This is a genomic window from Kitasatospora sp. NPDC093806, assembly GCF_040683335.1.
Classification (GTDB): Bacteria; Actinomycetota; Actinomycetes; order Streptomycetales; family Streptomycetaceae; genus Kitasatospora.
Genome location: NZ_JBFBDO010000060.1, coordinates 1 through 52,075, shown reverse-complemented (window position 1 = coordinate 52,075; position 52,075 = coordinate 1). Strand labels below are relative to the sequence as shown.

Sequence of the window (52,075 nt, the reverse complement as noted above, 5' to 3'; positions counted from 1 at the left end):
AGTGGTTGTGGGCCTGGGGGGGGGGGGGAGGGGAGCGATCCGCCCCCCCCCCCCCCACACCAGACCGGGGGGGGCGGCACCGGGGCCGCCCCTCGCTCGGGGAGCGAGGGCCGCCGGGGGACTCACGGTGTCGGCCACGGGTGGCCGGGGTGGGTCAGTTGTGGGCGTGCAGGTCGGCGTTGAGGCCGCCCCAGGAGCCGGAGCGGGCGATGACCTCGACGGCGCCGGTCTGGGAGTTGCGGCGGAAGAGGAGGTTGTCCTGGCCCGACAGCTCGACGGCCTTGGCGACGGCGCCGTCCGGCGTGGTCACCCGGGTGCCGGCGGTGACGTACAGGCCGGCCTCGACGACGCAGTCGTTGCCGAGCGAGATGCCGATGCCCGCGTTGGCACCCAGCAGGCAGCGCTCGCCGACGGAGACGACCTGCTTGCCGCCGCCCGACAGCGTGCCCATGATCGAGGCGCCGCCGCCGATGTCGCTGTGGTCGCCGACCACGACACCCGCGCTGATCCGGCCCTCGACCATGGAGGTGCCCAGGGTGCCGGCGTTGAAGTTGACGAAGCCCTCGTGCATCACGGTGGTGCCGACGGCCAGGTGCGCGCCGAGGCGGACGCGGTCCGCGTGCGCGATGCGCACGCCGGACGGGGCGACGTAGTCGGTCATCCGCGGGAACTTGTCGATCCCGTACACGGCGAGCTGCCCGCCCTGCGCGCGGACGGCCAGCCGGGCCTGCTCGACCTTGTCCACCGGCACCGGGCCGATGCTGGTCCACGCCACGTTGGCGAGCAGCCCGAAGATGCCGTCCAGGTTCTGGCCGTGCGGCCGGACCAGGCGGTGGCTGAGCAGGTGCAGGCGCAGGTAGGCGTCGTGCGCGTCGATCGGCTTCTCGTCCAGCGAGGCGATGGTGGTACGCACGGCGACCACCTCGACGCCGCGGCGGGCGTCGGCGCGCAGCGCCTCGGCGGCGCCGGCGCCCAGCTCGGCCTCGGCCTGCTCGGCGGTCAGGAGGACGGTCCCGGCCGGGCCGGGCGCGGCGGTCAGCGCGGGGGCCGGGTACCAGGTGTCGAGGATGGTGCCGTCCGCGGCGATGGTGGCCAGACCGGCGGCAACGGCGCCGCTCACGGGGGTGGTGGATTCTGCAGTCACATCGTGCACGTTAACGAATGCGGGCCCCCGGTGCCGAACACGCCCACCGTCCGGACCGGCCGGTGGGGCGCCGCGGCGCGGGCGGAAACCGGCTGTCGGGCGGTCGTCGGCTGGGCGATACTCGGACGGGTGTTCATGTCGATCACCACCACCGCTGTCGCCGGGAGCCCGGCCACCGACCTGGCCCGTCTGCTGCGCCGGCAGCCGGACGCGGCGCACCGGGTCACGACCGCGTTCGGCGAGGCGCACGTCTTCTTCCCGGAGGCGGACGCGGACCGCTGCACGGTCGCGCTGCTGCTGGAGGTCGACCCGGACGCGGTGCTCCGCCGGGGGAGCCGGGAGAAGGGGCGGGACCGGTCGCCCACCACCCTGGACGCCTACGTCGACGACCGCCCCTTCGCGGTGTCCTCGCTGTTCGCGGCGGTGCTGCGGACGGCGCTGCGGGTGGTGCCGGAGGACGCGGCCGACGGCCCCCGTCCGCTGTGGATCGACCTGCCCGCCGTCCGCGCGGACCAGGAGCCGGACCCGGACCCGCACCCGGACCCGGGGCCGGTCGGCGGAGCGGGCGGCGCCGTCGGACTGGTGCGCCGGCTGTTCGAACCGCTCGGCTGGCAGGTGACGGCGGCGGAGGTCCCGCTGGACGCGGCGCGCCCCGACGCGGGCGGTTCGCCGTACGTCCGGCTGGGGCTGGCCGCGACGACGGTCCGGCTCGCGGACGCGCTGCGCCAGCTGGCCGTCCTGCTGCCGGTGCTGGACGGCGCCGCGCACCACTGGTTCGCGCCGGAGCGGGCGGACGTCGACAAGCTGTCCGCGACGCACCCCGAACGGGAACTGATCGCCCGCCGACTGGCCCGGCACGAGCCGGAGTCCGAGCCCGAGGGGCCGACAGCGGAACCCGGGCTCGTCGCGGCGGTGCTCGCCGCGCTGCACGCGGTGGGCGCGGCCCGGGTGGTGGAGCTGGGCTGCGGCCGCGGTGCGCTGCTCGCCGAGCTGTCGGCGGACGACGGGTTCACCGAACTGCTCGGCGTGGACGCCGCGCCGGCCGCGCTCGCCGCGGCCGCCCGCCGCCTCGGGCTGGAACGGACCGCCGAGCAAGTCCCGGAGTGGGCGTCCCGCCGCTTTCCGGCCCGGGTCCGGCTGGTGCAGGGCGCGCCGGTGTACGCGGACGCCCGGCTGAAGGGGTTCGACGCGGTGGTGCTCGCCGATCCGCCCGAGTGGCGGGACGCGGTCCGGCGGCCGGCCCTGGAGTTCGCGGTGTTCGGCGCGGCGCGCCCGGCGGCGGTGGTGGTCACCGCGCCGCCCGGCGGGGACGAGGACTTCCCGGCCTGGGCGGAACGGGTGGCGGCCGGTTACGGCTACACGGTCACCCTCGACCCGGTCGACCGGCCGGAACGACGAGGGCAGCAGGAGCAACGGGAGCAACGAGAGCGACAGGACCACCCGCCCCGGCTGGCCCTGTTCGAACGCGGCACCCCGAAGCCCGGAGGAGGCGGACCCCGATGACCGACGAAGCCGACCCCATCCCCACCCCCATCCCCGTCCCCGAGGGCTCCCTCGTGCTGCTGGTCGGCACCAGCGGCGCGGGCAAGTCCAGCTTCGCCCGCCGCCACTTCCGCCCCACCGAGGTGGTCTCCTCCGACACCTGCCGCGCCCTGGTGGCCGACGACGAGAACGACCAGTCCGCCTCCGCCGACGCCTTCGAGCTGCTGCACTTCCTGGTCGGCAAGCGCCTGGCGGCCGGCCGGCTGACCGTCGTGGACGCGACCAACGTCCAGGCGCACGCCCGCAAGCGACTGCTGGCGATCGCCAAGGAGCACGACGCGCCGACGACGGCGATCGTGCTGGACGTGCCGCCGGGCGTCTGCGCCGAGCGCAACCGCACCCGCCCGGACCGCGAGCTGCCGCCCCAGGTGATCCCGCGCCAGCACCGCGAGCTGCGCGCCGCCCTGGCCGGCCTGCCGAAGGAGGGCTTCCGCCGGGTGCACGTGCTGCGCGGCGTGGACGAGGTGGCGCGCGCCGAGCCGGTGCTGGAGCCGCGCCGGGCCGATCTACGCGCGCTGACCGGCCCGTTCGACCTGGTCGGCGACGTGCACGGCTGCCGGGCCGAACTGGAGGAGCTGCTCGGTCGGCTCGGCTACCGGCTGGTCCGGGACGCGGCCGGCCGCCCGGTGGACGCGGTGCCGCCGGCCGGGCGGACGGCGGTCTTCGTCGGCGACCTGGTCGACCGCGGCCCGGACACCCCGGGCGTGCTGCGTTTGGTGATGGGCATGGTGGCGGCGGGGCACGCGCTGTGCGTGTCGGGCAACCACGAGCAGAAGCTGGCCCGGGCGCTGGACGGCGAGCGGGTCACCCTCTCCTACGGGCTGCGCGAGTCGATGGAGCAGCTGGAGGCCGAGCCGGCGGAGTTCCGGGCCGAGGCGCGGGCGTTCATCGGCGGCCTGGCCGACCACTACCTGCTGGACGGCGGAGCGCTGGTGGTGTGTCACGCGGGTCTGCCGGAGCGCTACCACGGCCGTTCCTCCGGCCGGGTGCGCGCGCACGCGCTGTACGGGGAGTCGACGGGGGAGACGGACGAGTACGGGCTGCCGGTGCGGCACCCGTGGGCGGAGGAGTACCGGGGGCGGGCGCTGGTGGTGTACGGGCACACGCCGCTGCCGGCGGCGAGCTTCCTGCACAACACGGTGTGCCTGGACACCGGCTGCGTGTTCGGCGGCCGGCTGACGGCGCTGCGCTACCCGGAGCGCGAGCTGGTCGAGGTGGCGGCGGAGCGGCAGTGGTACGCGCCGGTGCGGCCGCTGCTGAGCGACGCGCCCGGCGGGCGGGAGGGGCGTCCGCTGGACCTGGCGGACGTGGCGGGACAGCGGGTGGTGGAGACCGCGTGGCAGGGTTCGGTGGCCGTGCGGGCGGAGGGGGCCGCGGCGGCGGTCGAGGCGATGGGCCGGACCGCGGTGGATCTCCGCCTGCTGGTGCACCTGCCGGCGTCGGTGCCGCCGGTCGCGGACGCGCGGCGGCCGGGGTTCCTGGAGCATCCGGACGAGGCGTTCGCCGAGTACCGGGCGGACGGGGTGCGGGAGGTGCTGTGCGCGGAGTGGTTGCCGGGGCCGCGCGCGGTGGTGCTGGTGGCGCGGGACGACGCGGCGTCGGCGCGGCGGTTCGGTCCGGCGGGCCCGGGAGCGGTGTGGTCGCGGTCCGGCCGGGCGCTGTTCGGCGCCGCGGCGGAGGCGTCGCTGCTGGGCCGGGTGCGGGCGGCGGCGGAGCGGTCGGGGCTGTTCGAGGAGCTGGGGACGGACTGGCTGCTGCTGGACGCGGCCCTGACGGGCTGGCCGCCGGGGACCCCTGGCCGGGCCGGCACGGACGCCGGGTCGGCGTGGCGCGGTCGGAACGCGGCGGTCGGCGCGGCGGCGGGTGCGGCGCTGCCGTCGGCGCTGGCCGCGCTGGAGCGGGCGGCGGCCCGGGGGACGGACGTGGCGGGGCTGCTGGACCGGCAGCGGCGGCGGGTGCCGCAGGTGGGGGCGTTCAGCGCGGCGTACGAGCGCACCGCCGGATCGGCGCGCCCCCGGCTGGCGCCGTTCCAGCTGCTGGCGGCGGAAGGGGCGAACCTGGCGACCCGTCCGCAGCGGGAGCAGCTGGCCTGGGTCGACCGCCTGGTGGCCGCCGACCACGCGGCGTCCGACCAGGGGGCGTCCGACCACGGGGCGCCCGACCACGGGGCGTCCGACGGGCTCGGCGGCGACGCCGGAGCCCCGCTGCACGGGATCGCCCGGCGCTGGGTGGACACCGCCGACGAGGCGTCGACGGCGGCCGCCGTCGCCTGGTGGGAGGAGCTGACCGGGGCGGGCGGCGCGGGCGTGCTGGTCCGGCCGCCGGTCTCCCCGCTGCGGGTGGCGGCGGGGAAGGCGGGCCCGGCGGGGGAGGCCCGGCGGGGCGGGCTGGTGCAGCCCGCGCTGAAGGTCCGGGGCCGGGAGTACCTGCGGCTGGTCTACGGCCCGGACTACCCGGATCGGCTGGCGCGGTTGCGCGGCCGGGAGCACGGGCTGAAGCGTTCGCTGGCGCTGCGCGAATACGCGCTGGGTCTGGAGGGACTGGACCGGCTGGCCGGCGGCGAGCCGTTGTGGCGGGTGCACCAGGCGGTGTCCGCGGTGCTGGCGGTGGCGGCCGAGCGGGTGGACCCTCGGCTGTGAGCGCGCGCCGGCTGTGAGCACGCGCCGGCCGTGAGCGTGCGGCACCCGGCTGTGAGCATGCGGCACCCGGCCGGGAGCACCCGCTCCTGACGTGTGCATAGAAATTCCGAGCATCGTATAGACTTGCTGCTTCCCGACGGCCCCAGTCACCCCAATCCAGGAGCCCGGCATGGCGTTCAACCTCCGGAACAGACACTTCCTCAAGGAGCTCGACTTCACGCCCCAGGAGTTCCGCTTCCTGGTGGACCTCGCCGCCCGCCTCAAGGCGGCGAAGTACGCGGGCACCGAGCAGCCGGGCCTGCGCGGGAAGAACATCGCGCTGATCTTCGAGAAGACGTCCACCCGGACCCGCTGCGCCTTCGAGGTCGCCGCCCACGACCAGGGCGCCACCACCACCTACCTGGACCCGGCCGGCTCGCAGCTCGGCCACAAGGAGTCGGTCAAGGACACCGCCCGGGTGCTCGGCCGGATGTTCGACGGCATCGAGTACCGCGGGCACGGCCAGGCCGTGGTCGAGGAACTGGCCGCGTACGCCGGGGTGCCGGTCTGGAACGGCCTCACCGACGAGTGGCACCCGACCCAGATGCTCGCCGACGTGCTCACCATCACCGAGCACACCGCCAAGCCGCTGGCCGAGGTGACGCTCGTCTACCTCGGCGACGCCCGCTCCAACATGGGCAACTCGCTGCTGGTCACCGGCGCGCTGCTGGGCATGGACATCCGGCTGGTCGCGCCGCGCGAGCTCTGGCCCGCCGAGGACGTGCAGAAGGCGGCGCAGGCGCTCGCCGAGGGCACCGGGGCCCGGATCACCCTCACCGAGGACGTCGCCGCGGGGGTGGCCGGCGCCGATTTCCTGTACACCGACGTGTGGGTGTCGATGGGCGAGCCCAAGGAGGTCTGGGCCGAGCGGATCGCGCTGCTCAAGCCGTACCAGGTGTCGATGGACACCGTGCGGGCCACCGGCAACCCGGGGGTGCGGTTCCTGCATTGCCTGCCGGCCTTCCACGACCTCGGCACGGCGCTCGGCCGGCAGCTGTTCGAGGAGACCGGGATGGCCGAGCTGGAGTGCACCGACGAGCTGTTCGAGTCGGCGCACTCCATCGTCTTCGACCAGGCCGAGAACCGGCTGCACTCCATCAAGGCCGTCCTGGTCGCCACCCTCGGCGGCTGACGGCCTCGTCCCCTCGGCAGCCGGCCGAACGTCCGCCCGGGGCTACTCCAGGCCGTCCAGCGTGACGCAGGCGACCCGGTCGGCGCTGCCGTGCCCGCCGGCCGGGCTGCCCGCGTGCAGCACCAGCGAGCGGGCCTCGCCCGCCCGGGGCTGCCAGCCGACCGTCGCGGCGGCGGTGCCCTCGCCCCGCGCGTCGGTGCGCAGCGCGAGCCGCAGCTCGTTGCGGTCGTTGGCGTACCGCGGGTCGGTGGACGGGTGCACCGGGTCCACCGCGTCCTGGTAGTGCGGGCCGGACGCGGCCGGGTCGGCCCCGCACGGGCCGGTGTGCAGGTGGACCGGGAACTCGTGGTCGGCGGCGACCCCGGCCACGCTCAGGGTGAGCACCGTCCGTCCGGGCACCGAGCGGTCGACCACCACCTTGACGTGCGAGCCGTACGGCACCAGGTCGGGCGCGTGGCTGATCGCGGTCGGCGGGACGAAGGCGGTGGCCGGGTCGAAGTCGGCCTCGGTGACCGCGACCGGGGCGGCGGCGGGGACCAGCAGGGCGAGCGGGAGCAGGGCGGCGGCGGCGAACGGGACGGGCATCGGCGGACCTCTTCGACAGGCGGGCGGGCGGAGCGCGCGTCGGCACCGGATCGGACCGGATCGGACCGGATCGGATCCGATCGGACCGGACGCGCGGCGGCGGACGCCGTGCTCAACGGCGCGCGCCGCCCCCCGGACACGCGCCCGCGGGAGGCCGGCCCCTACTCGTCGGAGCGGCCGACCGCCCCGTCCCGCCGGATCCCCCGGATCTCGCAGCGCGGCCCGCTGGCCCGCATCAGCCGCAGGTCGGCCGTGACCAGCGGCGCCCCGAACCGTTCCGCCACCGCCACGTACGCGGCGTCGTCCGGCGTGAGGTTGTCCTTGAGCTCCCAGATCCGGCCGAGCAGCGGTTCGACCGGGACCTTGCGGATCGGGAGGCCGGGCAGTTCGGCGGCGAGTTCGCCGACCCGTTCGGCGGTGAGCTCGCGGGCCAGGTGGAGGCCGCGCAGCGACTGCATCACCTCGATGACGACGTGCTCGGGTGCCACCCATTCGCCGCCGGCGGCGAGTTCGGCGCGGGCGGCGGTCCCGCGTTCGCCCTGGTCGGCCAGTGCGAGCACCAGCGCGGACGCGTCCACCACGATCATCGGTCGGCCCCCGGTCTGCTTCGGCGTGTGGTACGGCGGTCACCGTACCGGCCCGGAGGGTCCGCCCGGATGGACGCCCGAGGTTGGCGGGCGCGTTACGGGGGGTTCGACGGGAAGGTGGGGGACGCCATGCACTATGGTTTATCTCGACATCGAGATAACTGCGCCGTACGATATATCTCGACATCAAGATACTTGCCGAGAGGCGCTCACCGGCGGTGCGGGCAAGGTAAGCCTAAGTAAGGCTGACCTTACCACCGTGGCGGCCGGATACCGCACGAAGCACCTAGAAGGAGTCAGTCGTGTCCGCGAACAGCTTCGACGCCCGCAGCTCGCTGCAGGTGGGCGACGAGTCGTACGAGATCTTCAAGCTCTCCGCCGTCGAGGGTTCCGAGCGGCTGCCCTACAGCCTCAAGGTGCTGCTGGAGAACCTGCTCCGCACGGAGGACGGCGCGAACATCACCGCCGACCACATCCGCGCCCTCGGCGACTGGGACGCCGACGCCCAGCCGAGCCAGGAGATCCAGTTCACGCCGGCCCGCGTGATCATGCAGGACTTCACCGGCGTGCCGTGCGTGGTCGACCTCGCCACCATGCGTGAGGCCGTCAAGGAGCTGGGCGGCGACCCGGCCAAGATCAACCCGCTGGCCCCGGCCGAGCTGGTCATCGACCACTCCGTCATCGCCGACAAGTTCGGCACCCCGGACGCCTTCGTCCAGAACGTCGAGATCGAGTACGGCCGCAACAAGGAGCGCTACCAGTTCCTGCGCTGGGGTCAGACCGCGTTCGACGAGTTCAAGGTCGTCCCGCCGGGCACCGGCATCGTCCACCAGGTGAACATCGAGCACCTGGCCCGCACCGTCATGGTCCGCGGCGGCCAGGCCTACCCGGACACCTGCGTCGGCACCGACTCGCACACCACCATGGTCAACGGCCTGGGCGTGCTGGGCTGGGGCGTCGGCGGCATCGAGGCCGAGGCCGCGATGCTCGGCCAGCCGGTCTCCATGCTGATCCCGCGCGTCGTCGGCTTCAAGCTGACCGGCGAGCTGCCGACCGGCACCACCGCCACCGACCTGGTGCTCACCATCACCGAGATGCTGCGCAAGCACGGTGTGGTCGGCAAGTTCGTCGAGTTCTACGGCGACGGCATCGGCTCGATCCCGCTGGCCAACCGCGCCACCATCGGCAACATGTCGCCGGAGTTCGGCTCGACCTGCGCGATCTTCCCGATCGACGCCGAGACCATCAACTACCTCAAGCTCACCGGCCGCGACGCGCAGCAGCTCGCCCTGGTCGAGGCGTACGCCAAGGAGCAGGGCCTCTGGCACGACCCGTCGGTCGAGCCGGTCTACTCCGAGTACCTCGAGCTGGACGTCTCCACCGTCGTCCCGTCGATCTCCGGCCCGAAGCGCCCGCAGGACCGCGTGATCCTGGCCGAGGCCGCCGAGCGGTTCGCCGAGGCGCTGCCGACCTACTCCGCCGAGGCCTCGAAGCCGACCGCCGTCACCGCCCCCGACGGCTCGACCTACGAGATCGACAACGGCGCGGTCGTGATCGCCTCGATCACCTCCTGCACCAACACCTCCAACCCCTCCGTCATGCTGGGCGCCGCCCTGCTGGCGAAGAAGGCCGTGGAGAAGGGCCTGCACGTCAAGCCCTGGGTCAAGACCACCCTGGCGCCCGGCTCCAAGGTCGTCATGGACTACTACGAGAAGGCCGGCCTGCTCCCGTACATGGAGAAGCTGGGCTTCAACCTGGTCGGCTACGGCTGCGTCACCTGCATCGGCAACTCGGGCCCGCTGCCCGAGGAGGTCTCGGCCGCCGTCAACGAGTCCGACCTCGCGGTCGTCTCGGTGCTCTCCGGCAACCGCAACTTCGAGGGCCGGATCAACCCGGACGTCAAGATGAACTACCTGGCCTCCCCGCCGCTGGTGGTCGCCTACGCCCTCGCCGGCAACATGAACATCGACATCACCCGTGACGCCCTGGGCCAGGACGCCGACGGCAACGACGTCTTCCTCGCCGACATCTGGCCGTCCGAGCAGGAGGTCGCCGACACCGTCGCCGGCTCCATCGACGAGGCCATGTTCGAGAAGGGCTACCAGGACGTCTTCGCCGGCGACCACCGCTGGCAGTCGCTCCCGGTCCCGACCGGCAACACCTTCGAGTGGGACGCCGAGTCCACCTACGTCCGCAAGCCCCCGTACTTCGAGGGCATGGCCAAGACCCCGAGCCCGGTGAACGACATCGCCGGTGCCCGCGTCCTGGCCAAGCTGGGCGACTCGGTCACCACCGACCACATCTCCCCGGCCGGCAACATCAAGCCCGGCACCCCGGCGGCGCAGTACCTGACCGCCAACGGCGTGGAGAAGCGTGACTTCAACTCCTACGGCTCGCGCCGTGGCAACCACGAGGTCATGATCCGCGGCACCTTCGCCAACATCCGCCTGCGCAACCAGATCGCGCCGGGCACCGAGGGCGGCTACACCCGCGACTTCACCCAGGCCGACGCGCCGGTGTCGTTCATCTACGACGCCTCGCAGAACTACCAGGCCGCCGGCACCCCGCTGGTCGTCCTGGCCGGCAAGGAGTACGGCTCCGGCTCGTCCCGCGACTGGGCCGCCAAGGGCACCGCGCTGCTCGGCGTCAAGGCCGTCATCGCCGAGTCCTACGAGCGCATCCACCGCTCGAACCTGATCGGCATGGGCGTCCTGCCGCTGCAGTTCCCGGAGGGCCAGAACGCCGACTCCCTCGGCCTGACCGGCGAGGAGACCTTCTCCTTCACCGGTGTGACCGAGCTCAACGAGGGCCGCACGCCGAAGACCGTCAAGGTCAAGGCCGGCGACGTCGAGTTCGACGCGGTCGTCCGCATCGACACCCCCGGCGAGGCGGACTACTACCGCAACGGCGGCATCCTGCAGTACGTGCTGCGCAGCCTGATCGGCTGATGACCACAGCGCCCTGAAGGGGGCCGGACCGCACCCGCGGTCCGGCCCCCTTTTTGCATGCTGCCTCGTCCGGTGCGGTCCCCTTGTGCGGCACCGCCGCGATGGACTAAACCTCTTAGGCATTCTGGTCCAGACCATTTGACGATGCCTCAGAGGACAGGTCAGGTATGCCCACTCGCGCCTCCGCCATGCTCGCCGCCGCCACCGTCGCCGCCCTGCTGACCACCACCGCCACCGCGACCGCCGCCCAGGCCCAGCACGGCCCGAGGCTCAAGGGCCAGCGGGTCGGCTACTTCACCCAGTGGGGCGCGGACAGCTCCGCCAAGCGCGTCCAGGAGTCCGGCCAGGCCGGGAAGCTCACCGTGATCAACTACGCCTTCGGCAACGTCTCCGCTGACGGCACCTGCTTCGAGAGCAACGACGCCGGCCAGGGCGACGCCCACAACGACTACCAGCGGGCCTTCTCCGCCGCCGACTCGGTGGACGGCGTGGCCGACGCCCCCGGCCAGCCGCTCAAGGGCCACTTCAACCAGCTGCGCAAGCTGAAGGCGAAGAACCCGCAGCTGCGGACCGTGATCTCGCTGGGCGGCTGGAGCTGGTCCAAGTACTTCTCGGACGCCGCCGCCACCGCGCAGTCCCGCGAGCGCTTCGTCTCCTCCTGCATCGACCTCTACCTCAAGGGCGACCTGCCGCGGCTGGCCGGCTCCCCGGAGGGCGGCGCGGGCGTGGCCGCCGGGGTCTTCGACGGCATCGACCTCGACTGGGAGTACCCGGGCGGCGGCGGTGACGCGGGCAACGTGGTGCGCCCTGAGGACGGGCGCAACTTCACCCTGCTGGTCGCCGAGTTCCGCCGGCAGCTGGACGCGCTGAGCGGCCGCAAGGGCAAGCCCTACCTGCTGACCGCCGCGGTCGCCGCCAACGAGACCGTCGCCGACCGGCTGGAGCTGCCCGAGGTCGCCGAGTCGGTCGACTGGCTCAACCTGATGACCTACGACCTGCACGGTCCCTGGGAGGGCAAGGGCCCGGCCAACCACCAGGCCAACCTCTACTCCGACCCGACCGACCCGGAGCCCCGGCAGCGCAGCGCCGACAAGGCCGTGACGCACTACCAGGAGCGCGGCCTGCCCGCCGAGCAGCTCGTCCTCGGCGCCCCGCTCTACGGCCACGGCTGGACCGGCGTACCGGCCGGGCACCGCAACGGCCTCCACCAGAAGGCCGCCGGCACCGCGCCGGACCTCTCCTACCGGGAGATCAACGCGCTGCCCGGCCGGACCTTCACCGACCGCGACCACGGCGCGTCCTGGAAGTACGACGGCTCCACCTTCTACAGCTTCGACACCGCCGCGGTGCTCACCCAGAAGGCGCAGTACGCGCGCTGGAACGACCTGGGCGGGGTGATGGTGTGGTCGCTGGACGGCGACGACGAGCGGGGCAGCGCGATCGCCGCCCTGGACCGCGGCCTGCGCGGCGGCCGGTGATCTGACGGCCAGTGCTGTGACGGCCGATGCTGTGACGGCCCGCCGATGCGACGGCCGGTGATGTGACGGGGCCCCGCCGCGAGACGCTCGCGGCGGGGCCCCCGGGTCGGGCTCGGGTCAGGCCCGGTCGCAGGCCTGCGCCCGCAGCGCGCGGGCCAGGTCGTCCCGGCGCTCCAGCACCAGCCGGCGCAGCGCGGGCGCCGCCTCCGGGTGGCCGCCGAGCCAGGCGTCGGCCTCGGCCAGGGTGGCCTCCTCGACCTGCGCCTGGGGGAAGAAGCCGCCGACGATCCGCATCGCGATCTCGATCGTCCGCTCGGCCCAGACCCGCTCCAGCAGCTTGAAGTAGGGCGCGGCGTAGAGCGCGGTGAGGTCGCGGTGCGCGGGCACCGCGAAGCCCGCGATGTTGGCCTCGACCAGGGCGTTGGGCAGCTCGTCGGAGTCGATCACGGCGGACCAGGCGGCGGCCTTGGCCTCCGGGGTCGGCCGGGCGGCCAGGCAGTGGGTGTGCTGGCGGCGGCCGCTGGCGGTGTTGTCGGCGGCCAGCTCCTCGGCCAGCTCCTCGTCGGTGGCCTGGCCGGCCGCGGCGAGGGCGAGCCAGAGCGCCCAGCGCAGCTCCTGGTCGACCTCCAGGCCGTCGATCCGGGCGGTGCCGGCCAGCAGGCCGCGGACCAGGCCGAGGTGCTCGGAGCCGTTGGCGGTCTGGGCCAGGAAGCGGGCCCAGGCCAGCTGGTGGTCGCTGCCGGGGGCGGCGGCGCGCAGTTCGCGCAGCGCGCCGTCGGCGAGCAGCCGGCCGCCCTCGCCGCGCCAGGCGGGGTCGGCGTAGAGCTCGACGGCGTCCTTGGACTGGGTGTGCAGGGACTGCAGGACGCCGATGTTGGCCTCCGTCCCGGCGAACCGCAGGACCAGCGCGATGTAGTCGCGGGCCGGCATCAGGGCGTCGCGGGTGAGGTTCCAGACGGCGGACCAGGCGAGCGCGCGGGCCAGGTCGTCCTTGATGTCGCCGAGGCCGGTGCGCAGGGTCTCCAGCGACTCCTCGTCGAAGCGGATCTTGCAGTAGGTCAGGTCGTCGTCGTTGACCAGGACCAGCGCGGGCCGGGGGCGGCCGACGGCGCCGGGGACGACGGTGCGGGCGCCGGTGACGTCCAGCTCGAACCGCTCGGTGCGCACCAGCGCGCCGTCGGCGTCGCGGTCGTAGAGGCCGACCGCGATCCGGTGCGGGCGCAGCACGTCGCCGTCCTGGAGGACCGCGAGTTCGGTGATCCGGCCCTCGGCGTCGGCGGTGAGCTGGGGGGTGAGGGTGTTGACGCCGGCGGTCTGCAGCCAGGAGGCGGCCCAGGTCTTGAGGTCGCGGCCGCTGGTCTCCTCCAGGATGTCCAGCAGGTCGGCGAGCTCGGTGTTGCCGAAGGCGTGCCGCTTGAAGTAGCGGCGGGCGCCCTCGAAGAAGGCCTCCGCGCCGGCGTAGGCGACCAGCTGCTTGAGCACCGAGGCGCCCTTGGCGTAGGTGATGCCGTCGAAGTTGAGCTTGGCGTCCTCGAGGTCGCGGATGTCCGCGGTGATCGGGTGGGTGGTGGGGAACTGGTCCTGCCGGTAGGCCCAGGCCTTGCGCTGGTTGGCGAAGGTGACCCAGGCGGCGGAGTAGCGGGTGCCGGCGCCGACCAGGCCGTAGGAGCCCATGAAGTCGGCGAAGGACTCCTTCAGCCACAGGTCGTCCCACCAGCGCATGGTGACCAGGTCGCCGAACCACATGTGGGCCATCTCGTGCAGGATGACGTTGGCGCGGGCCTCGTAGGCGGCGTCGGTGACCTTCGAGCGGAAGACGAACTCCTCGCGGAAGGTGACGCAGCCGGGGTTCTCCATCGCGCCGATGTTGTACTCGGGGACGAACGACTGGTCGTACTTGCCGAAGGGGTACGGGTAGTCGAACTGCTCGTGGAAGAAGTCGAGGCCGAGCTTGGTGACGCCGAGGATCTCGTCGGCGTCGAAGTACGGGGCGAGCGACTTGCGGCACAGCGCGGCGAGCGGGATGTCCAGCACGGTGCCGTCGGCGAGGGTGCGGCTGTAGTGGTCGCGGGCGACGTGGTACGGGCCGGCGACGACGGCGGTGAGGTAGGTGGAGATCGGCTGGGTCGGCGCGAACTCCCAGGTGCGGGCGGCGCCGTCGGCGCTCGCCGAGTCGGTCACCGAGGTGTGGACGGCGTTGGAGCGGACGTCCCAGGCGGCCGGGGCGGTGACGGTGAAGGTGAAGGGGGCCTTCAGGTCGGGCTGCTCGAAGGTGGCGAAGACCCGGCGGGCGTCGGCCGGCTCGTAGTGGGTGTAGAGGTAGGTCTCGCCGTCGACCGGGTCGGTGAAGCGGTGCAGGCCCTCGCCGGTGCGGCTGTAGGCGCAGTCGGCGTCGACGACCAGGACGTTCTCGGCGGCGAGGCCGTCGAGGTGGACGCGGGCGCCGTCGAAGGCGGTGGCCGGGTCGAGGGCGCGGCCGTTGAGGGTGACGGCGCGCACGGCCGGGGCGAGCAGGTCGACGAAGGTCGACCCGCCCGGCTCGGTGGCGCGGAAGGCGATGGTGGTGGTGGAGCGGAAGGTGCTGGCGCTCCGGTCGGCGGCCGAGGTCACGTCCAGCCGGACCCGGTAGTCGTCCACGGCCAGGATGCTGGCCCGCTGCTGGGCTTCGTCGCGGCTCAGGTTCTTGCCCGGCACGGCGGTACTCCTTTGTCCGGCTCGCACGGTGGTGCGGTCTTCGCTGGTGCGGTGGGTGCTGCGCGCTGTGGTGCTGCGGGGGCATCCTTTCACGCCCCCCGCGCCGGTACCATTGCACAACTCGGTCGGGCGGGCCGGAATCACCGGCGCCGGACGGGCGTTGGGGCTGGGAGGGGTGGCCCGTGCGGGCCGGTTGACCCCTGGATCCGCACTTCTTCCGGACGATTCTCGAAGGACGACAGCCGTGACGACTGCCGCTGGCACCGCTGAGCGCAAGACCGCCGACTTCTGGTTCGACCCGGCCTGTCCGTGGGCCTGGATGACGTCCCGCTGGCTGATAGAGGTGCAGCAGCTCCGTCCGGTGGACGTGAACTGGCACGTGATGAGCCTGTCGGTGCTGAACGAGCACCGGGACCTCCCGGAGCAGTACCGGGAGCTGCTGGACAACGCCTGGGGCGCGGTGCGGGTGTGCATCGCGGCCGCGCAGCAGCACGGCGACGAGGTGCTGGGCCGGCTCTACTCCGAGCTGGGTGTGCGCTTCCACAACCAGGGCCTGCCGCAGAACCGGGAGACGATCGAGGCGGCGCTGGCCGCGGCGGGTCTGCCGGTGGAGCTGGCGGACGCGGCCGGCACCGACGCGTACGACGAGGCCCTGCGCGCCTCGCACAAGGAGGGCATCACCCTGGTCGGCGAGGACGTCGGCACCCCGGTGATCGCGGTCGAGGGCCCGGACGGCGAGCGGGTGGCGTTCTTCGGTCCGGTGGTGACCCCGATCCCGCGCGGCGAGGCCGCGGCCCGGCTGTGGGACGGCACCCTGCTGGTCGCCGGCACCCCGGGCTTCTACGAGATCAAGCGGACCCGCACCGCGAGCCCGTCCTTCGAGTAGCCGCCGTACGCCCGGGGGCCCGGTACCGCGTGTGGCGGTACCGGGCCCCTGGGCTGTTCCGGGCGGGTGGGACGGGCGGCCGGGCTGTTCCGGGCGGCTGGGACGGTCAGCCGCGGGCGGCGTCCCGGCGCTGCTTGACCAGGCCGGCCGCGGTGAGCAGGGCGACCAGCACGCCGGCCGCGTACAGCTGCTCGCGGTTGCCCTCGGTGGTGGTCATCAGGGCGAGGATGGCGGCGACGGCGGCCATCGCGACCCAGGTGAGGTAGGGGAAGCCCCACATCTTCACGGTGAGCAGCTCGGGCGACTCGCGCTCCAGGCGCCGGCGCATCTTCAGCTGGACGACGCAGATGAACAGCCAGACCACCAGGATGGCGACGCCGGTGGTGTTCATCAGCCAGGTGAAGACGGTGTCGGGCCAGAACTTGGCGGCCAGGACGGCGCCGAAGCCGAACAGGCAGGAGGCGAGCACGGCCCGCCGGGGGACGCCGCCGCTGACCTTGGCGAGGGCGCGCGGGCCCTGGCCGCGGCCGACCAGCGAGTAGGCCATCCGGGAGGCGCCGTAGATGTTGGCGTTCATCGCGGAGAGCAGCGCGATCAGCACGACCACCTGCATGATCGTCCCGGCGCCGGGCACGCCGAGGTGGCGCAGCACGGTGACGTAGGGGCCGTCGGCGACGACCGCCGGGTCCTTCCAGGAGACCAGGGTGACGACCAGCGCCATCGAGCCGATGTAGAAGACGGCGATCCGCCAGACCGCGGTGCGCACGGCGTTGGCGACGTTCTTCTTGGGGTCGTCGGACTCGGCGGCGGCGATGGTCACGGTCTCCAGGCCGCCGTAGGCGAAGACGGAGGCGAGCAGGCCGACGATCAGTCCGCTGACGCCGGTGGGCAGGAAGCCGCCCTGGCCGGTGAGGTTGGTGGTGCCGGGGGAGCCGGGGCCGAGCACGCCGGCGATGCCGAGTCCGCCGATCACCAGGAAGGCGATGATCGCGGCGACCTTGATGGTGGCGAACCAGAACTCGAACTCGCCGAAGTTCTTCACGGCGGTGAGGTTGCTGGCGCAGAAGAACACCATGAACAGGGCGACCCAGACCCAGGCGGAGACGCCGGGGACCCAGCCGTTGACGATCTTCCCGGCGGCGGTGGCCTCGGCGGCGACGCCGCAGCAGAGCATCACCCAGTACATCCAGCCGGCGGTGATCCCGGCCCAGGGGCCGATCTCCTTCTCCGCGTGCACGGAGAAGGAGCCGGAGGCCGGGCGGGCCGCCGACATCTCGCCGAGCATCCGCATGATCAGCATGACCAGCAGGCCGGAGAGCACGAAGGCGAGGATGATGGCGGGACCGGCCGCCGCGATGCCCGCGCCGGAGCCGACGAACAGGCCGGCCCCGATGACCCCGCCGAGCGCGATCATCGAGAGGTGGCGCTGCTTGAGCCCGTGCGAGAGCTGCTGGCCGCCGGCCGGCGGGGCGGGGGTGGACGTCCCGGGCGCCGGGGGCGCGGAGGTTCGGGCCATGGGGTGGGGATCCAGACTGTTCGACATGCGGGGCGAGCTGCCCAATATCCGGTGACAAGGCTGTTCATGCCAAGGATGCATGAGCCCGGACCAGCATGCGGACCGTATGGTGACATTCCTCCAAGTGGATGATCACGTTCCGTTACGGCGGGTGTGTCAGACCCGACAAGACGGGCCGTTCGGGGTTTGTCCGGTTCCCTGACGGTGTTCGGGGAGATCGACGCGTAGGTTCAGGGGTGTTCACTCACCTGTTCGGACGTACCGGGACGACCGGGACGCACCGGACCCAGCCGCACCGAGGAGAAGCCCGATGGCCACCGCCAGCACCCCCGTACCGAGCCGCGCCGTCCTCGCCGACCTGCTGCCCGCCGCCGGCACCCGGTTCGGCGCCCAGGTCCGCGACCTCGCCCTGGTGGCCGGCGGCGCCGCCGTCACCGGCCTGGCCGCCCAGCTGTCGGTGCACGTCCCCGGCTCCCCGGTGCCGGTGACCGGCCAGACCTTCGCCGCCCTGCTGGTCGGCACCGCGCTCGGCGCCCGCCGCGGCGTCGCCTCGCTCGGCCTCTACCTGCTGGCCGGCATGGCGGGCCTGCCCTGGTTCGCCCAGGGCAGCTCCGGCTGGTCGATGCCCTCGCTCGGCTACGTGCTCGGCTTCGTGCTGGCCGCCGGCCTGGTCGGCGCGCTGGCCCGGCGCGGCGCCGACCGCTCGCCGGCGCGCACCGCCGCCGCGATGGTCCTCGGCAGCCTCGCCATCTACGCGGTCGGCGTGCCCTACCTGGCGTTCGCCCTGGACGTGCCGCTGGCCCGCGCCGCCGAGCTCGGCCTCTACCCGTACCTGGTCGGCGACGCCCTCAAGGCCGTCCTCGCCGCCGGCGCCCTCCCGCTCGCCTGGAAGCTCCTCGGCCGCCGCTGACACGGGGGAGCGGGCTCGCGCGGCCCCCTGCCGAACCCGGGTACGCGCTCGTGCCACACTCATGGGCATGCGCGTGTACCTGGGCTCCGACCATGCCGGATACGAACTGAAGAACCACCTCGTGGAGTGGCTCAAGGAGGCCGGCCACGAGCCGGTCGACTGCGGGCCGCACGTCTACGACGCCCTCGACGACTATCCGCCGTTCTGCCTGCGCGCCGCCGAGCGCACCGCCTCCGACCCGCAGGCGCTGGGCATCGTGATCGGCGGCTCGGGCAACGGCGAGGCGATCGCCGCCAACAAGGTCAAGGGCGTCCGGGCCGCACTGGCCTGGAGCGAGCAGACCGCCGCCCTCGGCCGCGAGCACAACAACGCCAACGTGATCTCCATCGGCGGCCGGATGCACACCGTCGAGGAGTCCACCAAGTTCGTCGAGATCTTCCTCAACACCCCGTACAGCGGCGACGAGCGGCACACCCGCCGGATCGACATGCTGAGCGTGTACGAGACCACCGGCGAGCTCCCGCCGATCCCGGCCCACCACCCGCAGCAGGACAGCTGACCCGCTCGCCCGTCCCGACCCTCCCGGCGGCCGGCCGCACCGTCGAGGGTGCGGCCGGCCGCCGCGTCGTCGGGGCCCGCAACCCCCCTCCGGAAGCCTGAGTGCCGGCTGGGAGTCCGCTGTGTGATCGGCCACAGCGCCCGCCCCGGCGCACGGCGTGCGGGGGAGCCCGCGCGCGGGGCGCGTGCGCCGCCCGGGCGGTTCGTACGCCCAACCGCCGTACGCCTCCTGACGCTCCGGACGCCGCCCGCCGCAATCGGCCGAAACCAGCTGACGCGCCCGCGCCACCGGACCACCGGCTCCGTCCGGGCCGTCGACGCCGACCGGGACCGCTGGATATGGTCGGCCCCTATGGCTGGCAGACCGCCGGGCGCACCGCCCCAGACGACTGCGACGAGGCCCGGCGCCGCCCCGGCGTCCGACCCCGTGACGGCCCGGTTGCGCAAGAGGCTCCGCCGGGTCCGCCGAAGGCTGCGCACCGCCGGCGTCGACTACTTCCGCGGCGGCGCCGCCGACTGGCCGGTGCTGTGCGCGCTGGCCCTGCTGGTGCCGGTGCTGATTCTGCTCAACATCTGGTGGCCCGCCTGGGCCCCGCCCACCGCGCTGGTGCTGCCGATCCTGGCCGCGGCCCTGCTGCTGCGCCCCGGCTCGCTGGTGGTGCTGTACGCGTTGGCCGCGCTCGGCCTCTCCGCGGAGTCGGTGATCCACACCGGCCAGCGGGTGGCCAGCGACCACCCGGAGTCCTACACCTACGGGGTCACCCCCGGCGCCGCCCTGGTGGTCGGCGCGGCCGGGGTCGGCGGCCTGCTGCTGGCCCAGTTCCGCAGCCGGGTCGGGGTGCCCTGGTGGGGCGGCTCCACGATGCTGTTCGACCTGCGCGAGCGGCTGCGGGTGCAGAGCCGGGTGCCCGCGCTGCCGGACGGCTGGCACGCCGACATGGCGCTGCGCCCGGCCGGCGGGCAGTCCTTCTCCGGGGACTTCGTGGTCGCCGACCGCACCGGCCCGGGCCGGCGGGTGCTGGAGGTGGTCCTCGCGGACGTCTCCGGCAAGGGGATGGACGCGGGTTCCCGGGCGCTGCTGCTGTCCGGCGCGTTCGGCGGGCTGCTCGGCTCGCTGCCCGCGCACGACTTCCTGCCCGCCGCCAACGGCTACCTGCTCCGGCAGTCCTGGGAGGAGGGCTTCGCGACCGCCGTGCACCTGGTGCTCGACCTGGACACCGGCGAGTACGAGCTGCTCTCGGCCGGCCACCTGCCCGGGATGCAGCGGCTGGCGGGAGCCGGCCGCTGGGAGGTCAAGGAGGCTCTGGACGGTCCGGCGCTGGGCATCTACGACGGCGCCAAGTTCGAGGGCGTGCGGGGCCGGCTGAACCGCGGCGACGTGCTGCTGCTGTGCACCGACGGCATGGTCGAGGCGCCCGGCCGGGACCTCTCCGAGGGCATGGACCGGCTGATGGGCGAGGCGGACCGGCTGGTGCCGGGCGCCGGTCCGGGCGCGGGCGGCGGCGCGGCGGCCCGGCTGATCGAGACGGTCGCCCGGGACATCAACGACGACCGCGCGGTCCTGCTGCTCTGGCGCGACTGAGCCCTCACCGGGCTCCGGGCGGCGGCATGTGCCACCGTCAGTCGCTGTCAAGCCCCGGAGCTGATCTTCAGCCAATTCCGGCGCCCCGGCGGCGGAGTGGACCTGCCGGTTCCGGTCCGCCCCGCCGAACGTTTCCCGGCCGCTCAGCGGCGCCCCGCCGACGATTCGTCAGGGCGTCTCGGCTATCGTCTCGGTCGGCGGAAACTCGTCTCGCATCGCAGGATATCGGCGTTCTACCGACTGTCAGACCTTTACGCAATCGGCACGTTCGACCACACTGAGTCCGGGCGGGACTGTTCAGGATTCGGGGGATGGGGGGCGTCACATGCGGCACGACGGGCACCGTGCGGTCGTACCGGGCCTCCCCTCCGGCCTCGACGTGCCGGACGATCTGCCGTTCCGCCTCGGGACCGTCGGACAGGCCGGGGTCCGGCTTCGCAGGGGCAGTCAGCCGGTGGCGCCCCGCTATGAAACGAGGAAGTGAGTCCGGGTGGCACTCTCCGTCTCCGCGCTGGTCCTGTTCGGCATCGTCTGCTTCATCTTCATCCGCCAGAAGCAGCTGAAGCCCGGGCACTTCATCCTGGCCGCCCTGTTCGGCTTCATGCTCAACCAGAGCACGGCCGCCAAGCCGATCCAGGACTTCCTGAGCCAGATCGCCAAGTCCATCTCCAGCATCGCCAGCTGACCCCGGGACCGCGGCCGACCGCGGCGCCGCCGGCCGACCTCGGCCGGCGCCCCGTCACCGGTCGGCGCGTCTCGCCTGCCGCCAGCGGGCGAACAGGCCCCGCGGGCGCGCCGCCGCCACGGCCGCCGGCCGGTGCCGGCGGGGTCGTCCCGGCCCGGCCGGCGCGGTCGCCGGCGCCGACGGCTCCCCGTGGGCCGTCAGCAGCACGAACAGCCGGGCCCAGCAGAGCCGCTCGCCGCGCGGCCAGTCCAGCGCGCGCAGCGCCGCCGAGGCCGCCTCGCTGACCTCGCCGTCGACCCGGACCTCGGCGACGTCGTCCCCGGCCTTGCCGCCCAGGAACAGCTTCACCCCGTGCGGCCGCCGCCCGCCCGGCCCGGAGAGCTCCGGCAGCAGCGCGGGCGCCAGCGCCGACAGCACCCGGTGCTCCGCCAGCCAGCCGGCCAGCCGCTCGTTGCCGAACCCGAACACCGCCGCCGGCCCCTGCACCGCGTGCCAGCCGGGCAGCTCGGGCGGGTCGTCGTGGTCGGCGTGCCCGCCGCGGCCCCCGCCCAGCTCGACCAGCGCCGTCGCCGTGGTGGTCGCCCACATCCGCACCGCGTTGTCGAGCTTCTCCTCCTCGGTCTTGCCGAGTCCGGCGGTGCAGTCCCAGACCACCGGCGCGTCCGCCCGGCCGAGTTCCAGCACCCAGCCGAGGTCGACGTGGCCGGCGCCCTCGCCGCCGGGGTGCTCGCGGACCGCGACGGCGGTCGTCCCGGGGCCGCGCACCACCTCGCCGTCGACGGTGAACTGCTGCCCGAGGCGCGCCATCTCCCGGACCACGGAACGCTGTATGACGGCCAGTCGGTCCTGCGGGCGCACCTGGACTCCTCCGCTCGGGGTTTCGAATCGTCTCGAACTGCCATCTGCCATCGAACTGCACTCGAACGTCGCCGAGGCTATCGGCCGCAGGCCCGGCCGGGAAACCGTCGCCCGGCCGCCCGTCCCGGCTCGCGGATATGCCCTTTTTGCTCCAGTTTGGTAAGCGGAAACCGCTGTCCGGCCTGGAGGGCCCGCATGCTTCGCACCGCACCGACGCCCCGTCCGGTTCTCCTCGTCCACCCGGACGCCTCCGGCCTGGTCGCCGAGATCGAGGCGTACCTGGCCTCGTTGCCCGCCCCGGCGCGCACTCCGGTCCCCTACGTCTGCCCGTTCGGGACGGTGCTGCGGCCCTGGCACGACGGCCACCCGCCGCCCCGGGCCACCCTGCTGGACCGGGCGCTGCGCCGCCCGGCCCGCCCGGTCCCGGTGACCGCCGCCGAGCACCTGGGCCTCGCCTCCCGGTACATCGCGGCGCACGGCTGGCTGCAGGGCGCGATGTGGGACGGGGCCGGCCGGGTCTGCCTGCTGGGCGCCCAGGCCGCGGTGCTCGCCCACGGGTACGGCACCCCGGCCACCGTCCGCACCGCCCGGGTCCAGCTGATGGAGGTGCTGCACGCCACCGGGCGCCCGGTGAACTCCCCGGACGAGTACAACGACCGGCCCGCCACCCGGCAGGCCGACGTCCACCGGCTGCTGGAGCGGGCCGCCGCCCGGGCCGCCCGGCTGGGCCTCTGACCCGCCGTCCGACCGGCGGCGGGAACGCGAACGGCCCCGGTGGGGATGCTGGGCATCCCTCCGGGGCCGGACTGCTGAGCGGGCGACGAGAATCGAACTCGCGTGACTAGTTTGGAAGACTAGGGCTCTACCATTGAGCTACGCCCGCGCGATCCCCCGGCCGTTGCCGGACGGAAGGTCGGGGAACAGCGTACCTGGTCCGGTCGACTGCGTGCACACCACATTCGCGCGAGGGCCTCGGAATATCTCGCCGAACGGGCAGGGCCCGGCGTGTACGCTTCCTCTCGGCACCACGGGGTGTGGCGCAGTTTGGTAGCGCGTCCGCTTTGGGAGCGGAAGGCCGTCGGTTCGAATCCGGTCACCCCGACAGTGCGCAGGGTCTCGCCCACGGCGGGGCCCTGTTGTCGTTCGACGGGGTCCTGTTGTCGTTTCCGGCGGCGGTCGGGCATGGTGGGTGGTTGATTTTTCACCAAACCTGGAGCCCCCGATGAGTGCGACGAGCCCGGACCGGCCGACGCGGATGAACCCCAAGATCGCGGTCGGCGTCGTCTTCGTCGCCTCGCTGTTCATGACGATCATGGACGGCACGATCGTCAACGTGGCCCTGCCCGCGATCGGCCGCGACTTCGGCACCGACCCGGCCGGGGTCGGCGTGATCAACGTCGGCTACCTGGTCAGCCTGGCCGTCTTCGTCCCGCTCTCCGGCTGGCTCGGCGACCGCTTCGGCACCCGCCGGGTCTTCCTGTGGGCCCTCGCGCTGTTCACCGTCACCTCGGCGCTCTGCGGCGCGGCCGACTCGCTGACCTCGCTCACCCTCTACCGGATCCTCCAGGGCGCGGCCGGCGGCCTGCTCACCCCGGTCGGGATGACGATGCTGTTCCACGCCTTCCCGCAGGAGGAGCGGATGCGGGCCACCCGGGTGCTGATGCTGCCCACCGCCGTCGCCCCGGCCAGCGGGCCGGTGCTCGGCGGCTGGCTGGTGGACGGCTGGTCCTGGCACTGGGTCTTCCTCGTCAACGTGCCGGTCGGCCTCGCCGCCCTGGTCTTCGGCCTGCTGTTCCTGCCCGACTACCGGAGCGAGCGGGCCGGCCGGTTCGACGCCCCCGGCTTCCTGCTCGCCGCCGTCGGCTTCGGCGGCGCGATGTACGCGCTCTCCGAGGGCGCGTCCGAGGGCTGGGGGAGCGCGCGGATCCTCGCCGCGGCGCTCGGCGGCCTGCTCGCCCTCGCCGCCCTGGTCGCGGTCGAGCTGCGCCGCCCCGAGCCGATGCTCGACCTGCGGCTCTTCCGGGACCGGATCTTCCGCACCACCAACCTGCTCTCGCTGTTCTCCGGCGCGGCCTTCCTCGGCATGCTCTACCTCTTCCCGCTGCTGATGCAGGACGCGCTCGGGATGGACGCCCTGCACAGCGGGCTGATGGTGTTCCCGGAGGCGCTCGGCGTGATGCTCGCCTCCCAGGTGTCGGCCCGGCTCTACCCCAGGGTCGGCCCGCGCCGGCTGCTGGCCGCGGGCGCGACCGCGGTGGCCTGCTGCCTGGCCCTGATGGCCACCATCGGGCCGGACAGCAACCTCTGGGCCGTCCGGGCGCTGCTGTTCGCCACCGGCTACGCGATGTCGCACGTCTTCATGCCGAGCCAGACCGCGGCCTTCGCGACCATCCCGGCCCGGGCCACCGGCGCCGCCTCCACGCTCTACAACGCCCAGCGCCAGCTGGGCTCGGCGCTCGGCGTGGCCGTCCTCGGCACCGTGCTGACCGCCGTCGGACCGGTCGTCGCGGACGCCTCGGGTACGCCCGTGGCGAACCTCCCCGCCTACCGCGCGGCCTTCCTCACCGCCGCCGGGCTGGCCCTGCTGGGCGCCGTGATCGCCCTGTGGGTGCGCGATTCGGACGCCGCGGCGACCATGCGCCCGGCCGCCGAACCGGTCCGCGAGGACGCCTCGAAGGGCGCCGGGGAGCCCGCCGGGAAGGCCTGAGCGGCCCCCGACGGCGGCGTCCTGGCGTCCGCCTTTCGTGGTACCGGTAGGATGGGGCGCTGGCGGTAGTCCCTGTGGCGTCAACCCAGGTCGACCGCACGAGGGCGAGGAGTCACGCTCACCGTCCACCCCCCACGGGAGATGCAGCTCCAACCGCCCATCGCCCGTCTCGCCCGACCCGCCCGCATCCGGCCCCGGCCGGCGGCCCAGGGGACGGCGGAGGCAACCTGACCGCAAGCCCATAGGAGACCTAACCGTGAAGAGCGCCGTCGAGACTCTGAACCCGACCCGGGTTCGACTCACCGTCGAGGTGCCCTTCGAGGAGCTCAAGCCCAGCCTCGACGCGGCGTACAAGAAGATCAACCAGCAGGTCTCGGTCCCGGGCTTCCGCAAGGGCAAGATCCCGAACCGGGTCATCGACCAGCGCTTCGGTCGTGGCGCCGTGCTGGAGGAGGCCGTCAACGACGCCCTCCCGCGCTTCTACACGCAGGCCGTCGACGAGGGCAAGATCGAGGTCCTCGGCCAGCCCGACATCACCAACATCGAGGGTGTCGAGAAGATCGCCGACGGCGGCGACCTGAAGTTCACCGCCGAGGTGGACGTCCGTCCGGAGATCACCCTGCCGGACTTCTCGACCATCGAGGTCACCGTCGACCCGATCGCGGTCTCCGACGAGGACGTCGCCAAGTCCCTGGAGCAGCTGCGCGAGCGCTTCGCGTCGCTCAAGGACGTCGAGCGCGCCGCCGCCGCCGGTGACACCGTGGTCGTCGACCTGGAGGCCAAGGTCGACGGCGAGGTGCCGGAGGACGGCACCGCCACCGGCGTCAGCTACGAGATCGGCTCGGGCCGTCTGATCGACGGCATCGACGAGGCCGTCACCGGCCTGGAGGCCGGCGGCACCGCCACCTTCTCCACCGAGCTCAAGGGCGGCACCCAGGCGGGCAAGACCTCCGAGGTCACCGTCACCGTCACCGCCGTCCAGGAGAAGGAGCTGCCGGAGCTGGACGACGAGTTCGCCCAGCTGGCCAGCGAGTTCGACACCCTTGAGGACCTGAAGGCCGACTCCCGCAAGCGCCTGGAGCGCATGAAGGAGTACGACCAGGCCACCCAGGCCCAGGAGAAGGTGCTGGACGCGCTGCTCGGCCTGGTCGAGATCGAGTTCCCGGAGAAGCTCCTCAAGGACGAGATCGAGACCCGCAAGCACAACCTCGAGCACCACCAGCTGGAGCCGATGGGCCTGAACCTGGCGAGCTACCTGGAGACCCAGGGCAAGTCGGAGGAGGAGTTCCTGGCGGAGACCGAGGAGCAGGCGAAGAAGGGCATCAAGACCCAGTTCGTCCTGGACCAGATCGTCGCCGACGAGGAGCTGAACGTCTCCCAGGAGGAGCTCACCGAGCACCTCATCCGTCGTGCCGCCGGCTCGGGCCTGACCCCGGACCAGTTCGCCCAGCAGGTCGTCCAGGGCGGCCAGGTTCCGCTGCTGGTCGGCGAGGTCGCCCGCGGCAAGGCGCTGGCCACCGTGGTCGAGGCCGCCAAGGTCGTGGACACCGAGGGCAACGAGATCAACTTCGACGACGACGAGGCCGACGAGTCGGCCGAGACCGTCGAGGCCCCGGCCGCCGACGCGGCCGAGGAGAAGACCGAGGCCTGATCGCCGCGGTCGTCTCGCCGTCCTGAGGCGTGACAGCGGGCCCGGATGCCGTACGGCGTCCGGGCCCGCCGTGTTCCCCGGCCCGGGTGCCCCGCGCGGCCGCGAACCCTGCGCTCACAGCGAACAGTTCTGCGTGAGGGATTCAGCGGCCCGGCCTGCGCGTTAGGGTCCATGGACAGCAACAATCACGACGTGATACCCGGAAGCTGTGCGACATCGTGACGGCCGTGGAGCGACCGTCCAAATCGACTGAGCAGGTGGCTAAGTGACGTACCCGCAGATGCAGATGCCCGGCCCGATGGCGCCGCACGCCGCCTCTGGTGACGTGCTGGGCGGCCTCGGCGACCAGGTCTACAACCGGCTGCTCAACGAGCGGATCATCTTCCTCGGCCAGCAGGTCGACGACGACATCGCCAACAAGATCACCGCTCAGCTGCTGCTGCTGGCCGCGGACCCGGACAAGGACATCTTCCTCTACATCAACTCCCCGGGCGGCTCGATCTCGGCCGGCATGGCGATCTACGACACCATGCAGTACATCAAGAACGACGTCGTCACCATCGCGATGGGCATGGCCGCCTCGATGGGCCAGTTCCTGCTGACCGCGGGTGCCAAGGGCAAGCGCTTCTCGCTGCCGAACGCCAACATCCTGATGCACCAGCCCTCCGCCGGCCTCGGCGGCTCGGCCACCGACATCCGCATCCAGGCCGAGCAGCTGCTCCGCACCAAGAAGCGGATGTCCGAGCTGATCGCCTTCCACAGCGGCCAGTCCTTCGAGCAGATCACCGCGGACTCCGACCGTGACCGCTGGTTCACCCCGGAGCAGGCCCTGGAGTACGGCCTGATCGACGCGATCATGCACAGCGCCGCGGACGTTCCCGGCGGCGGCGGCACGGGCGCCTGAGCCTCGGCCCGGCCCACGAGACCACAGCCACAACGCTCCGGAGGACCAGAACACCCATGAACATCCCCAGCCTCTCCAGCGCCAAGGCGCGCGTCGAGGACATGCGTGCCGAGGGCCGCTACATCGTCCCGCGCTTCGTCGAGCGCACCTCGCAGGGCATCCGCGAGTACGACCCGTACGCCAAGCTGTTCGAGGAGCGCATCATCTTCCTCGGCTCGCAGGTGGACGACGTGTCGGCCAACGACATCATGGCCCAGCTGCTGTGCCTGGAGTCGATGGACCCGGACCGCGAGATCCAGATGTACATCAACTCGCCCGGTGGCTCGTTCACGGCCCTGACGGCCATCTACGACACCATGCAGTACGTCAAGCCGGACATCACCACCGTCTGCATGGGCCAGGCGGCCTCGGCGGCGGCCGTGCTGCTGGCGGCCGGCACCCCCGGCAAGCGGATGGCGCTGCCGAACGCCCGGATCCTGATCCACCAGCCGTACACCGAGACCGGCCGCGGCCAGGTCTCCGACCTGGAGATCCAGGCCAAGGAGATCTTCCGGATGCGCGAGCAGCTGGAGGAGATGCTGTCGAAGCACTCCAACAAGTCGGTCGAGCAGGTCCGCGACGACATCGAGCGCGACAAGATCCTCACGGCCGAGGAGGCCGTCGAGTACGGTCTGGTCGACCTGGTCATCTCGACCCGCAAGGCCTCGCTGACCTCGTGAGGCCGGCACCCCGGAGGGCGGGGCGCGCGACCGGCTCGCGCGCCCCGCTCCCGGCACTCCGGCGGCGCCGCCAACGGCATCTGTTCGGTATCAATTCGCCCAGGGCGTAGGGCAGACCCGGCGAAGAGGACGGAATCGACGGCTCGGCAGAGTACCGTCGGATAGCGAGACCGATCGCCGTCGGCGTCGACGGTCCACAGCACCAGGCCCCGGAACCCCCGCGGGGCCCCTGGCGAAGGGGAAGCACCTCGTGGCACGCATCGGAGACGGTGGCGACCTGCTCAAGTGCTCGTTCTGCGGCAAGTCGCAGAAGCAGGTGAAGAAGCTGATCGCCGGCCCAGGCGTGTACATCTGCGACGAGTGCATCGACCTGTGCAACGAGATCATCGAGGAGGAGCTCGCCGAGACCTCCGAGGTGCGCTTCGAGGAGCTCCCGAAGCCCCGCGAGATCTACGAGTTCCTGGACCAGTACGTGGTCGGCCAGGACCTCGCCAAGAAGGCGCTGTCGGTGGCCGTCTACAACCACTACAAGCGCGTCCAGGCGGGTGAGGCCGGCCGCAGCGGCGGCAACGGCCGCGAGGACGCCATCGAGCTGGCGAAGTCCAACATCCTGCTGCTCGGCCCGACCGGCTCCGGCAAGACGCTGCTGGCGCAGACCCTGGCCCGGATGCTGAACGTGCCGTTCGCGATCGCCGACGCCACCGCACTCACCGAGGCCGGCTACGTCGGCGAGGACGTCGAGAACATCCTGCTCAAGCTGATCCAGGCGGCCGACTACGACGTCAAGAAGGCCGAGACCGGGATCATCTACATCGACGAGATCGACAAGGTCGCCCGCAAGAGCGAGAACCCGTCGATCACCCGCGACGTCTCCGGCGAGGGCGTGCAGCAGGCGCTGCTGAAGATCCTGGAGGGCACCACCGCCTCGGTGCCGCCGCAGGGCGGCCGCAAGCACCCGCACCAGGAGTTCATCCAGATCGACACCACCAACGTGCTGTTCATCGTGGGCGGCGCGTTCGCGGGCCTGGAGCGGATCATCGAGGGCCGGGCGGGTGCCAAGGGCATCGGCTTCGGCGCCACCATCCGCTCCAAGCGGGAGCTGGACGCCAGCGACCACTTCCGTCAGGTGATGCCGGAGGACCTGGTCAAGTTCGGCATGATCCCGGAGTTCATCGGCCGCCTCCCGGTGATCACCAGCGTGCACAACCTGGACCGCGAGGCGCTCCTGCAGATCCTCACCGAGCCGAAGAACGCGCTGGTCAAGCAGTACCGCAAGCTCTTCGAACTGGACGGCGTGGAGCTGGAGTTCTCCCGGGACGCGCTGGAGGCGATCGCCGACCAGGCGATCCTGCGCGGGACCGGCGCGCGGGGCCTGCGGGCCATCATGGAGGAGGTGCTGATGTCCGTGATGTACGAGGTGCCGTCGCGTCAGGACGTCGCCCGCGTGGTGGTGACCGGGGACGTCGTCTCCAAGCACGCCATCCCGACCCTGGTGCCGCGCGACATGATCAAGCGGGAGCGGCGCGAGAAGAGCGCCTGACCGCCCGGCCCGTGAGGCCGCGAGCCCGTGACGAGGGGCCCCGGAACCGTCCGACGGTTCCGGGGCCCCTCGTCGTCGCCGTCCCGCCGGACTACTTCGGGACCTCGGCCTCGGCGCGCAGGTCGCGGGTGTCGCCGGCGAGCCGGTCGAGATCCGGGCGCTTGCCCTCCTCGGGGGCGCTCATCACCATCACCAGGCTGCTGTTGTCGGCCCAGGCGCAGACGCCCAGGTCGGTGCCGTTCTGGCTGGCCACGCCGCACTCCATGGTGCCGCCTTTGGGGCGCGCCGCCGTACGGCTGCCCGGCGGGTGGCGGCGGGGTGCCGTAGGGGTTCTGCTCGGTCACGGTGGCCCTTTCTGGGACGGCGGTGCCGGCGTCGACGGAGGTCGCGGGGAATGCCCGGGCACGTTATCGCACCGGCCCGTCGCCGGGCCGGGGAAAAGCGGTTCGTAACCCGGTTCCCGGGTTACGTAAACTGTCCGTCGTGACCGACACCACGAACCAGCGCCCCGCGAGCACTCCTGCCGGGGACGACGCAGCCACCCTCCCGACGACCTACGCTCCGGCGGACGTAGAGGGCGAGCTGTACGAGCGCTGGGTAGAGCGCGGTTACTTCACCGCCGACGCCAAGAGCGACAAGCCCCCGTACACCATCGTCATCCCGCCGCCGAACGTCACCGGCTCGCTCCACCTGGGCCACGCCTTCGAGCACACGCTGATCGACGCGCTGGTCCGCCGCAAGCGGATGCAGGGCTACGAGGCGCTGTGGCAGCCCGGCATGGACCACGCCGGCATCGCCACCCAGAACGTGGTCGAGCGCGAGCTCGCCAAGGAGGGCAAGTCCCGGCACGACCTGGGCCGCGAGGCCTTCGTCGAGCGGGTCTGGAAGTGGAAGGCGGAGTCCGGCGGCCAGATCTCCGGCCAGATGCGCCGCCTCGGCGACGGCGTCGACTGGTCCCGCGAGCGCTTCACCATGGACGAGGGCCTCTCCCAGGCCGTCCAGACCATCTTCAAGAAGCTCTTCGACGACGAGCTGATCTACCGCGCCGAGCGCATCATCAACTGGTGCCCGCGCTGCCTGACCGCCATCTCGGACATCGAGGTGGAGTACCAGGACGACGACGGCGAGCTGGTCTCGATCCGCTACGGCGAGGGCGAGAACGCGATCGTCGTCGCCACCACCCGGGCCGAGACGATGCTCGGCGACACCGCCGTCGCCGTCCACCCGGAGGACGAGCGCTACAAGCACCTGGTCGGCACCGAGATCGAGCTGCCGCTCACCGGCCGCCGGATCCCGATCGTCGCCGACGAGCACGTCGACCCGGAGTTCGGCACCGGCGCCGTCAAGGTGACGCCGGCCCACGACCCGAACGACTTCGAGATCGGCCAGCGCCACGGCCTGCCGAACATCGCGGTCATGGACGAGCACGCGGTCATCACCGCGCACGGCCCGTTCCTCGGCCTGGACCGGCTGGAGGCCCGCTCGGCGATCGTCGCCGCGCTGCGCGCCGAGGGCCGGATCGTCGCCGAGAAGCGCCCGTACGTCCACTCGGTCGGCCACTGCTCGCGCTGCAAGACCACCATCGAGCCGCGGCTGTCCATGCAGTGGTGGGTCAAGGTCGGCCCGCTCGCCCAGGCCGCCGGTGACGCCGTCCGCGACGGCAAGGTCAAGATCCACCCGCAGGAGATGGAGAAGCGCTACTTCGACTGGGTGGACAACCTGCACGACTGGTGCATCTCGCGCCAGCTCTGGTGGGGCCACCGGATCCCGGTCTGGTACGGCCCGAACGGCGAGATCGTCTGCGTCGGCCCGGACGAGCAGCCGCCGACCGGCGAGGGCTGGCACCAGGACACCGACGTCCTCGACACCTGGTTCTCCTCCGGCCTGTGGCCCTTCTCGACCCTGGGCTGGCCGGAGCAGACCGACAGCCTGGCGAAGTTCTACCCGAACTCCGTCCTGGTCACCGGCTACGACATCCTGTTCTTCTGGGTCGCCCGGATGATGATGTTCGGCCTGTACGCGATGGACGGCACCCCGCCGTTCCACACCATCGCGCTGCACGGCATGGTCCGGGACCAGAACGGCAAGAAGATGTCGAAGTCCTTCGGCAACGTCGTCAACCCGCTGGACTGGATGGACAAGTACGGCTCCGACGCGCTGCGCTTCACGCTGGCGCGCGGTGCCAACCCGGGCGTCGACGTCCCGATCGGCGAGGACTGGGTCCAGGCGGCCCGCAACTTCGCCAACAAGATCTGGAACGCCACCCGGTTCGCGCTGATGAACGGCGCCACCGTCGAGGGCCCGCTGCCCGCGCCGGAGGAGCTGACCTCGGCCGACCGCTGGATCCTGTCGCGGCTGAACAGCACCGTGGCCGAGGTCGACGGGCTGTACGACGACTACCAGTTCTCCAAGCTCTCCGAGGCGCTGTACCACTTCGCCTGGGACGAGGTCTTCGACTGGTACGTCGAGCTCTCCAAGACCACCCTGGCCAAGGGCGGCCCGCAGGCCGACGCCGCGCGCCGGGTGCTCGGCGAGGTCCTGGACGTGACGCTGCGCCTGCTCCACCCGGTGATGCCGTTCGTCACCGAGACCCTGTGGACCACGCTGACCGGGGCCGAGTCGGTCGTCATCTCCGACTGGCCGCAGGACAGCGGCTTCCGCGACGCCGCCGCGGAGGCGGAGATCGCCAGCCTCCAGCAGGTGGTCACCGAGGTCCGCCGGTTCCGCACCGACCAGGGCCTGAAGCCGGGCCAGAAGGTCCCGGCGAAGCTGGAGCTCGACGGCACCGAGCTGGTCGTCCACGAGGACGCGATCCGTTCGCTGCTGCGGCTGACCGTCCCGGAGGAGGGCTTCGCGGCCACCGCGTCGCTGCCGGTCGCCGGCGCCACCGTGGCGCTCGACCTGTCCGGCACGATCGACGTCGCGGCGGAGCGCAAGCGCCTCGCCAAGGACCTCGCGGCGGCCGAGAAGGAGAAGGCCCAGACGAGCGCCAAGCTCGGCAACGAGGCGTTCCTCGCCAAGGCGCCGGACGACGTGGTCGCCAAGATCCGGGCCCGTCAGGAGGCCGCCGAGGCCGACATCGCCCGGATCACCGCCCAGCTCGCGGCGCTGCCGCAGGGCTGATCCGCCGACGGTTCCACCGGAGCCGCATCCCGCCGACGCGGGGTGCGGCTCCTCCGTTTTTCCGGAGGTCGGGTAATCGTGCCTCCCAATAGCCCAATCCATTGCTCCCTTCCGGCGAATATTCATCCTGGACCGGGTGAGGTCCTATTCCGCCCGAATTCATTCCGGTCTTGCCCGCGCGGGTTCGCGGAAGTTTGCAGGTCGGCTGTGTACGGTGTGCTTCGAGTTCAGCGGAGCCGAGGAGCGACGGGAGGGCACGGGCGTGGTGGTGACCGAGGAGTTGGCCGACGAACTGCCTGCCGAGGCGGTCGAGGGGGCCAAGGCGCGGGCGGCGACGCTGCTGCTGGCGTTCCGGCACGGAAACCAGCTGGCGTTCGACCACGCGCTGGACCGGCTGCTGGAGGAGCACGCCGAGCGCGAGGTGACCACGCTGCTCACCTGGATCGCCGCCGAGGCCGTCCGCAAGGCCTACGCCCCCGAGGTCGGCGACCGGGTGCTGCGGTCGATGGCCCGGCGCGCCCCGCACGACACCGGCGCGGTGGCCGTGGACGAGGAGAGCGTGGGCGCGGCCCGGCTGATCGAGGCGGTCGCGGCGGGCGAGGTGGCCGAGGTCCGCGGCCTGGTCGCCGCCACCCCGGACACCACCTTCCTGCTGGGCGGGCTGCTGCAGGGCGTGGCGATGATGCTGCCGCTGCTGCCGGAGGGCGAGCTGGCCGAGATCACCGCCGAGCTGCGCCGCCGCCACGGCGGCGCGGCCGCCGAGATCCCGGAGGCCCGGGCGGGGGTGTAGTGCCCCGCCCGGGCTGTGGGTGCCGGAGCCGGTTACGGCATCGCGTGCAGGTGGGAGCCGACGGTGCCGGCGATGCCGCCGCCCGCCTTGGCGTCCCAGTTGGTCGACCAGGTCATCGCCCCGCCGATGCCGGGCCACTTGGTGTCGGGCTTGAAGCTGCCGCAGCCGGTGCCGGCGGCCAGGCAGTCCAGCGCGCTGTTGACCACGGCCGGGCTGACGTAGCCGCCGCCCGCCGCGCTGGTGGAGGCCGGCACGCCGAGCCCCACCTGGTCGGGCCGCAGCCCGCCCTTGAGCTGGATGCAGGCCAGCGCGGTCAGGAAGTTGACGGTGCCCTGGGAGTAGACCTGCCCGTCGCAGCCCAGCATCGCGCCGGAGTTGTAGTACTGCATGTTGACGATGGTGAGGACGTCCTTCACGTTCAGCGCCAGCTTGAAGTACTCCGCGCCGGTCGACTGCATGTCGATGGTCTGCGGCGCCATGGTGAGCGTGAAGCCCTTGCCGGCCTTCGCCGCCAGCGCGTGCAGGGCCTGGCCCATGTAGGTGGAGCTGACGCCGTTCTCCAGGTCGATGTCGACGCCGTCGAAGCCGTAGGTCTGCATCAGCGACCAGGCGCTGTTGGCGAAGGTGGTGGCGGAGGCGGAGCTGTTCACCGAGACGGTGCCCTTCTCGCCGCCGACCGAGAGGATCACCTTCTTGCCGGCCGCCTTCTTGGCCGCGATGTCGGCCTTGAACTGGGCCTCGGTGTAGCCGCCGAGCCGGGAGGAGAGGGTCGGGTCCAGGGTGAAGGACAGCCCGCCGGGCGTGCCGGTGGCGTCGGCGAAGGAGACCGCGATGATGTCGTACGCGGCCGGCACGTCGCTGATCCGCTGCACGGTGGCGCCGTTGTCGAAGTTCTGCCAGTACCCGGTGAGCAGGTGCCGGGGCAGCCCGGGCCGGGTCGGGGTGTCGGTGGGCGTCGGGGTGCCGGTCCCGGTGCCGGTGCCGGTCGGGGTCGGCGTGCCCGAGTCGGTCGGGGTGGGCGTGGTGGCGGTCGGCGAGGGCTTGGGGTCGCCGGGGCCGAGCAGCGAGACGTCGTCGGCCAGGAAAGCCGGCTGCCCGTACCAGCCGTGCAGGTAGACGGTGACGCTGGTGGTGTTCGCCCCGGTGGTGAAGGTGGTGCTGAGCTTGGACCAGCCGGTGGCGCCGGGGGTCCAGGTGCTCGGGTCGGTGCCGCCGGTGCCGCGGGCGCCGAGGTAGACGTACGAGCCCTGGACCCAGCTGCTCAGCGTGTACGTCGAGGACGGCTTCACGGCGACGGTCTGGGAGCACTCGCCGGTGGCGCTGTTGCCGGGGGTGGAGCGCAGCGCGGCGGTGCCGGAGTGGACGGTGGTGGTCTCCGGCGCGCCGGCCGCGCAGGTCCAGCCGCCCAGGTGGTTGGCGTCCTCGAAGCCGCCGTTGGTGATCAGTTCGACGTCGGCGGCGGCGTGCGCGCCGGTGCCGCCGGCGAGGACCAGGCCGCTGAGGCCGATGGCGATGGCGCTGGCGCCGGCCAGCAGGGAGTGGACGGCGCGCGGGCGCCGGTGTCGGGCAGGTGGCATGACTCCGTCTCCTGTGGGGGAGGCCGTCGGCTCCCTGTGGGGGAGAGCCGTCCGGCTGTCGATGGTGCGGGAGCTACCGACAACTCAAGTCCCTGTCGGGGGAGGAGACTTGCCCTCAAAAGGTGGAGTAGACCAATCCGACTGTCAAGAGGGCCCGGGGGCCCGGGGTCAGGCCGCGACCGGGGTCTGCCGGTCCGTCACCAGGTGCCCGGTCAGGCCGGCGATCCGGGCCGAGGCCAGGCCGTCGCCGTACGGGCTCGGGGTGGCCGCGAGCCGGGCGAGCCGCTCGGGGGTGTCGGCGAGCCAGGCGGCGGCGAGTTCGCCGAGTTCGGCGCCGGGGGCGACCAGCGCGGCGAAGCCGGCGTCGACCGCCTCGGGCCGTTCGGTGGAGCGGCGGACCACCAGCAGCGGGCGGCCGAGCACGGTGCACTCCTCCTGCACCCCGCCGGAGTCGGAGACCAGCAGCGCGGCGTGCCGGGCGAGGCCGAGGAAGTCGGCGTAGCCGACCGGCTCGGTGACGGCGATCCGGGCCAGCAGGCCGGTCAGGTCGAAGCGTTCGACGGCGGCCCGGGTGCGCGGGTGCATCGGGAAGAGGACGGGGGTGCCGGCCCGGGCGATCCGGTCGAGTTCGGCGAGGACGGCGCCGAGCGCCTCGGCGGTGTCGGTGTTCTCCGGGCGGTGCACGGTGGCCAGCACGTAGCCGTCCGGCCGGACGCCGTGCCGGGCGAGCAGCGCGGCCCGCGCCTCGGGGTCGGGCAGCTGGCGGCGGACCACCTCGACGACGGTGTTGCCGGTGAGCGCGATCCGCCGCTCGTCCAGGGCCTCGGCGCGCAGGTTGGCGGCGTTGTCGGTGGTGGCGGCGCAGAGCAGGTCGGCGACGTGGTCGACCATCACCCGGTTGTGCTCCTCGGGCATCGCCCGGTCGAAGCTGCGCAGTCCGGCCTCGACGTGGACCAGCGGGATCTCGCGGGCGTTGGCGGCGAGGGCGCCGGCCAGGGTGGCGTTGGTGTCGCCCTGGACGACGACGGCGGCCGGGCGGTCCTCGGCGAAGGCGGCGTCGAGCTGGCCGAGCGACTGGGCGATCTGGCCGGCCCGCGGGCGGCCGCCGACGCCGGTGAGCAGTTCGGGGCAGGGCAGGTCGAGGTCGCGCAGGAAGCGGCCGGACATCGCCTCGTCCCAGTGCTGGCCGGTGTGGACCAGGCGGGTGGCGGGGCCGAGCTCGTGGATCAGCGGGGCGAGCTTGACCAGCTCGGGGCGGGTGCCGAGGACGACGGCGACGCTGCCGGGGGCGAGCGGGCGGGCGGGCTGCGGGGTCTGGCACAGGGTCATGGCGGGGGGCTCCGGTGGGGGTCGGGGCGGGGGAAGCGTGGGGGAGGGGGCTCAGGATTCGAGCGCGGTGGGGGCGCCGAGGGCGACCTTCTCGGCGTTGCGCCGGGTCTTGGCCCAGCCGTTGCGGCCGAGCAGCAGCCGGACGGCGGCCCGGGCGGCGACCACGAAGAGGTGGTAGGCGTAGAGCCAGACCAGGACGCCCCAGAGCAGTCCGGTGAGCCGGCCGCGGTCGGGGTGGACGAGCCGGCGGTAGGCGAGGCCCCAGAACACCATCGGCAGTGTGGCGAGCACGAAGACCAGCGCCATCCAGGGGCCGAAGCGCAGCTGGAAGTCGACCGTCTCCTCGGGGAAGAGCACCAGGCCGGCGCCGGTGATGGCGAAGGAGAGCGGTGTGAGGACGACCAGCAGCACGCAGACCACCGGCTGGAGGAAGGTGTAGAACACCTCGGCCTTGCCGGCGAGCCGGTAGTGCGGGGAGCGCAGCACCCGGCCGGTGTAGCGCAGGCACTGCATGTTGCCCTGGGCCCAGCGGGTGCGCTGGGTGAGGAAGCGCTTCCAGGAGACCAGCGCCTCCTGGGAGACGCTGGCGTCGGTGATGTGGGTGAGCCGCCAGCCGGCCAGCCGCAGGTCGAGGCCGGACTCGTAGTCCTCCAGCAGGGCGCGCTCGGGCCAGGGGCGGCCCGCCCGGCCCTCCTCGGCGGTGAGCGAGTCCAGGGCGGTGAGCCGGACGAACTGGCCGTTGCCGCCGAGGCCGACGCTGCCGGTGCGGCGGCGCAGCAGCTGCATGCCGGCGTTGTTGGCCTGGAACTCGACGTCCTGCATCCGGACCAGGGCGCGGGCGAGGGCGTTGGCGGTCCGGCCGCGGCCGGGCAGCGGGAGTTCGTCGTCGGCGTTGCGCATCCGGACGTTGATCTGGACCGCGCCGGTGTCGGGGCGGCCGAACGCGTGCTCGTTGCAGACCTGGTCGAGGGTGCCGTGGTCGAGCCGGCCGTCGGCGTCGACGACGCCGAGGACGACCCGGGAGCGGTCGGTGCCGGGCGGCAGCCAGGCGGAGATCTCCCGGTAGGCGGCGTTGAGGGCGGCGCCCTTGCCGATCCGGGCGTGCGGGCGGCGGCGCTGGACGAGGTGGATCCGCTCGTCGCGCGCGGCGGCGGCGAGCACCAGGTCGCGGGTGGCGTCCTCGCTGTCGTCGTCGATCACCCAGAGGTGGGCGGCGGGGGCGGCGGCCCGCAGTCCGGCCAGGGTCTGGGTGACCACGGCCTCCTCGTCGCGGCACGGGATCATCAGGTGCCACTGGAAGGCGCCGGGGTCGCCGGGGGCGGCCGGGCGGTTGTGCTTGAAGGCGTGCCGGGAGCCGGCCCAGTAGAGCAGGAAGCGGCCGAAGACCAGGAGCATGTAGCCGAGCAGTGCCAGCGAGATCAGTCCGGCGAGCCAGACGAAGCCGTCCCGGCGCAGTTCGAAGAAGTGGCGCAGGGCGTCGGGCATGGCGCAGTGCTCCTCATGATCAAAGGCTTTTTGTCTCCTTGGGATGCGAATCAATGCTTCATTGCGGTCTGATGTCGCTGAATCGATAGTAAACGTCGGAAACCATCAAGTCGGGGCAAAGTGGTCGTTCTCACCCCGTGAGGACCGGCGGGCGCCGCTCCGTAGACTGTGGTCGTGAGCGACAAGGCCGACCCGAACCCGTACACCCTGCGCCCCGCCGACGGCGGCACCGGCGACACCGGCGACGACCTGCGCGCCGTCGAGGTGGAACTCTCCGAGCGCTGGCCGGAGAACAAGCTGGAGCCCTCGCTCGACCGGATCGAGGCGCTGATGGACATCCTGGGCCAGCCCCAGCGGTCCTTCCCCTCCATCCACATCACCGGCACCAACGGCAAGACCTCCACCGCCCGGATGATCGAGCAGCTGCTCAACACCTTCGAGCTGCGCACCGGCCGCTACACCAGCCCGCACGTGGAGTCCGTCACCGAGCGGATCACCCTGGACGGCGCCCCGATCACCCCCGAGCGCTTCGTCGAGGTCTACCGCGACATCGAGCCCTACGTGCGGATGGTCGACGAGCGCGAGCCGGTCGCGATGTCCTTCTTCGAGGTGCTCACCGGCATGGCCTACGCCGCCTTCGCCGACGCGCCGGTGGACGTCGGCGTGATCGAGGTCGGCATGGGCGGCTCCTGGGACGCCACCAACGTGATCGACGCCGCCGTCGCGGTGATCACCCCGATCTCGCTGGACCACACCGACAAGCTCGGTGACACCACCGGCGAGATCGCCGTCGAGAAGTCCGGGATCGTCAAGCCGGGTTCCATCGCCGTCGTCGCCCAGCAGCAGCTGGACGCCGCCCAGACCATCCTGCGCCGGGCCGTCGAGGTGGACGCCACGGTCGCCCGCGAGGGCATGGAGTTCGGCGTGATCCGCCGCGAGGTCGCCATCGGCGGCCAGCTGGTGACGCTGCGCGGGCTCGGCGGCGAGGAGTACGAGGACGTCTTCCTCCCGCTGCACGGCGCCCACCAGGCGCAGAACGCGGCGCTCGCGCTGGCGGCGGTCGAGGCCTTCTTCGGCGTCGGCGGCGCGCGCGGCGGACAGCTGGACACGGACAAGGTGCGCCAGGCGTTCTCCGGCGTCGCCTCGCCGGGCCGGCTGGAGGTCGTCCGGCGCAGCCCCACGATCATCCTGGACGCCGCCCACAACCCGAACGGCGCGCAGGCCACCGTCACCGCGATCGGCGAGGCCTTCGGCTTCACCCGGCTGGTCGGCGTGATCGGCACCAGCGGCGACAAGGACGTGGCCGGCCTGCTGGAGGCCTTCGAGCCGATCCTGGCCGAGGTCGTCATCACCCGGAACTCCACCCACCGCGCGATGGACGTGGACGCGCTGGCCGCGCTCGCGGTCGAGGTCTTCGGCGAGGACCGGGTCCAGGTCGAGCCCCGGCTCGACGACGCGATCGCCGCCGCCGTCACCCTCGCCGAGGAGGAGGGCGACCTCGGCGGCGCCGGGGTGCTGGTCACCGGTTCGGTCATCACGGTGGGCGAGGCCCGCCTGCTGCTCGGGAGGAAGTGACGATGAGGACGCTCTGCTCCTCGACGCTGATCGGCGAGGCCCTCGTGGTGCTCTTCGCGGCCCTGGTCGCGATGCAGCTCTCCGACGTGTCCACCGGCGCGCTCTGGACGGTCAGCGGCATCGCGATGGCGCTCTGCGTCCTGCTCTGCGGCATGGTCACCCGCCCCGGCGCGGTCGCCGTCGGCTGGGCCCTGCAGCTCGGGCTGATCGCCAGCGGCTTCGTCGTGCCGACCATGTTCGGCCTCGGCGCCGTCTTCGCCGGCCTGTGGTGGTGCTCGGTGCACTACGGCCGCAAGATCGACGAGATCAAGGCCGCCCGGGCGGCCGCCGCACCGGCCTAGACCGGGCCCGGACCGGGGTCCGGCGCGTTCGCTCACGCAAGGTAACCTCTGCGGTAGTCGCACGCCGCGCGCCGCCACCGCGTGCGCGCCGAACCCGCGTGCGCGCCGAATCCCGATTCCCAGGAGACGCACCGTGTCCCAGCGCACTCTCGTCCTGCTCAAGCCCGACGCCGTCAAGCGCGGCCTGGCCGGCGAGATCATCAGCCGGATCGAGCGCAAGGCCGGCTGGCGGCTCGCCGCCGTCGAGCTGCGCACCTTCGACCGGGCGACGCTGGAGCAGCACTACGCGGAGCACGTCGGCCGTCCGTTCTACGAGCCGCTGCTGGAGTTCATGACCTCCGGCCCGTCGATCGCCCTGATCGTCGAGGGCGAGGAGGCCATCGCCGGCATCCGCATGCTGGCCGGTGCCACCAACCCGCTGGAGGCCGGCGCCGGCACCATCCGCGGCGACTACGCGACGATCACCCGCGAGAACCTCATCCACGCCTCCGACTCGGTCGAGTCCGCCGAGCGCGAGATCAAGATCTTCTTCCCGGCCCACGCCTGATCAGCCGGGCGCCGCGCGCGCCAGGGACCTTCGAAGGCCCCGGTCGGGACCATTGGCCCGGCCGGGGCATTCTTATCGGGAAATAGGGAACCAGGCCCTCCGACACGGCGTCCCAATGCCCGGAGAAGCGATCACGCCCCGGACAATGGACGGCAAGCCCCGCGTCGACGTCCGTGTCGACCGGCGTGACTACGATGGACGCGACTCAAGGGCCCGGTACGGCAGCTCAGCTGGTCTCCGCCCAAGCGTGGGCGCGCACACACCGTCCACCCCACAAGACTCCGAGCCCGGGAAGGCACCCACACCCCATGGCGAGCAACCTCTCGTTCATCGGCCGCGACTTGGCGATCGACCTCGGAACGGCCAACACGCTGGTGTACGTGAGGGGCAAGGGGATCGTCCTCAACGAGCCGTCGGTGGTCGCGGTCAACACCAACACCGGGGGGATCCTCGCCGTCGGGTCCGAGGCCAAGAAGATGATCGGGCGCACGCCCGGCAACATCGTCGCCATCCGCCCGCTCAAGGACGGCGTGATCGCCGACTTCGAGATCACCGAGCGGATGCTCCGCTACTTCATCCTCAAGATCCACCGCCGCCGCTTCCTCGCCCGCCCGCGCGTCGTCGTCTGCGTGCCCTCCGGCATCACCGGCGTCGAGCGCCGCGCCGTCATCGAGGCCTCCCTGCAGGCCGGCTGCCGCCAGGTGCACATCATCGAGGAGCCGATGGCCGCCGCCATCGGCGCCGGACTGCCCGTCCACGAGCCCACCGGCAACATGGTCGTCGACATCGGCGGCGGCACCACCGAGGTCGCCGTCATCTCGCTCGGCGGCATCGTCACCGCGCAGTCCATCCGGGTCGCCGGCGACGAGCTGGACAACGCCATCGTCCAGCACATCAAGAAGGAGTACTCGCTGCTCCTCGGCGAGCGCAGCGCCGAACAGATCAAGATGAGCATCGGCTCCGCCTTCGGCCTGGAGGGCGAGAAGGACGAGCACGCCGAGATCCGCGGCCGCGACCTGGTCAGCGGCCTGCCCAAGACCGTCGTCATCTCCGCCGCCGAGGTCCGCGAGGCCATCGACGAGCCGGTCAACTCGATCATCGACGCGGTCAAGACCACCCTCGACCAGTGCCCGCCCGAGCTCGCCGGCGACGTCATGGACCGCGGCATCGTGCTCACCGGCGGCGGCGCCCTGCTCCGCGGCCTGGACGAGCGGCTGCGCCGGGAGACCGGCATGCCGATCCACATCGCCGAGAACCCGCTGGACTCCGTCGCGCTCGGATCCGGCAAGTGCGTCGAGGAGTTCGAGGCCCTCCAGCAGGTACTCGACGCCGCGCCGCGCCGTTAGCAGAACCGACACACCAGCCGAACTGAACGGGCCCCGGCCCCGGGCCCACCGCCCGGGCCGGACGCCCAAGGGTACGAAGGGGCAGTACCAGCACCGTGAGGGACACACGAGAGAGCCGGCTGCTGCTCATCCTGCTGGTGGCGGTCGCCTTCGCGTTGATCACCGTCGACATCAAGGGCGGTGAGAGCTCCCCGCTGGGCGGCGCCCGGCGCGCCGCCGCCGCCGTCCTCGGACCGGTCGAACGCGGCGCCGCCAGCGCGGTCGACCCGGTCGCCGACACCGTCCGGGCCTTCCGCGACGCCGCCGCGAACAACGGCCGCACCGACCAGCTCGCCCGCGAGAACACCGACCTGCGGCAGAAGCTCGCCTCCTCCGACATGGCCGGCGGCCGCACCAAGCAGCTCGACGACCTGCTCCGCACCGCCGGCGCCGGCGGCTACACCGTCAAGGCCGCCCAGACCATCGCGATCGGCCCGGCCCAGGGCTTCTCCTGGACCATCACCATCGACGCCGGCAGCGACGACGGCCTCACCCGCGACATGACCGTCGTCAACGGGCAGGGCCTGGTCGGCCGGATCACCACCGTCGCCCCGACCACCGCCACCGTGCTGCTCGCCTCCGACCCCGGCTTCTCGGCCGGCACCCGGCTGGAGGCCACCGGCGAGATCGGCTTCGCCTCCGGCGGCGGCACCAGCCTGATGAAGGTCTCGCTGCTCAACGGCAAGGCCCAGGTCAAGGAGGGCGACCGGCTGGTCACCTTCGGCTCGCAGAGCGGCCGCCCCTTCGTCCCCGGCGTCCCGGTCGGCAAGGTCGTCCAGGTCGAGGCCAACCCCGGCCAGCTCACCAAGACCGTCCTGGTCGAGCCGTTCGTCCAGTTCACCCGGCTCGACCTGGTCGGCGTCGTGGTCGTCCCGCCGCGCACCGACCCGCGCGACGCCGTCCTGCCGCCCGCCCCCGGGCCGGCCGCCCCCGCATCCCAGAACCAGGGTCAGGGCCAGGCCCCGGCCGCCCCCGCCGCGCCGGCCGCGCCCAGCGCCCCGGCCGCCGCCCCGCCCGCCAAGCCCACCGGGGGGAACTGAGCCATGCGCCTCGCCCGCATCCCCGTCTCCGCCGTCCTCGTCCTGCTCGGCCTGCTGCTCCAGGTCAGCGTCTTCGGACGGCTCCAACTCCCCGGCGCCACACCGGACATACTGCTGCTCGTGGTGGTCGGCCTGGCCCTCGTCTACGGCCCCACCGGCGGCTGCCTGGTCGGCTTCGCGGCCGGTCTGCTCGCCGACCTCGCCCCGCCCTCCGACCACGCCATCGGCCGCTACGCGCTGGTGCTCTGCCTGATGGGCTACGCCGCCGGACTGCTCCGCCCCGAGCACGGCCGGCAGCGCTCCGTCTCCAGCGCGCTGCTCGTGGTCGCCGGCGCCGCGATCGCCTCCACCCTGCTGTACGCGATGGTCGGCGCCCTGGTCGGCGACACCGCCGCCCGGCACGTCGGACTCGGCCAGCTGGTGCTCACCGCCCTGCTCTACGACCTGCTGCTGGCCCCCTTCGTGGTGCCCGCCGTGATGCTGATCGGCCGCCGCTTCGGCAAGGACCCGGTGACCGTCGCCACCGGCGGCGAGGACGAGGGCGGCCCCGGCCTCGGCACCCTGGCCCGCTACCGCACCACCCGGGAGGCCTCGTCCGGCCCGGGCTACCGCAAGAAGCGCCTGCTCGGCACCGGAAAGCGCCCGTAGGACACGCCCCCCGGCCCCCGGGCCCCGAACCGGCCCGCCCGCCCGCACTGCTTTGGAGCGCACGAGACGTGAGCAACATCCCCGAGACCGGCCGTACCCGGCGGGTGACGATCCGTCTGGTGGTGCTGCAGATCCTGGTGCTCTCGCTGCTCGCCACCCTCGGCGGGCGGCTCTGGTACCTGCAGATCCGCAACGCCAGCGTGTACACCGCGAAGGCCACCGGCAACCACATCCGCGAGGTCGTCGAACCGGCCGTGCGCGGCGAGATCCTGGACGCCTCCGGCCGCATCCTGGCCGGCAACGAGACCAAGCTGGTCGTCTCGGTCAGCCGCACCGCGCTGCTCCAGCAGAAGGACGGCGGCAAGGCGGTGCTGACCCGGCTCGCCGAGGTGCTCGGGATGCCCGCCAAGGACGTCCAGGAGAAGGTCCGGCTCTGCGACGCCAAGACCCCGCAGCCCTGCTGGAACGGTTCGCCCTACCAGCCGATCCCGGTCACCAAGGAGGCGACCACCCAGCAGGCGCTGCAGATGATGGAGCGCCGCGAGGACTTCCCCGGGGTCACCGCCCAGCCGACCGCGGTGCGCCACTACACCGGCGTCGAGGGCGCCAACATGGCCCAGGTGCTCGGTTACCTCTCGCCGGTCACCGACGAGGAGGTCTCCAAGACCGCGGGCAAGACCGGCCTCGACCGCTACCTGCCGGCCGACCAGATCGGCCGGGCCGGACTGGAGTCCGTCTACGACCGCGACCTGCGCGGCAGCGCCGGCATCACCAAGCTGGAGGTCGACAACCTCGGCCGGGTGATCGGCACCGCCGACAAGGCGCCCCCGCAGACCGGCAACAACCTGGTGACCAGCATCGACGCCCGGGTGCAGAAGGCCGTCGAGGACAACCTGGCGCAGGCCATGCTGGACGCCCGGAAGACCTTCGACAAGGTCACCAACCGCAACTACGAGGCCGACTCCGGCGCCGCCGTCGTGATGGACGTGCACACCGGGCGGATCGTCGCGATGGCCAGCGCCCCCACCTACGACCCCAACCTGTGGCAGGGCGGCATCAGCGGCAAGGACTACCAGGCGCTGACCAGCAAGGAGTCCAACTTCCCGCTGCTCAACCGGGCCATACAGGGTCAGTCCGCCCCCGGCTCGACCTTCAAGGTCATCTCCACCACCGCCGCCGTCCAGGCCGGCTACTCGCTCGACGGCCGCTACGACTGCCCGAAGAGCCTGACCATCGGCGGCCGCGAGTTCAAGAACTTCGAGAGCGAGAACTTCGGGCCGATCACCCTGGAGCGGGCCCTGGAGGTGTCCTGCGACACCGTCTTCTACGGCCTGGCGTACGACCAGTGGATGAGGGACGGCGGCATCAAGCCGAAGAAGGAGCCGGGCGACTGGTTCTTCAAGACCGCCCACCAGTTCGGCCTCGGTGCCAAGACCGGCATCGACCTGCCCAGCGAGGTCCCCGGCCGGGTGCCCGACCGGCAGTGGAAGCAGTCCTTCTACGACAACAACAAGGACGCCTGGTGCAAGCAGGCGGAGAAGGGCGGCAACAGCTTCTCCGACCAGATCGCCCGGGAGAACTGCGTCGACGGCTACCAGATGCGCGCCGGTGACGCCGTCAACTTCGCGATCGGCCAGGGCGACACCCTGGTCACCCCGATCCAGATGGCCCGGATCTACTCGGCGCTCGCCAACGGCGGCACCTTCTACCGGCCGACCGTCGCCAAGGCCGTGATAAGCCCGAGCGGGGAGCTCGTCCGCGAGATCGCCCCGCACGAGGACGGCCGGCTGCCCGGCGAGCAGAAGCTGCTCAGCTACATCGACCAGGCCACCGCCGGCGTCGTCGTCCAGGGCACCGCCGCCTGGAAGTTCACCGGCGCCGGCTGGCCGCAGAACAAGATCGAGCTGCACGCCAAGACCGGCACCGCCGAGGTCGAGGGCAAGCAGACCACCTCGTGGCTGACCACCTACAGCCGCGACTACGCGGTCGTGATGACGATAAGCCAAGGTGGCACCGGCTCCGGCGGCTCCGGCGACGCCGTCCGCCGGATCTACCAGGCGCTGTACGGCGTCGACGACAAGGGCAACATCGACCAGGGCAAGGCGCTGCTCGCCAAGCCGCAGGCCGAGCTGCCCAAGTTCAACCCGGACGGCACCGCCGTCATCAAGCCCGCCTCGCTCTCCGGCACCGAGGCCGGCGCCGGCCTCGGCGACCCCGGGGTCACCGGCGGCTCGCCGCGGGTCTTCCTCGACCCGGCGCAGCCCGGCGGCGCCGCCGCCCCGGCGCTCCTGGTGGCGGACACCGCCGTCGAACCCACCCGGTCCACCGGAAGGAGCCGGGCATGAGCTCCTACGGTTCGTACCGCCAGCTGCGGCACGTCCCCCCCGGGCGCGGCGGCCTGGCCAAGTCACTGGTCAAGGAATCGCCGCTGTGGCGGATCGACTGGATACTGCTGCTGGCCGCGGTGGTCCTCTCGCTCGGCAGCTCGCTGCTGGTCTGGTCGGCCACCCGGGGACGCGACTCGCTCACCCACGGGGACCCGCAGTACTTCCTCTACCGGCACCTGACCAACGTCCTGATCGGCGCGGCGCTGTGCGCGGTGGTGATAGCGATAGGGAGCCAGCGCTTCCGGACGGTCGTGCCGTTCCTGTACGCCGGCGTCATCCTGCTGCTGGTGGCCACCCTCAGCCCGCTCGGCTCGACCATCAACGGCCAGCACTCCTGGATCCAGCTCGGCGGCGGCTTCTCCGTGCAGCCGGCCGAGTTCGCCAAGCTGGCGATCGTGCTGTCGATGGCGGTCGTGCTGTCCGAGCAGGTGGACGCGGGGGAGCGGGAGTTCCCGGCGAACCGGGCGGTGTTCCGGGCGCTGGTCTGGGCCACCGTGCCGATGGCGATCGTGATGCTGATGCCGGACGCCGGCTCGGTGATGGTGATGGCCGTCATCGTGCTCGGCATCCTGCTGGCCTCCGGCGCGGCCAACCGCTGGGTGTTCGGACTGATCCTGGCCGGGACGGGCGGCTGCGTCGCGATCTGGCAGCTCGGGGTGCTGAGCAAGTACCAGATCGACCGCTTCGCGGCCTTCGCCAACCCCGCGCTCGACCCGTCCGGCGTCGGCTACAACACCGCGCAGGCCCGGATCGCGATCGGCTCCGGCGGGCTCACCGGCAAGGGCCTGTTCCACGGGACCCAGACCACCGGGCAGTTCGTGCCGGAGCAGCAGACCGACTTCGTCTTCACGGTGGCCGGCGAGGAGCTGGGCTTCCTCGGGGCGATGGCGATCATCGTGCTGCTCGGCGTGGTGCTCTGGCGGGCCTGCCGGATCGCCCGGCACGCCACCGACCTGTACGGCACCGTCGTCGCGGCCGGGGTGGTCGCCTGGTTCGCCTTCCAGGGCTTCGAGAACATCGGGATGTGCCTGGGCATCATGCCGGTGGCCGGCATCCCGCTGCCGTTCGTCTCCTACGGCGGGTCGTCGATGTTCTCGACCTGGGTGGCGATCGGGCTGCTGCAGGCGGTGCAGAGCCAGCGGCCGATAGCGGCCTAGCGGGTCCCCCGCACGCGTCGGGGCCGGTCCGGGATCCTTCCCGGGCCGGCCCTCACGGTTCCGCGGCCCCTGCTTCCTTGGGCCCTGCTTCCCGGCTCCTCCGGGGCAAGCTTCAGCGGCGGGCGAGGAGCAGGTCGGCGGCGGCCAGCGCGGCCCGGGTCTGGTGCCCGACCTGGGTGCCGATCGGGACCCAGCGGATGCCGAGCCGGTGCAGGCCCTCCAGGCTCGCCGCGATGATCCCCCGGGCCCGCGCCCGGGCCGCGTCCGCCGCCGGGCCGCCGGAGTCGGCGAGCAGCCGCAGCAGCATCGACGCGATCCGCAGCGGCAGCCGCTGGGCGACGATCCGGGCCGTGGTCACCCGCGACACCGACAGCGGCGCGGGCGACCAGTCGGCCAGCCACTCCTCCACCAGCAGCGGGCTGACCTCCAGGTTGAACTCGATCGCCCGCAGCAGCGGCCCGTACGCCACCCCCGCGTGCGGCGGCACCTGCGGCAGCAGGCCGGTCAGCTCCGCGATCCGCTCGTGCAGGGTGCGGGCGGCCGCCCCGACGGCGGCCCGCACGTCCGGGTGCGGCCGGGCGTCGCCGACCGCGTCGATCGCCCACATCGGCACCTCCAGCACCGCCGTCACCCCGCCGTACCGCCCGGCGTACGACCAGGTGGACAGCTCGGGGCGGTCCGGCAGCGCCCGCCACCGGGTGCCCGGCGCGGGCATCACGTAGGTGCCGGGGGCCGGGCTGTCCCAGCCGACCGCGTCGTAGGAGTCGACGTCCAGCGGGATGCCGCCGCGCGCCACCGAACGGGCGAAGCCGGCGGCCAGGCCCGGCAGCGGCCGGGTCAGCTGGACGAACGCGCCGCCGAAGTCCACGCCGTGCAGCGAGCACTGCAGTACCGGGCGCAGCTCGTCGATCAGCCCGGTGAGCACCCGGCTCTCCGGCATCGGCGCGAGCGGGCCGTCCGGGGCGGGCAGCAGCTCCGGCTGCTCGTGGAAGGCCGGGCGGAAGAAGTGCTCGTAGTGCCGGGCCGGGGTGAGCGGGCCGTGCAGCCAGCCCTCGTTGAGCGCGGCGCCGTCCGGGTCCAGGCAGAGCAGCACGTGCCAGCCGACCCCCGGGCGGGGCGGCAGCTCCAGCACCCGCTCGGCCAGTCCGACGGCCGCCGCCAGGCCGACCGGCTCGTTCGGGTGCGGGCCGCCGACCGCCAGCACGGTCCGCTCGCCGTCGTCCACCGAGAGCAGGAACAGCGGGCGGCCGGCCCGGGAGCGGCCCACCTCGCGCAGCCGGCAGCGGTCAGGGTGGCGGTGGACCAGTCGGCGGGCCGCGGTGACGGCGCGGGCCACCGTCGGATAGGTCTCGGTGTCCTGCCGGTCCTGGCGCGGGGCGTCGATCCGGCGTACCCGTGGGCCCGTGTCGGTCATGGCTCTCCTGTCCTCGGGGGCGGCGGGGCAGCGCGGTCGGCGGCCTCGGTCGGGAGGGCGGCGCCGGTCGCGCCGGGCGGGCGCGGCACGTCTGCTGCGCGCGCGGCCAACTCCCTTGTCACGAGGGCGCACGGGACCTTCCGGTGGAGCCTTGCCAGTACCGCACGCGGCCTCGGAGCGTGTCAACAGTCGTCGGCTTCCGGCGGTCAGACCGCGTTCACGTGCCGGGACGGGCCAGGTTGCCCCGCGGACGCGTGCGTTCCGGGCGGGCGCGCGGGGCGGCCCGGCGGGGGCCGGGCGGGGGCCGGACGGCGGCCCGCCGGGGTCCGCGCGGAGGGCCGCCGGGGGCCGGAGGGGGGTCGGGGCCGGACGGGAACGGGGCGGACTGGGCTACCCTTGAGGGTCACCCCTCCCAGCCGTCGCCCCGCGGAGCGCGCGGCGGTCCCGAACGTCGTAAGGGTTCCTAGTACATGACTGTCGAATCGGTCTTCCCACGCCTGGAGGCCCTCCTCCCGCACGTCCAGAAGCCGATCCAGTACGTCGGCGGCGAGCTCAACTCGACCGTCAAGGACTGGGACGCCTGCGACGTCCGCTGGGCGCTGATGTACCCCGACGCCTACGAGGTCGGCCTGCCCAACCAGGGCGTCATGATCCTCTACGAGGTGCTCAACGAGCAGGAGGGGGTCCTGGCCGAGCGCACCTACAGCGTCTGGCCGGACCTCGAGGCGCTGATGCGCGAGCACGGCGTCCCCCAGTTCACCGTGGACGCCCACCGGCCGGTGCGCGCCTTCGACGTGTTCGGGCTCTCCTTCTCCACCGAGCTCGGCTACACCAACATGCTGGCCGCCCTCGAACTGGCCGGCATCCCGCTGGACGCCCGCGACCGGACCGACGAGGACCCGATCGTGCTGGCCGGCGGCCACGCCGCGTTCAACCCGGAGCCGATCGCCGACTTCATCGACTGCGCCGTGATCGGCGACGGCGAGCAGGCCGTCCTCGACATGACGAAGATCATCCGGGAGTGGAAGGCCGAGGGCCGCCCCGGCGGCCGCGACGAGGTGCTGCTGCGCCTCGCCAAGACCGGCGGCGTGTACGTGCCCAAGTTCTACGACGTCGAGTACCTGGCCGACGGCCGGATCGGCCGCGTCGTGCCGAACGCCCCCGGCGTGCCGTGGCGGGTCTCCAAGCACACCGTCATGGACCTCGACGAGTGGCCCTACCCCAAGCAGCCGCTCGTCCCGCTCGCCGAGACCGTGCACGAGCGGATGTCCGTGGAGATCTTCCGCGGCTGCACCCGCGGCTGCCGCTTCTGCCAGGCCGGCATGATCACGCGCCCCGTGCGGGAGCGAAGCATCACCGGCATCGGCGAGATGGTCGAGCGCGGACTGAAGGCCACCGGCTTCGAGGAGGTCGGCCTGCTGTCGCTCTCCTCCGCCGACCACACCGAGATCGGTGACGTCGCCAAGGGCCTGGCCGACCGCTACGCCGAGGACAAGATCGGCCTGTCGCTGCCGTCCACCCGAGTGGACGCCTTCAACATCGACCTCGCCAACGAGCTCAGCCGCAACGGCCGCCGCTCCGGCCTCACCTTCGCCCCCGAGGGCGGCAGCGAGCGCCTGCGCAAGGTGATCAACAAGATGGTGTCGGAGGAGGACCTGATCCGCACCGTCGCCACCGCCTACGGCAACGGCTGGCGCCAGGTGAAGCTGTACTTCATGTGCGGCCTGCCCACCGAGACCGACGAGGACGTGCTCCAGATCGGCGAGATGGCGAAGAACGTCATCCAGAAGGGCCGCGAGGTCACCGGCCAGAACGACATCCGCTGCACCGTCTCCATCGGCGGGTTCGTGCCCAAGCCGCACACCCCGTTCCAGTGGGCCCCGCAGCTGTCCGCCGAGGCCACCGACGCCCGCCTGGCCAAGCTGCGCGACTCCATCCGCGGCGACCGCAAGTACGGCAAGAACATCGGCTACCGCTACCACGACGGCAAGCCCGGCATCGTCGAGGGCCTGCTCTCCCGCGGCGACCGCCGGATCGGCGCCGTCATCCGCGCGGTCTACGAGGACGGCGGCCGCTTCGACGGCTGGCGCGAGCACTTCTCCTACGACCGCTGGATGGCCTCCGCCGAGAAGGGCCTGGCCGGCACCGGCGTCGACGTCGACTGGTACACCACCCGCGAGCGCACCTACGAGGAGGTGCTGCCCTGGGACCACCTGGACAGCGGCCTCGACAAGGACTGGCTGTGGGAGGACTGGCAGGACGCCCTGGAGGAGGTCGAGGTCGACGACTGCCGCTGGACCCCCTGCTTCGACTGCGGCGTCTGCCCGCAGATGGACACCCAGATCCAGATCGGCCCCACCGGCAAGAAGCTGCTGCCGCTCAGCGTGGTGAAGTAGTCACATGAGGTGAATTCCCCCGTCGGACTTCCGGCGGGGGAATTCGCGTGTCCGGGGGCCGCCGAGCAGGGGCGGGGCGTGGGGGTGGCGGGGACGCGTACCCTTTGAGGTGACAGAGTCCGGACAGTGGCGGGAAACCGCCGCCGTCGCGGACGGGGAAAACTGACTAAGGACTGAGCGACCCTGGCACGCCGCACGCCCGACGGTCCGCCGCCCGCGCCGACGGTGCAGCGGATCCGTCTCCGCTACACCAAGCGCGGCCGGCTCCGCTTCACCAGCCACCGCGACTTCCAGCGCGCCTTCGAGCGCGCCCTGCGCCGGTCGGCGGTGCCGATGGCCTACTCGGCCGGCTTCACCCCCCACCCCAAGGTCTCCTACGCCAACGCCGCGCCGACCGGCGTGGCGAGCGAGGCGGAGTACCTGGAGATCGGACTCGCCGCCCCCCGTGACCCGGAGGAGCTGCGCGCGCAGCTGGACGAGTCACTGCCGGCCGGTCTGGACGTGATCGACGCGGTCGAGGTCCGCACGCCCAACTTCGTGGAGCGCCTGGAGGCCTCCGAGTGGCAGGTCCGGCTGGCCGGCGTCACTCCGGAGGAGGCGGCCCGCGCGGCCGCGGCGTTCCTGGCCGAGGAGCGGGTCGAGGTCGAACGCCTCACCAAGAACGGCGTGCGGGTCTTCGACGCGCGCGGTGCGGTGGCGGCGCTCGAAATCCTCCCGCCGCAGGTCGACGGCGGTACGGACACGGGCGGCGAAGGGGGCCGCGATGTTCGGACCGGCGGTCCCTGTGCGATACTGCGCCTGGTAGTACGACACGCCACACCCGCCGTACGACCCGACGACGTGTTGTCCGGTCTCCGTGCGACGGCCGACCTGGCGCCGCCGGTCCCCGCAGAGGTGACCAGGCTGGCGCAGGGGCCGCTCGACGAGGGGACCGGCACGGTGACCGACCCGTTGGCGCTCGACCGCGCCGCGGCCCCGGCCGGCCCTGTGACGGCCGGCGAGCCGCGCGCAACCGCGTCCGCCTAGCGGGCGGAGGCCGGGTCCAGTTCCGTAACTGGCCCGCTGGTCCTCCAGGCCCCCGCGGCTCCCCAGGGGAGCGAGCGTCGTCGAAGCACAGGCCGGCCTCTTGCGGCCCGCCGACCCCGATGGTCGGTGGGCCCGAGGACCCCGTCCGGGAGCCACCCGGGGTTGGGGGACGGCGCAGCTTGGGAAAACCTCAGAAGACTGGTCAGACCAGAAGACTTTCGACACCCCGCCGAGCGCGGGGCGCCGAGCGAGACTACGAGCCCCTGTGCGGCCTCGCGTCCGCACGGCGGCACCGTGAAAGGGTCCGGCCCGAGCATCCTCGCGATGCCGGCCGGCCACCGGTGCCCCGCCGTGCCCGGATGTGGAGCCCGGGGGCCTGACGGGAGATCCACCCGCATGCTCGATAACACCGATCCGCAGCAGTCTGCGGCAACGGAACCGAACGACACCGCCGTCACCGGTGGCGAGGGCGCGTCCGCCGCGCCGCCGCGCCGGCGCCGCCGCGCCGTGTCCCGCCCGGCCGGTGCGCCGCAGGGCGCCGCCGAGGCGGT

39 protein-coding genes and 2 tRNA genes are annotated in these 52,075 nt (G+C 72.8%); 29 read left to right on the top strand and 12 right to left on the bottom strand.

Features of this window, described 5'->3' with window-relative positions:
• Positions 1–154: 154 nt before the first annotated feature.
• Positions 155–1,153 (bottom strand): 2,3,4,5-tetrahydropyridine-2,6-dicarboxylate N-succinyltransferase, encoded by a 999-nt coding sequence (dapD, locus tag AB0N76_RS25355; protein ID WP_363560618.1) that lies wholly within the window; start codon positions 1,151–1,153, stop codon positions 155–157.
• Positions 1,154–1,279: 126 nt separating this feature from the next.
• On the opposite strand from dapD, the gene AB0N76_RS25350 reads away from it, so the two are divergent.
• From AB0N76_RS25350 to argF, 3 genes are all read left to right on the top strand, one after another.
• On the top strand, positions 1,280–2,647 hold the full coding sequence (locus AB0N76_RS25350; RefSeq protein ID WP_363560616.1) for a 3' terminal RNA ribose 2'-O-methyltransferase Hen1: 1,368 nt from the start codon (positions 1,280–1,282) through the stop codon (positions 2,645–2,647).
• Positions 2,644–5,325, top strand: a complete 2,682-nt coding sequence (locus AB0N76_RS25345; protein ID WP_363560614.1) for a polynucleotide kinase-phosphatase — start codon at positions 2,644–2,646, stop codon at positions 5,323–5,325. Before AB0N76_RS25350 ends, AB0N76_RS25345 begins: the two co-directional genes overlap by 4 nt.
• Before the next feature lie 169 nt (positions 5,326–5,494).
• Complete coding sequence (gene argF / locus AB0N76_RS25340) at positions 5,495–6,496, top strand: ornithine carbamoyltransferase (RefSeq protein ID WP_363560612.1); 1,002 nt, start codon at positions 5,495–5,497, stop codon at positions 6,494–6,496.
• A 42-nt stretch (positions 6,497–6,538) separates the two neighbouring features.
• On the opposite strand, the gene AB0N76_RS25335 is transcribed toward argF, so the two are convergent.
• Both AB0N76_RS25335 and AB0N76_RS25330 read right to left on the bottom strand, forming a co-directional pair.
• The gene (locus tag AB0N76_RS25335; protein ID WP_363560610.1) at positions 6,539–7,081 is read right to left on the bottom strand and encodes a superoxide dismutase family protein; all 543 of its coding nucleotides are present in this window, start codon (positions 7,079–7,081) and stop codon (positions 6,539–6,541) included.
• Between the two features lie 161 nt (positions 7,082–7,242).
• A complete protein-coding gene (locus AB0N76_RS25330) occupies positions 7,243–7,668 on the bottom strand; it encodes a type II toxin-antitoxin system VapC family toxin (protein ID WP_363560608.1) in 426 nt (141 codons plus the stop codon).
• A gap of 302 nt (positions 7,669–7,970) precedes the next feature.
• On the opposite strand from AB0N76_RS25330, the gene acnA reads away from it, so the two are divergent.
• A complete protein-coding gene (gene acnA / locus AB0N76_RS25325; RefSeq protein WP_363560606.1) occupies positions 7,971–10,616 on the top strand; it encodes an aconitate hydratase AcnA in 2,646 nt (881 codons plus the stop codon).
• Between the two features lie 167 nt (positions 10,617–10,783).
• Positions 10,784–12,094, top strand: a complete 1,311-nt coding sequence (locus tag AB0N76_RS25320) for a glycoside hydrolase family 18 protein (protein WP_363560604.1) — start codon at positions 10,784–10,786, stop codon at positions 12,092–12,094.
• A 117-nt stretch (positions 12,095–12,211) separates the two neighbouring features.
• Here AB0N76_RS25320 and pepN read toward each other — a convergent pair whose 3' ends face one another.
• Complete coding sequence (gene pepN, locus AB0N76_RS25315) at positions 12,212–14,788, bottom strand: aminopeptidase N (RefSeq protein ID WP_363560602.1); 2,577 nt, start codon at positions 14,786–14,788, stop codon at positions 12,212–12,214.
• Between the two features lie 244 nt (positions 14,789–15,032).
• Here pepN and AB0N76_RS25310 point away from each other — a divergent pair, with 244 nt between their 5' ends.
• Positions 15,033–15,674 carry a DsbA family protein gene (locus tag AB0N76_RS25310; RefSeq protein ID WP_363560600.1) on the top strand — a complete coding sequence of 214 codons (642 nt, stop codon included), beginning with the start codon at positions 15,033–15,035 and terminating at the stop codon, positions 15,672–15,674.
• A 106-nt stretch (positions 15,675–15,780) separates the two neighbouring features.
• On the opposite strand, the gene AB0N76_RS25305 is transcribed toward AB0N76_RS25310, so the two are convergent.
• On the bottom strand, positions 15,781–17,190 hold the full coding sequence (locus AB0N76_RS25305; protein ID WP_363560598.1) for an amino acid permease: 1,410 nt from the start codon (positions 17,188–17,190) through the stop codon (positions 15,781–15,783).
• 310 nt (positions 17,191–17,500) lie between these two features.
• On the opposite strand from AB0N76_RS25305, the gene AB0N76_RS25300 reads away from it, so the two are divergent.
• From AB0N76_RS25300 to AB0N76_RS25285, 4 genes are all read left to right on the top strand, one after another.
• Positions 17,501–18,100 (top strand): biotin transporter BioY, encoded by a 600-nt coding sequence (locus tag AB0N76_RS25300; protein ID WP_363560596.1) that lies wholly within the window; start codon positions 17,501–17,503, stop codon positions 18,098–18,100.
• A 67-nt stretch (positions 18,101–18,167) separates the two neighbouring features.
• Positions 18,168–18,659, top strand: a complete 492-nt coding sequence (locus tag AB0N76_RS25295; protein ID WP_363560594.1) for a ribose-5-phosphate isomerase — start codon at positions 18,168–18,170, stop codon at positions 18,657–18,659.
• 438 nt (positions 18,660–19,097) lie between these two features.
• Entirely contained in the window at positions 19,098–20,240 is a 1,143-nt protein-coding gene (locus AB0N76_RS25290) for a PP2C family protein-serine/threonine phosphatase (RefSeq protein ID WP_363560592.1), read from the top strand.
• Positions 20,241–20,730: 490 nt separating this feature from the next.
• Positions 20,731–20,925, top strand: coding sequence for a hypothetical protein (locus tag AB0N76_RS25285; protein WP_363560590.1), 195 nt, complete (start codon positions 20,731–20,733; stop codon positions 20,923–20,925).
• Positions 20,926–20,979: 54 nt separating this feature from the next.
• Here the strand turns inward: AB0N76_RS25285 and AB0N76_RS25280 are convergent, their stop codons facing one another.
• Positions 20,980–21,783, bottom strand: a complete 804-nt coding sequence (locus AB0N76_RS25280; protein WP_363560588.1) for a DUF6348 family protein — start codon at positions 21,781–21,783, stop codon at positions 20,980–20,982.
• Between the two features lie 195 nt (positions 21,784–21,978).
• On the opposite strand from AB0N76_RS25280, the gene AB0N76_RS25275 reads away from it, so the two are divergent.
• A complete protein-coding gene (locus AB0N76_RS25275; RefSeq protein ID WP_363560586.1) occupies positions 21,979–22,518 on the top strand; it encodes a hypothetical protein in 540 nt (179 codons plus the stop codon).
• A gap of 77 nt (positions 22,519–22,595) precedes the next feature.
• Here the strand turns inward: AB0N76_RS25275 and AB0N76_RS25270 are convergent.
• Positions 22,596–22,666: transfer RNA gene (locus AB0N76_RS25270), tRNA-Gly, on the bottom strand.
• A gap of 145 nt (positions 22,667–22,811) precedes the next feature.
• Between AB0N76_RS25270 and AB0N76_RS25265 the strand changes: the two genes are divergently transcribed.
• The 6 genes from AB0N76_RS25265 (at position 22,812) to clpX (ending at position 29,304) form a co-directional block, all read left to right on the top strand.
• Positions 22,812–22,885 (top strand) — tRNA-Pro (locus AB0N76_RS25265).
• A 120-nt stretch (positions 22,886–23,005) separates the two neighbouring features.
• On the top strand, positions 23,006–24,490 hold the full coding sequence (locus AB0N76_RS25260; protein WP_363560584.1) for an MDR family MFS transporter: 1,485 nt from the start codon (positions 23,006–23,008) through the stop codon (positions 24,488–24,490).
• A 256-nt stretch (positions 24,491–24,746) separates the two neighbouring features.
• Positions 24,747–26,141: a trigger factor gene (gene tig / locus AB0N76_RS25255; RefSeq protein ID WP_363560582.1), complete on the top strand. Its 1,395-nt coding sequence runs from the start codon at positions 24,747–24,749 to the stop codon at positions 26,139–26,141.
• Between the two features lie 298 nt (positions 26,142–26,439).
• A complete protein-coding gene (locus AB0N76_RS25250) occupies positions 26,440–27,045 on the top strand; it encodes an ATP-dependent Clp protease proteolytic subunit (RefSeq protein WP_363560622.1) in 606 nt (201 codons plus the stop codon).
• Between the two features lie 56 nt (positions 27,046–27,101).
• On the top strand, positions 27,102–27,764 hold the full coding sequence (locus tag AB0N76_RS25245) for an ATP-dependent Clp protease proteolytic subunit (RefSeq protein ID WP_148645159.1): 663 nt from the start codon (positions 27,102–27,104) through the stop codon (positions 27,762–27,764).
• 250 nt (positions 27,765–28,014) lie between these two features.
• Positions 28,015–29,304, top strand: coding sequence for an ATP-dependent Clp protease ATP-binding subunit ClpX (gene clpX / locus AB0N76_RS25240; RefSeq protein WP_363560580.1), 1,290 nt, complete (start codon positions 28,015–28,017; stop codon positions 29,302–29,304).
• Positions 29,305–29,395: 91 nt separating this feature from the next.
• Here the strand turns inward: clpX and AB0N76_RS25235 are convergent, their stop codons facing one another.
• Positions 29,396–29,557, bottom strand: coding sequence for a hypothetical protein (locus AB0N76_RS25235; protein WP_363560578.1), 162 nt, complete (start codon positions 29,555–29,557; stop codon positions 29,396–29,398).
• Positions 29,558–29,787: 230 nt separating this feature from the next.
• Here AB0N76_RS25235 and AB0N76_RS25230 point away from each other — a divergent pair, with 230 nt between their 5' ends.
• Positions 29,788–32,427, top strand: a complete 2,640-nt coding sequence (locus AB0N76_RS25230) for a valine--tRNA ligase (protein WP_363560576.1) — start codon at positions 29,788–29,790, stop codon at positions 32,425–32,427.
• 214 nt (positions 32,428–32,641) lie between these two features.
• Complete coding sequence (locus AB0N76_RS25225; RefSeq protein WP_363560574.1) at positions 32,642–33,217, top strand: hypothetical protein; 576 nt, start codon at positions 32,642–32,644, stop codon at positions 33,215–33,217.
• 32 nt (positions 33,218–33,249) lie between these two features.
• On the opposite strand, the gene AB0N76_RS25220 is transcribed toward AB0N76_RS25225, so the two are convergent.
• The 3 genes from AB0N76_RS25220 to AB0N76_RS25210 form a co-directional block, all read right to left on the bottom strand.
• On the bottom strand, positions 33,250–34,794 hold the full coding sequence (locus tag AB0N76_RS25220; protein WP_363560572.1) for a glycosyl hydrolase family 18 protein: 1,545 nt from the start codon (positions 34,792–34,794) through the stop codon (positions 33,250–33,252).
• A 168-nt stretch (positions 34,795–34,962) separates the two neighbouring features.
• Positions 34,963–36,123 carry a UDP-N-acetylglucosamine 2-epimerase (non-hydrolyzing) gene (gene wecB, locus AB0N76_RS25215; RefSeq protein ID WP_363560570.1) on the bottom strand — a complete coding sequence of 387 codons (1,161 nt, stop codon included), beginning with the start codon at positions 36,121–36,123 and terminating at the stop codon, positions 34,963–34,965.
• 51 nt (positions 36,124–36,174) lie between these two features.
• On the bottom strand, positions 36,175–37,608 hold the full coding sequence (locus AB0N76_RS25210; RefSeq protein WP_363560568.1) for a glycosyltransferase family 2 protein: 1,434 nt from the start codon (positions 37,606–37,608) through the stop codon (positions 36,175–36,177).
• A gap of 207 nt (positions 37,609–37,815) precedes the next feature.
• On the opposite strand from AB0N76_RS25210, the gene AB0N76_RS25205 reads away from it, so the two are divergent.
• From AB0N76_RS25205 to rodA, 8 genes are all read left to right on the top strand, one after another.
• Positions 37,816–39,183 carry a folylpolyglutamate synthase/dihydrofolate synthase family protein gene (locus AB0N76_RS25205; protein WP_363560620.1) on the top strand — a complete coding sequence of 456 codons (1,368 nt, stop codon included), beginning with the start codon at positions 37,816–37,818 and terminating at the stop codon, positions 39,181–39,183.
• Positions 39,184–39,185: 2 nt separating this feature from the next.
• The gene (locus tag AB0N76_RS25200) at positions 39,186–39,524 is read left to right on the top strand and encodes a DUF4233 domain-containing protein (protein WP_363560566.1); all 339 of its coding nucleotides are present in this window, start codon (positions 39,186–39,188) and stop codon (positions 39,522–39,524) included.
• A 133-nt stretch (positions 39,525–39,657) separates the two neighbouring features.
• A complete protein-coding gene (gene ndk / locus AB0N76_RS25195; protein WP_363560564.1) occupies positions 39,658–40,071 on the top strand; it encodes a nucleoside-diphosphate kinase in 414 nt (137 codons plus the stop codon).
• 308 nt (positions 40,072–40,379) lie between these two features.
• Complete coding sequence (locus AB0N76_RS25190) at positions 40,380–41,417, top strand: rod shape-determining protein (protein ID WP_363560562.1); 1,038 nt, start codon at positions 40,380–40,382, stop codon at positions 41,415–41,417.
• Between the two features lie 95 nt (positions 41,418–41,512).
• Positions 41,513–42,496 carry a rod shape-determining protein MreC gene (gene mreC / locus AB0N76_RS25185; RefSeq protein ID WP_363560560.1) on the top strand — a complete coding sequence of 328 codons (984 nt, stop codon included), beginning with the start codon at positions 41,513–41,515 and terminating at the stop codon, positions 42,494–42,496.
• A 3-nt stretch (positions 42,497–42,499) separates the two neighbouring features.
• On the top strand, positions 42,500–43,144 hold the full coding sequence (mreD, locus tag AB0N76_RS25180; protein WP_363560558.1) for a rod shape-determining protein MreD: 645 nt from the start codon (positions 42,500–42,502) through the stop codon (positions 43,142–43,144).
• Between the two features lie 68 nt (positions 43,145–43,212).
• Entirely contained in the window at positions 43,213–45,489 is a 2,277-nt protein-coding gene (gene mrdA, locus AB0N76_RS25175; RefSeq protein WP_363560556.1) for a penicillin-binding protein 2, read from the top strand.
• Entirely contained in the window at positions 45,486–46,688 is a 1,203-nt protein-coding gene (gene rodA / locus AB0N76_RS25170; RefSeq protein WP_363560554.1) for a rod shape-determining protein RodA, read from the top strand. The genes mrdA and rodA overlap by 4 nt, the downstream gene beginning before the upstream one ends.
• 112 nt (positions 46,689–46,800) lie before the next feature.
• On the opposite strand, the gene AB0N76_RS25165 is transcribed toward rodA, so the two are convergent.
• A complete protein-coding gene (locus AB0N76_RS25165) occupies positions 46,801–48,102 on the bottom strand; it encodes a M14 family zinc carboxypeptidase (RefSeq protein ID WP_363560552.1) in 1,302 nt (433 codons plus the stop codon).
• Positions 48,103–48,572: 470 nt separating this feature from the next.
• Between AB0N76_RS25165 and AB0N76_RS25160 the strand changes: the two genes are divergently transcribed.
• Both AB0N76_RS25160 and AB0N76_RS25155 read left to right on the top strand, forming a co-directional pair.
• Positions 48,573–50,498, top strand: coding sequence for a TIGR03960 family B12-binding radical SAM protein (locus AB0N76_RS25160; RefSeq protein ID WP_363560550.1), 1,926 nt, complete (start codon positions 48,573–48,575; stop codon positions 50,496–50,498).
• 225 nt (positions 50,499–50,723) lie between these two features.
• Positions 50,724–51,524 carry a TIGR03936 family radical SAM-associated protein gene (locus AB0N76_RS25155; RefSeq protein ID WP_363560548.1) on the top strand — a complete coding sequence of 267 codons (801 nt, stop codon included), beginning with the start codon at positions 50,724–50,726 and terminating at the stop codon, positions 51,522–51,524.
• Positions 51,525–52,075: the final 551 nt, after the last annotated feature.

Coding starts and splice junctions, on each gene's coding strand:
- argF (WP_363560612.1), top strand. CDS start 5,495: ATGGCGTTCAACCTCCGGAACAGACACTTCCTCAAGGAGCTCGACTTC.
- AB0N76_RS25305 (WP_363560598.1), bottom strand. CDS start 17,190: ATGGCCCGAACCTCCGCGCCCCCGGCGCCCGGGACGTCCACCCCCGCC.
- AB0N76_RS25320 (WP_363560604.1), top strand. CDS start 10,784: ATGCCCACTCGCGCCTCCGCCATGCTCGCCGCCGCCACCGTCGCCGCC.
- wecB (WP_363560570.1), bottom strand. CDS start 36,123: ATGACCCTGTGCCAGACCCCGCAGCCCGCCCGCCCGCTCGCCCCCGGC.
- AB0N76_RS25345 (WP_363560614.1), top strand. CDS start 2,644: ATGACCGACGAAGCCGACCCCATCCCCACCCCCATCCCCGTCCCCGAG.
- AB0N76_RS25295 (WP_363560594.1), top strand. CDS start 18,168: ATGCGCGTGTACCTGGGCTCCGACCATGCCGGATACGAACTGAAGAAC.
- AB0N76_RS25190 (WP_363560562.1), top strand. CDS start 40,380: ATGGCGAGCAACCTCTCGTTCATCGGCCGCGACTTGGCGATCGACCTC.
- AB0N76_RS25250 (WP_363560622.1), top strand. CDS start 26,440: ATGGCGCCGCACGCCGCCTCTGGTGACGTGCTGGGCGGCCTCGGCGAC.
- AB0N76_RS25200 (WP_363560566.1), top strand. CDS start 39,186: ATGAGGACGCTCTGCTCCTCGACGCTGATCGGCGAGGCCCTCGTGGTG.
- AB0N76_RS25275 (WP_363560586.1), top strand. CDS start 21,979: ATGCTTCGCACCGCACCGACGCCCCGTCCGGTTCTCCTCGTCCACCCG.
- AB0N76_RS25210 (WP_363560568.1), bottom strand. CDS start 37,608: ATGCCCGACGCCCTGCGCCACTTCTTCGAACTGCGCCGGGACGGCTTC.
- AB0N76_RS25330 (WP_363560608.1), bottom strand. CDS start 7,668: ATGATCGTGGTGGACGCGTCCGCGCTGGTGCTCGCACTGGCCGACCAG.
- AB0N76_RS25300 (WP_363560596.1), top strand. CDS start 17,501: ATGGCCACCGCCAGCACCCCCGTACCGAGCCGCGCCGTCCTCGCCGAC.
- AB0N76_RS25220 (WP_363560572.1), bottom strand. CDS start 34,794: ATGCCACCTGCCCGACACCGGCGCCCGCGCGCCGTCCACTCCCTGCTG.
- AB0N76_RS25165 (WP_363560552.1), bottom strand. CDS start 48,102: ATGACCGACACGGGCCCACGGGTACGCCGGATCGACGCCCCGCGCCAG.
- rodA (WP_363560554.1), top strand. CDS start 45,486: ATGAGCTCCTACGGTTCGTACCGCCAGCTGCGGCACGTCCCCCCCGGG.
- AB0N76_RS25160 (WP_363560550.1), top strand. CDS start 48,573: ATGACTGTCGAATCGGTCTTCCCACGCCTGGAGGCCCTCCTCCCGCAC.
- AB0N76_RS25260 (WP_363560584.1), top strand. CDS start 23,006: ATGAGTGCGACGAGCCCGGACCGGCCGACGCGGATGAACCCCAAGATC.
- mreD (WP_363560558.1), top strand. CDS start 42,500: ATGCGCCTCGCCCGCATCCCCGTCTCCGCCGTCCTCGTCCTGCTCGGC.
- AB0N76_RS25350 (WP_363560616.1), top strand. CDS start 1,280: ATGTCGATCACCACCACCGCTGTCGCCGGGAGCCCGGCCACCGACCTG.
- AB0N76_RS25335 (WP_363560610.1), bottom strand. CDS start 7,081: ATGCCCGTCCCGTTCGCCGCCGCCGCCCTGCTCCCGCTCGCCCTGCTG.
- AB0N76_RS25245 (WP_148645159.1), top strand. CDS start 27,102: ATGAACATCCCCAGCCTCTCCAGCGCCAAGGCGCGCGTCGAGGACATG.